We start from the raw sequence: 54,322 nt of genomic DNA on the forward strand, positions 1-54,322 counted from the left end.
GCGCTTCTTGCGCAACGCGCTCTCGCCGTGCTCCCGGTAGGCGTTGACCCATCCGCGCAGGCAGGAGCGGCTCACACTGTACTGCTGCGCCAGCGTCCTGTAACCGGCCGACCCCGATAAATATTTCTGAACAACTTCGAGCTTCAAGCGCTCATCGTGCTTCGCCATGAAAAACACCCCATAGGTTGGACTGGTGTCCAACTTTTGGGGTGCAGTTCAGCATGCCGGGCGTTTTTTGTGCAAGGAGCCTTGCAAGGCCTTATCTCAGCCCCTGCGCTGCTGAAGGCGTGCCAGCAAAGGCATGAGTGTGGTGCCGATGCGGATCAGTTTGCGCGGCCCCATGACCAAGGCAGCGGCAGCCGCCACGCCCACGGCCACGGGGTGCAGACGCGCAAACGTTGCGACGCGCTCGATCAGCGGTGCATCCGGGCGCACGTGTGTGGCGGCACGGCTCAGCGCCCGGGCCTGGGCCACGGCCGCCGAGCGCGCCCTGAGGCGCTCGCGCTGCTGGGCAATGCGCTGCATCACCTGCTGCTGCTCCACGGTGGAAGTGAGCCACAGCGCCGCATTGGGGCCCGTGGGCCTGGGCGGCGCAACCTCGTCGCGGGATTGGGAAGCGTTGGAAGCATTGACCATGGTTACAGCCTCTTCTTCAGCGCCTGCCAGTCCTGGCTCAGCTCGTTGCGGGTGAGGATGAAAGGGCGTGCCAGGCGTCGTACGGCCGCAAGCAACTGCCACAAGGCAATTGCAAGGATAGCCAGCCAGCCGCCAAACAGCAGCCAAGCCACCATCACGCGGTGCTCGGTGTCCCAGAACTGCACCAGCACCGCCACGGACAGCATGAGCATGACCACGACGCTGAGTCCGGCCAGCGCAATCAGCAGCACGACCACGGTCTGCATGCTGCGCTTGTGCTGGACCCATTCAAGCCGAGCCAGGTCGGTACGGTCCTCGGCGGCAATGGCCAGCTCGATCACGGCAGCACGCCAGCGCGCCACCCAGGCATCCAAACCCAGAAGGGAAATCCAGTTCACAGGCATCCTTTTCTGGTCAGGCATGCCGTTGATCAGCGACGGCCCAGCATGAAGCCCAGCAAGGCGCCCACAGCCAGGGCCGCGCCAGCCACACGCCACGGCTCGTCGTGGGCATAGCGATCCGCCGCATAGGCGGCATCCTTGGCTTGGCGGGCCGCTTCCTGCGCGGCGCGCACAGCCGAGTCACGCACATTGGACATGCCGTCATCGATGCGCTGGCGCAGCATGTGGATTTCCGGCACGGCATCCAGCTCCTTGGCAGACAGCAGGCCACGCAGGTCGCTGACCAGTTTTTCAAGATCGGCTTGCGCGGTGGAGACGGTTTCAGTGATCGACTTCGTCATGATGAGCCTTTCTATTGAGGTGAAAACAAATACAGCGGGGAGCAGGCAATCATGTCGCCCGATACCTGTCACGCAACATGGGCAGGCCCTTGTTACATGCAAGCATCTTATCCAATTGTTCCCTGGCTTCCGGGAAGCGAGGGGGCCTGAGCCTTGTCAGACAAGGCCTGCCGTGGCCGTGTGTCGTGGACCGGCAGACCATCAGGCCAGCAGCTTCGCCACATGTGCGCCGATGGCCAGGCAGCTGGTCAGACCCGGCGATTCGATGCCCAGCAACTGCACCACGCCCGCAACGCCATGGACCTGCGGTCCCTGGATCGTGAAGTCTGCCGCCGCCTCGCCAGGACCGCTGATCTTGGGACGGATGCCAGCGTAGCCGGGCACCAGCGCGCCATCGGCCAGGGCCGGCCAGTACCGGCGGATCTCTGCATAGAAGGCGTCGGCGCGCGCTGGATCGACCTGCAGATCGCTTGCGCTTTCCACCCACTGCACATCGGGGCCGAACTTGGCCTGTCCACCCATGTCCAGCGTGAGATGAACGCCCAGACCTGCAGCCTCGGGCACGGGATAGATGAGGCGCGAGAACGGCGCGCGCCCGGACAGTGTGAAATAGTTGCCCTTGGCATAGAAGGCGCGTGGAACCAACTGCTGCGGAAAGCCTTGCAGGCGCGCCGCCAGCAACGGGGCATTCAGGCCTGCCGCATTGACCAGGCTACGCGCCTGCAGCTGCGTGCCGTCGGCGGTGCGCAGCCACACGCCGCCAGACGTGGCGGCGGCCTCCTGCACCTCGGCATGGCAGACCACCATGCCGCCTGCGTTTTCGAGATCGCCCTGCAGAGCCAGCATCAGGCCGTGGCTGTCGATGATGCCGGTGCTGGGCGAATGCAGTGCCGCCACACACTGCAGCGCAGGCTCCAAGGCCCGTGCCTCGGGGCCATCCAGCCAGCGCAGATCATTGACGCCATTGGCCTCGGCCTTGCGCGCAATGGCCTGGAGCTGGCCGCGCTGCGCCTCATCCGTTGCCACGATGAGCTTGCCGCAGCGCTGGTGGGCAACGCCGCGTTCCTCGCAATAGGCATAGAGACGCTGGCGGCCTTCGACGCAAAACCGGGCCTTCAGCGAACCCTGGGGATAGTAGATGCCGGCATGGATGACCTCGCTGTTGCGCGAACTGGTGCCCGTACCAATGGCTTCAGCTGCCTCCAGCACCATGACTTCCCTGCCCTGCAACGCCAGGGCCCTGGCCACGGCCAGCCCCACGACGCCCGCCCCCACCACCACGCAATCGACCTGCTCGCTCATCCTGCCTGCCCTTTCGTCGTTCAGCCACTGATTATCAGACCGCGCCAGATACGAATACGCCGCAGATCACCGGGCTGCACTGGAATATCCAGGACCTGGAACAAATGGGAGCAACCAAAACGGAAAAGCCCTCCTGAACAAGTTTCAGGAGGGCTTGAATGGTGGGTGATACATGGATCGAACATGTGACCCCTGCCGTGTGAAGGCAGTGCTCTACCGCTGAGCTAATCACCCGTGAAGCACGGCTGCGAGGCCGTGCTTCCTTGGAAAAAATTGGTGGGTGATACATGGATCGAACATGTGACCCCTGCCGTGTGAAGGCAGTGCTCTACCGCTGAGCTAATCACCCGTGAAGCACGGCTGCGAGGCCGTGCTTCCTTGGAAAAAATTGGTGGGTGATACATGGATCGAACATGTGACCCCTGCCGTGTGAAGGCAGTGCTCTACCGCTGAGCTAATCACCCGTGAAGCATGGCTGCGAGGCCATGCTTCCTTGGAAAAAATTGGTGGGTGATACATGGATCGAACATGTGACCCCTGCCGTGTGAAGGCAGTGCTCTACCGCTGAGCTAATCACCCATGAAGCCGGCTGTGAGGCCCGCTTCCATGGAAAAACTGGTGGGTGATACATGGATCGAACATGTGACCCCTGCCGTGTGAAGGCAGTGCTCTACCGCTGAGCTAATCACCCATATGTCGTTACTGCGACAAGACTTAGATTATGTCATAACTTCTAGGACTGATTTTCGAAGCTGCGCCAAATTGTCTTGCCGCCGCTCGATTTATCCATCTGCACCATCACGTCCTCGTGCGCGGCCAGCTCCTGATCATTGGCGCTCACCACGCGCAGCCTGAAGCTGCGCAGATCGACCTGCGCGACCACCAGGCCGCCCTCGGACTGGGCCGGCTCCTCCACCATCAGCAGGGCCTCCTGGCCTCGCGTGAGGTTGATGTAGACATCGGCCAGCAGTTCCGCATCCAGCAAGGCGCCGTGCAGCGTGCGCCCGGAGTTGTCCACTTCCAGGCGGTCGCACAGCGAGTCCAGCGAGTTGCGCTTGCCTGGGAACATTTCCTTGGCCATGACCAGGGTGTCGATGACACCGCTCACACACTGCCTGATCGGCGGGCGGTTGGCAAGCTCCAGCTCCTTGTTCAGGAATCCCAGATCGAAAGGCGCGTTGTGAATGATGAGTTCAGCGCCTTGCAGATACTCCCAGATCTCATCGACCTTTTGCTCGAAGCGAGGCTTGTCCTTGAGGAACTCGGTGGTGATGCCGTGCACGCGCAGCGCGTCCGGATGGCTGTCGCGCCCCGCATTGAAGTACAGATGCAAGTTGTTGCCGGTCAGCTTGCGGTTGACCATCTCCACGCACCCCAGCTCGATGAGCCGGTCGCCGTTGTCGGCGGACAGGCCCGTGGTTTCCGTGTCGAGAATGATTTGACGCGACATGTGCTGGGTCCTCAGTGGTTTTCCTTGGCGTGGTTGAGCGAGTACTTGGGAATCTCGATGGTCACGTCCTCGCGCGCCAGGATGGCCTGGCAGGACAGGCGGGACTGCGGCTGCAGGCCCCATGCGCGGTCCAGCAGATCTTCTTCCTCTTCCTCGGCCTCGTTCAACGAGTTGTAGCCTGCCTTGACCACCACGTGGCAGGTGGTACATGCACAGCTCATGTCGCAGGCGTGCTCGATCTTGATGTTGTTGTCCAGCAGTGCCTCGCAGATGGAGGTGCCGGCAGGCGCCTCGATTTCGGCACCCTGAGGACAGTATTCGGCGTGGGGAAGTATTTTGATAACGGGCATGGCGGATCTGCGTTCGGATCAGAAATCAGGAAAGGGATTGCACGCTCTTGCCGGCCAGGGCCTGCTGGATGCTGCGGTTCATGCGCTCGGCGGCAAAGGACTCCGTGCCCTTGGCCAGCGCCTGTGTTGCGGCCTCGATGACGGCGGCATCCTCGGAGCCCATGCTGGCGCGCAGGGCGTCGACCAGAGCGTCGATGGCTGCGCGCTGGTCTGCAGCCAGCACATCGCCATCGGCCTGCAGCGCGCTCTCCGTGGCCATGAGCATGCGGTCGGCATCGACACGCGCCTCCACCAGCGCGCGCGCCTGAATGTCCTGCTGGGCCGTGGCAAAGCCGTCCTGCAGCATGCGGGCGACCTCGTCGTCCGAGAGGCCGTACGAGGGCTTGACATGGATATGCGCCTCGACGCCGCTGATCTGCTCCTTGGCACCCACCGACAGCAGGCCGTCGGCATCCACGGTGAAGGTCACGCGGATGCGCGCCGCGCCGGCTGCCATGGGCGGGATGCCGCGCAGTTCGAAACGCGCCAGGCTGCGGCAGTCCGCCACAAGATCGCGCTCACCCTGCACCACATGAATGGCCAGGGCCGTCTGCCCGTCCTTGTAGGTGGTGAAGTCCTGGGCGCGGGCCGTGGGAATGGTCTCGTTGCGCGTGATGATGCGCTCCACCAGACCGCCCATGGTCTCCACACCCAGCGACAGGGGAATCACATCCAGCAGCAGCATGTCGCCGCTGGAACTGTTGCCCGCGAGTTGATTGGCCTGAATGGCAGCGCCCAACGCCACGACTTCATCGGGATTGAGGTTGACGAGAGGATCGCGGCCAAAGAACTGGGCCACTGCCTCGCGCACCTGGGGCATGCGGGTGGAACCACCGACCAGGACCACGCCTTGCACCTCGTCGCGCGTCAGGCCAGCGTCCTTGAGTGCGCGGCGCACCGCCGCCAGCGAGCGCGCCGTCAGATGGGCCGTGCTCGCATCGAAGTCGCCACGCTTGACATCGAAATGCACAGTGCCGGTGGACAGCTCTGCCGTGAACGTGGCGGCCTGAGCATCCGTCAATGCCTGCTTGCAAAGGCGTGCCGCCATGCGCCAGCGGGCCTTGTCCTCGGCGGCCTGCGGAACCACGCCGGTCTGCTGGGCCACCCACTCAGCCAGTGCCGCATCGTAGTCATCGCCACCCAAGGCCGAGTCCCCCCCCGTGGAGACGACCTCGAACACACCCTGGGACAGGCGCAGGACCGAAATATCGAAAGTGCCGCCACCCAGATCGTAGACGGCATAAACGCCTTCGGAGCCATTGTCCAGGCCATAGGCAATGGCGGCAGCCGTGGGCTCGTTGATCAGCCGCAGCAGGTTGATGCCGGCGAGCTTGGCCGCATCCTTGGTAGCCTGGCGCTGCGCGTCGTCAAAGTAGGCTGGCACGGTGATGACCGCGCCATGGATGTCGTCGTTGAAGGTGTCCTCGGCGCGAAAGCGCAGCGTGGCCAGGATCTCGGCGCTGACTTCCACGGGGGTCTTCGTGCCATCGATGGTCTCGATCCCGATCACGCCACGACCGGCTTCCTGTGCAGCAAAGCGGTAAGGCAGCCTCTCCGGCGCGTCGATGTCCGCCAGCGTGCGGCCCATGAAGCGCTTGGCCGAGGCGATGGTGTTGCCCGCATCGGTGGACAGCGCCGCCTGCGCGGCGTAGCCGATCTCGCGGCGTCCCTGGGGCAGATAGCGCACGACGGAAGGCAGCAGTACCTGGCCCTGATCATCCGGCAGGCATTCGGCCACGCCATTGCGGACTGCGGCGACCAGCGAATGGGTGGTGCCCAGGTCGATACCCACGGCAATGCGTCGCTGGTGGGGATCGGGGGACTGACCGGGTTCGGAAATCTGCAAAAGCGCCATGGAAATACTCGGGGAAATTGCAGGTCCGGGCCGGCCGGCCTGCCTTGTGAATGAGGGACTCTCGTGGGAGGTTCGGGTCGCGGACTATTGTCCCAGTTGATCGCGGCGACGCTCTATGTCCTGCGCAAATCGCGCAACAAACATGAGGGCTCTGACCTGCTGCACGGCCGCCTGGGGATCGTGCAGTTCATCGAGCTGGCGGCCGCATTCGGCCAGCATGCTCTTTCTGGCCTGCGACACTTCGCCGTCCAGCGCGTCCAAGGCCGCCTCGTCCTGCGCATCGTCCAGCGCCTCGCGCCATTCCATCTGCTGCATCAAAAAGGCGGTGGGCATGGAGGTGTTGTCCTCGGCACGCACGGGTGCACCCAGCAATTCGCAAAGATAAGCTGCTCGCCTGAGCGGCTCTTTCAGCCGTTGGTAGGCCTCGTTGATGCGTACCGACCATTGCATGGCCACACGCTGCGCAGCTGCGCCCTGCGAGGCAAAGCGGTCAGGATGGGCCTCGCGCTGCAACTCCTTCCAGCGCGCGTCAATGGTGCTGCGCTCCTGCGCAAATTGGCGCGGCAGCGCAAACAGCTCGAAATCGTCCGATTGCAGGTTCATGTCGATAAAAAGCCGCCAGCACCGAAGCGATGGCGGCCTCTTGAGGGAGTAGAAAAGTCAGGGCCTGCCGGGCATGCCGCCAGGCCACCAGAGCCTGGCCCCCCGGCAAATGCCGGTCAGATGCGAAAGCTCTCGCCGCAGCCGCAGCGATCGCGCTCGTTGGGGTTGTGGAACTTGAAGCCTTCGTTCAAGCCTTCACGCACGAAGTCCAGTTCCGTGCCATCGATATAGGCCAGGCTCTTGGGGTCGACCAGCACCTTGATGCCGTGGTCCTCGAAGATCACATCCTCGGGCAACTGTTCGTCCACATACTCCAGCTTGTAGGCCAGCCCGGAGCAGCCCGTGGTCTTGACCCCAAGGCGCACGCCGATGCCCTTGCCGCGGCGCGACAGGTAGCGGCTCACATGGCGGGCCGCGGACTCGGTCAGCGAGATCGCCATATCAGGCGGCCACCACCGCAGTGCGCTTGGCACGGTAGTCGTCCACTGCGGCCTTGATGGCGTCTTCGGCCAGGATGGAGCAGTGCACCTTGACGGGAGGCAGGGCCAGTTCTTCGGCGATCTGGCTGTTCTTCAGCGCAGCCGCTTCATCCAGCGTCTTTCCCTTGACCCACTCGGTCACCAGCGAAGACGAGGCGATTGCCGAACCACAGCCATAGGTCTTGAAACGGGCATCTTCAATGACGCCGGTTTCAGGGTTGACCTTGATCTGCAGCTTCATCACGTCGCCACAGGCAGGCGCGCCGACCATGCCGGTGCCCACCGATTCGTCGCTCTTGTCGAACGAACCCACGTTGCGGGGGTTTTCGTAGTGGTCTACCACTTTGTCGGAATAAGCCATGATGTCTACCTCTTCAATACTTGATTCGCGTGCCGGTCGACGCTCAGTGCGCCGCCCACTGGATGGTGCTGAGGTCGATGCCGTCCTTGTACATCTCCCACAGCGGGCTGAGTTCGCGCAGCTTGACCACATTGGTGCGGATGGTGCTGATCGCGTAGTCGATTTCTTCCTCGGTCGTGAAACGGCCGATGGTCATGCGCAGGCTGCTGTGCGCCAGCTCGTCACTGCGGCCGAGGGCACGCAGCACATAGCTGGGCTCCAGGCTGGCCGAAGTGCAAGCGGAGCCCGACGACACTGCCAGCCCCTTGATACCCATGATGAGCGACTCGCCTTCGACGAAGTTGAAGCTCATGTTCAGGTTCTGAGGCACACGGTGCTCCATGCTGCCGTTGATGAAGACCTGTTCCAGATCCTTCAAACCGTTGAGCAGGCGCTGCTGCAGCGCATAGGCCTTGGCATTGCTCTCGACCATCTCTTCCTTGGCGATGCGGAAGGCCTCGCCCATACCGACGATCTGGTGCGTGGGCAGCGTACCCGAACGCATGCCACGCTCATGACCACCGCCGTGGATCTGCGCCTCCAGGCGCACACGCGGCTTGCGGCGCACGTACAGGGCACCCACTCCCTTGGGACCGTAGGTCTTGTGCGCGGTCATGCTCATCAGGTCGATCGGCAACTTGGACATGTCGATCTCCACGCGGCCCGTAGCCTGCGCAGCATCCACATGGAACAGGATGCCCTTCTCGCGGCACAGCGCGCCAATCGTGGGAATGTCCTGGATGACGCCGATTTCGTTGTTCACGAAGAGCACGCTCACCAAGATGGTATCGGGACGCAGCGCGGCCTTGAATGCCTCGATATCGAGCAGACCATCAGGCTGCACGTCCATGTAGGTCACCTCAAAGCCCTGGCGCTCGAGTTCACGCATGGTGTCGAGCACGGCCTTGTGCTCGGTCTTGAGCGTGATCAGATGCTTGCCCTTGCCTTGATAGAAGTGCGCCGCTCCCTTAATGGCAAGATTGATGGACTCGGTCGCGCCACTGGTCCACACAATTTCACGGGGATCCGCGCCAATCAGATCCGCCACCTGGCCGCGGGCCTTCTCGATGGCCTCTTCGGCCTCCCAACCCCAGGCATGGCTGCGCGATGCAGCGTTGCCGAAGTGCTCACGCAACCATGGGATCATGGCGTCCACCACGCGAGGGTCCACGGGAGTGGTCGCGCCATAGTCGAGATAGATGGGGAAATGCGGGGTCATGTCCATGACTGGCTCTTATCAAAGTTCCGGCTGGCAAAAATCGGGAAGGCGATGAACTCCGGTGAATCCATCCGGGCGGGCAGCACCGCGCCACACAGCCATGCGCAGCGGCGCCCTGCCCTCAGGGTGTCAAAAGTCGATCAGGACTTGGCGAAGGCGTTGCCCAGCGCGAATACCGAGTTCGGTGCATTCACGCGGATGGGCTTGACCACGGGAGCCGTGGAAATCGCACGACGCACTACGGGCTTGTCCTCGATCTGGATGCCCTTGGCCAATTGTTCGTCGACGAGCTTTTGCAGCGTCACGGAATCGAGGAACTCGACCATGCGCTGATTCAATGCCGCCCACAGTTCATGCGTCATGCAGCGGCCTGCTTCGCCCAGACAATTTTCCTTGCCGCCGCATTGGGTGGCGTCAATGGGCTCGTCAACGGAAACGATGATGTCGGCCACGGTGATGTCGCCAGCCTTGCGGGCCAGCGTGTAGCCGCCGCCGGGTCCACGGGTGGACTCGACGAGTTCATGGCGGCGCAGCTTGCCGAACAGCTGCTCGAGATACGACAGGGAAATCTGCTGTCGCTGGCTGATGGCAGCCAGCGTAACAGGGCCATTGTTCTGGCGCAGGGCCAGATCGATCATGGCAGTGACCGCAAAACGGCCTTTGGTGGTGAGACGCATTACGAGCTCCTTCAGTCAGGCTTGTACGTTACAGAAACACCCGCTCCAGCGATTTGACTGGAGTTGGGCACAGTCTCCGCCCTTACTCCGTCCTGTTCAAAAGGTTCAGAGCCCTTCTTTTCATCGAAGTTTTTGTTGTTGTTGAGTGTTGACCCTGAGTGTACCACATTCCCCATCAATTTTGTCGGGTAACAAGAGCCAACAGGCTTCAGACAAGGCACCGCCTCAGGAAACCTGCGCGGAAGAGCCTCCGAACAGTTGCTCCTTGAGCAGTGCCAGCTGATCGCGCACCCGCGCCGCCTGTTCGAACTCCAGGCTGCGCGCATGTTCGAGCATCTGCTTCTCCAGACGCTTGATTTCCTTGGCCACATCTTTTTCGGACATGTCCTCGACACGCGCTCTTTCGAGCTGATTGGCCTCCAGACGTTCCGCTTCCTTGCCGCTTTTTTCGCTGTAGACACCATCAATCAGGTCTTTCACCCGCTTGACAATCTGCTTGGGTTCAATGCCGTTTTCCTCGTTGAACGCCATTTGCCTGGCGCGGCGGCGCTCGGTCTCGCCGATGGCCTTCTTCATCGACTCCGTGATCCTGTCCGCGTAGAGGATGGCCTTGCCGTGCAGGTTGCGTGCTGCGCGGCCGATGGTCTGGATGAGACTTCGCTCGGCGCGAAGAAAGCCTTCCTTGTCGGCATCGAGGATGGCGACCAGCGAGACTTCAGGGATGTCCAAGCCCTCTCGCAGCAGGTTGATGCCCACGAGAACGTCGAAGACGCCCAGACGCAGGTCACGAATGATCTCCACGCGCTCCACCGTCTCCACGTCGGAGTGCAGATAGCGCACCTTGACCCCGTTTTCGCTCAGGTAGTCGGTGAGCTGCTCGGCCATGCGCTTGGTGAGCGTGGTGATGAGAACACGCTCCCCGCGCTCGACGCGCAGGCGGATTTCCTGCAGCACGTCATCCACCTGGTTGGTGGCTGGGCGCACTTCGATTTCGGGGTCGATCAGCCCCGTCGGGCGCACAACCTGGTCCACGATCTGACCTGAGTGGGTTTTTTCGTAGTCTGCCGGCGTGGCCGAGACAAAGATGACCTGGCGCATGCGCCGCTCGAATTCCTCGAATTTCAGCGGCCGGTTGTCCAGCGCCGACGGCAGCCGAAAGCCGTACTCCACGAGCGTGGTCTTGCGCGAGCGATCGCCGCTGTACATGGCGTTGAGCTGACCGATCATCTGGTGGCTCTCGTCCAGGAACATGAGCGCGTCGCTGGGCAGGTAGTCGGTCAATGTGCTGGGGGGCTCGCCCGGGGCTGCGCCGGAGAGGTGGCGCGTGTAGTTCTCGATGCCCTTGCAGTGGCCGACCTCGGTGAGCATTTCAAGGTCGAAGCGCGTGCGCTGCTCCAGGCGCTGGGCCTCGACCAGCTTGCCGTCACCCACCAGTTGCTTGAGCCGCTCGGCCAGTTCCAGCTTGATGGTTTCCACGGCGGCCAGCACCTTGTCCCGCGGCGTGACGTAGTGGCTGCTGGGGTAGACAGTGAAGCGCGGAATGCTCTGGCGCACGCGGCCCGTGAGCGGGTCGAACAGTTGCAGGCTTTCAACCTCGTCGTCGAAGAGTTCGATGCGGATGGCCAACTCGGAATGCTCGGCGGGGAAGACATCGATGGTGTCGCCGCGCACGCGGAACTTGCCGCGGCTGAAGTCCTGGTCGTTGCGCTGGTACTGCATGCGGATCAACTGCGCGATGACGTCGCGCTGGTTGATGCGGTCGCCGGTACGCAGCGTCATGATCATGCGGTGGTAGCTTTCGGGCTCGCCGATGCCGTAGATGGCCGAGACCGTGGCCACGATGACCACGTCGCGCCGCTCCATGAGACTTTTGGTGCACGAAAGCCGCATCTGCTCGATGTGCTCGTTGATGGCGCTGTCCTTTTCGATAAAAAGGTCGCGCTGGGGCACGTAGGCCTCGGGCTGGTAGTAGTCGTAGTAGCTGACGAAGTACTCGACGGAGTTCTTGGGAAAGAACTCGCGAAACTCGCTGTACAGCTGTGCGGCCAGTGTCTTGTTGGGTGCGAAGACGATGGCCGGACGACCCAGGCGGGCGATCACGTTGGCCATGGTGAAGGTCTTGCCCGAGCCCGTCACGCCCAGCAGGGTCTGAAAGGATTCACCGTCCTGGATGCCCTCGACCAGCTTCTCAATGGCGGCGGGCTGGTCGCCAGCCGGTGGATAGGGCTGGAACAGCTCGAAGGGGGAGTCCGCGAAATGCACGAACTGGCCCGAGGCCGCAGGTGCTGGAGAGGAATCAGAGACTTCGTGCATGACGTGGGTTCGCAAAAGTGGGTATCGGCCGGCGAGATCGCTAGAATTCATGGGTTAACCCGAAAGCCTACCGCAGCTTGGGGCTAGCCGCGTTTTTTCCACCTCCCAAGACATCCCAAGGACGCTTCATGTCTCTGTTTACCGCCGTCGAAATGGCCCCCCGCGACCCCATTCTGGGTCTGAACGAGCAGTTCGCTGCCGACACCAACCCCAGCAAGGTGAATCTGGGCGTGGGCGTGTACTTCGACGACAACGGCAAGTTGCCCCTGCTCGAATGCGTGCAGGCCGCCGAGAAGGCGATGATGGACAAGCCCACGGCCCGCGGCTACCTGCCCATCGACGGCATCGCTGCCTATGATGCCGCAGTCAAGGGCCTGGTGTTCGGCGCCGAGTCCGACGTCGTCAAGTCCGGCCGCGTGTCCACGGTGCAGGCCATCGGCGGCACCGGCGGCCTGAAGATCGGCGCCGACTTCCTCAAGAAGATCAGCCCCGCTGCCAAGGTGCTGATCTCCGACCCTAGCTGGGAAAACCACAAGGCCATCTTCACGAACGCCGGTTTCGAGGTGGGCACCTATGCCTACTACGACGCCGTCAACCGCAAGGTGAACTTCGAAGGCATGCTGGCCGACCTGAACGCAGCGGCCCCTGGCACCATCGTGGTGCTGCACGCCTGCTGCCACAACCCGACCGGCTACGACATCACGGCCGAGCAGTGGGACCAGGTGATTGCCGCTGTCAAGGCCAAGGGCCTGGTGGCCTTCCTTGACATGGCCTACCAGGGCTTTGGCCACGGCATTGCCGAAGACGGCGCCGTGATCGGCAAGTTCGTGGCCGCCGGCCTGAACATCTTCGTCTCGACCTCGTTCTCCAAGAGCTTCAGCCTGTACGGCGAGCGCGTGGGCGCACTGTCGGTGGTGGCCAACGACAAGGAAGAGGCGGCCCGCGTGCTGAGCCAGCTCAAGATCGTGATCCGCACCAACTATTCCAACCCACCCACCCATGGTGGCGCCGTGGTGGCGGCCGTGCTGAACAACCCCGAGCTGCGCGCACTGTGGGAAAAGGAACTGGGCGAGATGCGCGTGCGCATCAAGGCCATGCGCCAGAAGCTGGTCGATGGCCTGAAGGCTGCCGGCGTCCAGCAGGACATGAGCTTCATCACCACGCAGATCGGCATGTTCAGCTACTCCGGCCTGAGCAAGGACCAGATGGTGCGCCTGCGCACCGAGTTCGGCGTTTACGGCACGGACACGGGCCGCATGTGCGTGGCCGCGCTCAACAGCAAGAACATCGACTACGTCTGCCAGTCGATCGCCAAGGTGGTCTGACCGCCACCCCAGCCACCTGGCCCTGCGCCGGGTGACAAGGCATGCCGCCAGCGCTCCCTGCCCTGGCGGCATTTTCTTTGTGCGGGCGGTTTTTGCATCCTGGCAGTCCGGTATGCGCCAGGTCTGCGCAGGTACCGGTGCGATCATCCGGGCAGCCGAAACATCGAATGAAGAACGAGACGCTCCATTCCCATGCCAGATCACGCCTGCCTCACTCCCTTCACCTCCTCGCCTGCAGACGGGCTGCCCCTGTCCGGCGTACGCATTCTGAGCCTGGCACTGAACCTGCCGGGTCCCGCCGCCCTGATGCGCTGCGCGGCCATGGGCGCGCAGTGCAGCAAGCTGGAGCCGCCCTCTGCGCAGCCAGGGCCTGCCGGCGCGGACCCGATGGCGCTCTACAGCCCGCAGGCCTATTCCGACATGCACCAGGGCATCGCAGTCTGGCAGGCACAGCTCAAGACCGAGGACGGACAGGCCGCGCTGCACAAGGCGCTGGACAGCGCCGACATCCTGCTGACCTCGTTCCGCCCCGCCGCGCTGGCCAAGCTGGGGCTGGACTGGGCGTCGCTGCAGCAGCGCCATCCGCAGCTGTCGCTGGTGCGCATCGTCGGCAGCGCGGGAGCCCTGGCCGATGTGCCGGGCCATGACCTGACCTATCAGGCCGAGGCGGGGCTGGTACAGGGCGGCGCCATGCCACCCAGCCTGTTTGCCGACATGGCTGGCGCGCTGATGGCCAGCGAGGCCGTGCTCAAGGCCTGGCTGCTGCGCCAGCGCAGCGGCCACGGCAACCTGCAGGAAACAGGACTGGCACAGGCCGCGCAATGGCTGGCCCTGCCCTGGCACTGGGGCCTGACCCGGCCCGACGGAGATGTGGGCGGAGCACACGCAGGCTATCGCGTCTATGCCTGCGCCGACGGTTCGGTGGCCGTGGCGGCACTGGAGCCGCATTTCGCGGCACGCCTGTGCGCAGCAGCATCGGTGCCGGGCGATGGCAGCATCGCCTGCATGCGCAACCCGGCCACGCATGCGGCCCTGGAAGTCTTCCTGGCTGCCCTGTCCTGCGCCGAACTGGCAGACTTGGCCGAGCGCCACGACCTGCCCCTGCATCCGCTCGCCGCTCAGCCAGCGGCCTCGCGCCGCTTGTAGGCGAATGCCGAAAGGCAGCATCTGCGCACGGCCTACAAGCCGCCTGGGTCGCGGCTGCCCGCCGAGTATGAACATGCTGCTGCCGACGACCCTCTTTACCGCGATAGCCTGCTCCTCTTAAATCAGAGCTGCGCATACAACCAGACAACCCGAACACATCTGGAAACACCCATAATCGGCTCATCTGGAGGCAGCCCCATGGTTCGAGAACATCCATCGACCGCCCCGCTATCCGGGATGCGTCAGCCACCTAGCCACTCAGCGCCTGGCCTGCAGCGCATCGGCGCCAGCGCCTAAGGCCGCCGCCGGGTCCCCCTTCCGTCCACCGCCTATGCAAAGCCAGCCCCCAGCCCATGTGCCGGTACTGCAGCTGGTGCAGCGCATCTGGCCCCTGGTGCTGGTGGTCGTGGTGCTGGTGGTCATGGCCAGCGGCAGCCTCTACCTTGTGTCTGCGGTGCGCGCCTTCGTGGCCGGAGAAAGCCTGTGGTCCAAGGCACAGAAGGATGCCATCTACGCCCTGAGCCGCTATGTGGACAGCGGCTCGGCGCGCGACCTGGCGCGCTTCGAGCAGGCCATGATCGTTCCTGCAGGCGACTGGCAGGCCCGCATGGCGCTGGACGATGTGCCAGCCAGGGTCAAGGACGCGCGCGCCGGCATTCTGCTGGGAGGCAACCACCCGGACGATGCTGACGCGCTGATCTGGCTGATGCAGACTTTTCGCCATGTCGAACTGCTGGAGGAGCCCTATCGTTACTGGAAGCAGGGCGACCAGTACCTGCAGCAGCTCGACCGGCTGGCGCAGGAGATAGAGCAGCGCCACACCGTGGGAAGCGTGAGCGCCGAGGACGTCATCACCTGGAAGCGCGAGATCGAGCAGATCAACGCCGGCGTCACACCAGCCACCCAGCAGTTCAGCGCCTCGCTGGGCCGCAGCTCCCGGCAGATGGTGGTGTGGCTGCAGTGCATTCACCTGATGCTGGGCGTGGCGCTGATCCTGGTGGCACTCTGGCATACGCGGCGCATGCTGCAGCAGCGCCAGCAGGTGCAAAACGACCTGCTGACCGAAAAGGAAAGGGCCCAGACCACGCTGGCATCGCTGGGCGATGCCGTGATCACCACGGACGCCCAGGGCGTGGTGGACTATGCCAACCCTGCCGCGCTGGGCCTGCTGGGCAGCAGCGAGCAGCAGCTCAAGGGACGGCACCTGGCCAAGGGCCTGCATTTCAACAGCATCGACACCACCCAGACGGCGGAAAGCCTGCTGACCCATCTGCTGTCGGGTCGGCAATTGCGCGAAGAGCACACGCGGTGGCTGCGGCGCCATGACCGCAGCATCGTGCCGGTCAAGCTCATGGGCTCGGCCATCAGCGGCGGCGGGGAGCGCCCGGCAGGTGCGGTGATCGTGCTCAGGGATGTCTCGCGTGAGCAGCAGTATCTGGACCAGCTTTCCTGGCATGCCAGCCATGACGGCCTGACCGGGCTGGAGAACCGCGTGGAATTCGAGCGCCGCCTGCAGCGCCTGCTCAACCAGGGCCAGCACAGGCTGCGGCCCGCAGCCTTGCTGTACATGGATCTGGACCAGTTCAAGCTCATCAACGAGACCTGCGGCCATCCGGCGGGCGATGAAATGCTGTGCGAGGTCAGCCGTCTGCTGCTGCACAACCTGCGCGAGACAGACACCCTGGCCCGCCTGGGCGGCGACGAATTCGGCGTTCTTCTGGAGAACTGTCCGCCCGAGCCCGCGCTGCGCATTGCCGAAAAGCTGCGCCAGGCTGCCGAAGCCCTGCACGTGCACTGGGGCAAGCAGGTGCTGCGCACAGGACTGAGCATTGGACTGGTCCACATCGGCGGCGAGGTCCAGTCGGCCCAGGACCTGCTGCGCATGGCCGACATGGCCTGCTACCGCGCCAAGGAGCGCGGCCGCAACCGCATCTATGTCTACCGCAGCGACGACGGCGAATACACCCGCCACGTCAGCGAGATGGAATGGGTCACGCGCATACGCACGGCGCTGGAGCAGGAGCGCTTTTGCCTGTACGCACAAAGCATTGCACCGCTGCAGCCCGATGGCCAGCGCGGCCTGCATTTCGAGGTGCTGCTGCGGTTGCGCGACGAGCAGGGCCAGATCATCTCGCCAGCCGCGTTCATACCCGCGGCAGAGCGCTACGGCATCATGCCCACCGTCGACCGCTGGGTGATCGCCAGAACGCTGGCCACGCTGGCCGAGCATCCGGCCGCGCTGCGCCATATCGACACCTGCGCCATCAATCTGTCAGGCCCCAGCCTCGACGACGACGGGCTGCTGGACTTTGTGCAGGCGCAGCTGAGCACGCACGGCATCGCGCCGCAGCTGCTGTGCTTCGAGATCACCGAGACCAGCGCCATCGCCAGTCTGTCCAGCGCCACCCGGCTGATCCAGGCCCTGCGCACGCTGGGCTGCCGTTTTGCGCTGGACGACTTCGGCGTGGGCATGTCCTCGCTGACCTATCTGAAGCAGTTGCCCGTGGACTATCTGAAGATCGACGGCGGCTTCGTGCGCGACATGCTCCAGGACCCCAGCAACCACGCCATGGTGGAGATGATCAACCGCATAGGCCATATCCTGGGCAAGCGCACGGTGGCCGAGTATGTGGAAAGCCGGGAGATCGCCCAGGCCCTGCAGGCCGTGGGCGTGGACTACGCACAGGGCTTTGCCCTGGCGCGGCCCGTGCCGCTGGACACGCAGTACTTCGAAAGCGGTGCCCAGGCCGCCCGCCGCGAATGGCAGGGCACGCTGGCGCCGGCAGTCGGCTGAGGCGCCTCAGCGCGGCTTGCGCCCGCCCGGCGCGGCCTTGCGGCCGGCCCCGGCAGCGCCTGCGGAGCCGCCCACGCCAGGGCGCGGTGGCAGGCCCGTGTGCTGGGTCAGCATGCGGCCGGGCTTGGGCTGGCTGGAGCGCAAGCGCACGTCGCCTCCGGGGTCGCGGGCCTGTGCCTGCGCCTTGCCCGGCCCCGCACTCTTGCCACCGGCCTTGTTGAGGGCATAGGCCTTGCCCTGCTGGGAGACCACGGCACGCGCGGCCACGCCCGTTCCCTGGGTGCTGTTCTTGCGGCGCGCGCTCCGGTAGCCGCCATCGACCAGGGGCTGGAAGGTGGGGATCAGGTGCTGCTTGCCGTTGCCGATGAGGTCGGCACGGCCCATGGCCTTCAAGGCCTCGCGCAGCAGCGGCCAGTTGTTGGGGTCGTGGTAGCGCAGGAAGGCCTTGTGCAGGCGGCGGCGCTTTTCACCGCGCACGATGTCCACCGACTCCTCGTTCACGTCGCGCATCTGGCGACGCACCTTGGTGAGGGTGTTGCGACCCGAGTGGTACATGGCCGTGGCCGTGGCCATGGGGCTGGGGTAGAAGGTCTGCACCTGGTCGGCGCGAAATCCGTTCTTCTTCAGCCAGATGGCGAGGTTCATCATGTCCTCGTCGCTGGTGCCCGGGTGGGCGGCGATGAAGTAGGGAATCAGGTACTGCTTCTTGCCCGCTTCCTCGCTGAACTGCTCGAACATCTGCTTGAAGCGGTCATAGCTGCCTATGCCCGGCTTCATCATCTTGGTCAGCGGCCCGGATTCGGTGTGCTCGGGCGCGATCTTCAGGTAGCCGCCCACATGGTGCTGCACCAGTTCCTTGACGTACTCGGGCGACTTCACGGCCAGGTCGTAGCGCAGGCCCGAGCCGATCAGGATCTTCTTGATGCCCGGCAGATTGCGCGCGCGGCGGTAGATCTTGACCAGCGGGGCATGGTCGGTGTGCAGGTTCTGGCAGATGCCGGGGAACACGCAACTGGGCTTGCGGCAGGCGGCCTCGATCTCGGGGCTCTTGCAGCCCAGGCGGTACATGTTGGCCGTGGGGCCGCCCAGGTCGGAGATGGTGCCGGTGAAGCCCTTGACCTTGTCGCGGATGTCCTCGACCTCCTGGATGATGGACTCCTCGGAGCGGCTCTGGATGATGCGGCCTTCATGCTCGGTGATAGAGCAGAAGGTGCAGCCGCCGAAGCAGCCGCGCATGATGTTGACCGAGGTGCGGATCATCTCCCAGGCCGGGATCTTGGTCTCGCCCTCATGGCTGCCGTTGGCGTCGGCATAGCTGGGATGGGGGCTTCGCGCATACGGCAGGCCAAAGACCCAGTCCATCTCGGCCGTGGTCAGCGGGATGGGGGGCGGGTTCAGCCACACATCGCGCGCGGTCACGCCTTCGCCGTGGGCCTGGACCAGGGCGCGGGCGTTGCCGGGATTGGTCTCCAGGTGCAGCACGCGGTTGGCGTGGGCGTAGAGGATGGGATCGGCCTTGACCTGCTCGTAGCTGGGCAGGCGCAGCACGGTCTTGTCGCGCGGCGGCTGCTTGCCCTTGCCGCGCAGCGACGGGTTGGGCACGAACTGGATGGTCTGAACGGCGGCGACCGAGGCGCCGTCCGGCTTAGCGTCGGCATCACCCTCTTCCTTGGAGCAGGTCTGGCCCTGGGCCTCGGCCTGCTCGCTGGTGGTCATGTAGGGGTTGATGTGGGGCTCGACCACGCCGGGCTCGTCCACCACGGAGGAATCCAGCTCGAACCAGCCCGCTTCCGACTCGCGGCGGAAGAAGGCCGTGCCGCGCACATCGGTAATGCTTTCCACGGGCTCACGCGCAGCCAGGCGGTGGGCCACCTCGACCAGGGCGCGTTCGGCGTTGCCGTACAGCAGGATGTCGCACTTGCTGTCCACGACGATGGAGCGGCGCACCTTGTCGCTCCAGTAGTCGTAGTGGGCGATGCGGCGCAGGCTGCCCTCGATGCCGCCCAGCACGATGGGCACGTCCTTGTAGGCCTCGCGGCAGCGCTGGCTGTAGACGATGGCCGCGCGGTCAGGGCGCTTGCCGCCCACGTCGCCCGGCGTGTAGGCATCGTCGGAGCGGATCTTGCGATCGGCCGTGTAGCGGTTGATCATGGAATCCATGTTGCCCGCCGTCACGCCCCAGAACAGGTTGGGCCGGCCCAGGGCCTTGAAGGCCTCGGCGCTTTGCCAGTCAGGCTGGGCAATGATGCCCACGCGAAAGCCCTGTGCCTCCAGCACCCGGCCGATCACCGACATGCCGAAGCTGGGGTGATCCACATAGGCGTCGCCCGTCACCAGGATCACGTCGCAGCTGTCCCAGCCAAGCTGTTCCATCTCGGCCCGGCTCATCGGCAGGAACGGGGCCGTGCCGAAGCGCTTGGCCCAGTAAGGACGATAGCTGGTCAGCGGCTTGGCGGCGCGATGGAAGAAGGAAACGTCAACGGGGGCGTTCATGATGGGCGGTTCGGCTTCTGGGAGCCTGTGCGGAAGGAACCGGCCAGTGTACGTTTCGGCACTCAACCCTGCTGGTCAAGGGTCTTGCTCCAGCCCCCTGATACGGCCTTCCTGCTGCTGCCAGCCCGACCTCTTTGCGGCCTCCTGCGCCAGCCAGGCCTTGGGCGTGTGCCCGGACCAGCGGCGAAATGCCCGTGCAAACACCTTCGGCGAGTCGTAGCCCGCGTTCTCGGCGATGCGGGCCGATGACAGCCCGCCGGCCTCCATCTGCTGGGCGGCCAGCGCCATGCGGTGCGCCGTCAGATAGCCGATGGGCGTGGCACCCACCAGCTCCTTGAAACGCATGCTGAAGCGGGTGCGCGACATGCCGGCCTCGATGGCCAGCGTCTCCACGCTCCAGGCCCGCTGCGGTTCGCGGTGCATGCACACCAGGGCACGCGCAACACAGGCGTCGCCCAGGCCCCGCAGCCAGCCTTCGCCAATGGCAGTCTCGCGCGCCAGGTGCTCGCGCAGGATGTTGACCAGCAGCAGCTCGCCCATGCGCGCGGCCGACAGGCGCCAGCCCGGGCGCCGCGCCAGCGTCTCCAGCGTGAGCGACTCCATGGTGGTGGCCAGGCAGCCGGCCAGCGGCAGGTCGCTTGCCCGGATGTGGATCAGCGGCGGCAGGATGCGGAACACCGAATGACGGCAGTAGGCGGAAAACCACAACAGGGCCGAAAACATGTCCGTGGCCTCGCCGCCGCCGCCATGGCTGAAGACCAGGGGATTCTCGTCCCGCGGTCCTTCGGCGTGGCGGGCGATCATGCGCGAGAACAGCTCGCTGGCAACGTCCATGTCGGACGCCACCACATGCGCGGCGCCCATGGGCAGCATGACCAGATCGCCGGGCTCGACCCGCAGCGCCGGCATGCCCTCCACCTGGATCCAGTAAGGCGCGCCGCGCGCCATGCGGATCATGGCGCCGGTGACGCCCGTGGACTTCAGGCTCCACGGCGCCGTCAGCGCAAAGCGCGCCGTGACGGCGCGCTCCGAGCGGCAAATATCGAGAACTTCACTGAGTACATCCATGGCTCGCGGGACCCTTGTTTTCGGGCCGATGTTAGCCAGTGCCGGCCATGCCACGGCCCGTCGGCACCCCGACAGCGATAGCGGTTTTCCCTGGAGCGCGACTACGCACTAGAGATCCTGCTGCGCCGCCTGCACCAGCTCCGAGAACACGGACGCGCTGCCCAGCCGTTCGGCCGCCAGCAGCGCCAGCTTGACCAGGAACAGCTCGGACCGCTGCGGGCCCGCCGTGTCGATGGCTGTGGCCAGCTGGTCGTAGACAGTTTCCAGGCCGGCGATTTCGAGGGTGTGGGGTGATGTCTGTTCTTGGCTCATGCCGGAACTCCTTGCGTGCAGGTGGCGTTGTCGATGGCCGATTGCAGGCGCCGGGCATCCAGCGCCAGCCAGCGCGCGCAGACATGCTGATCGGGCCGCAGCAGATAGGCGGCACCAGGCGGGTGCCCTGCCGGCACGCCATGGCGTGCACGGCAGCGGCCATCTGCATCGGCCAGGGTCAGATCGGCACCCTGGACCGGCTGCGCGGCCGCCTGGCTGGAGATGGCCACGATGCGCAGGCCCACGCCACGGCCGCGCGCCATCCTGGCAACTTCGCACCACTGTGCAGGCACGGGTGTGCCATCGGTGAAATACAGCAGGTCGAATCCACCGCCCAGGTGGTCCAGCAGATAGTCATCGGGCCCCAGGCGCAGGTTCAGCGGCGGTGCGCCATGGCCAGGGCCGGCTTCAAACAGGTGGTTGTCGTCATCCGCGCTGTTGAGCGGCGAGTGCGCGTATTCGTGCGGCCGGGAGGTGCGCCAGTGGTACAGCGGCCGCACGAATTCCTGGGTGAGCGACAGCGACAGCACGGCATCGCGCAGCAGCCGGAAGCCGCGCGAGGGCGGCGCCATGAAGCGCGTGCTCTTGCCGGCCTCTTCGACAATCTCGCGCGCCGCGCCCACGCGCTCGCCGCTGTAGCTGTCCAGCAGCCTCACCGGCGCCACGCCGCGCGCCACCAGGGCCAGCCGCCAGGCCAGGGCCTGGGCATCCTGAAAACCCGTGTTGGCACCGCGCACGCCGAAGATGGGCAGCATGTGGGCCGCATCGCCCGCGAAGATCACGCGGCCGTGCACATAGTCCGGCAAGGTCAGCGCGCGGGCGGAGTAGACCGAACTCCAGTCCATTTCCCAGGGCGTGCCGCCGAAGCCGATCATCTGCAGCTGCGCGTCGATGCGCGCCTTGAGCGATTCGGGCTGCAGCGCCTGCTGCGCGTCCTCGCCCGCAGGCAGTTGGTAGTCCACGCGCCAGATGCCATGCGGCTCGCGGTGCATGAGGATGGTGTTGCCGGGGTTCCAGACCGGGTCGAAGAAGGCCAGGCGCTCCGTGGGCAGTGGCAGGTCGATGCGGATGTCGGCGATCACGAAGCGGCCCTCGTACGACGCCCCCTCCATCACCAGGCCCATGGCCGTGCGTATGCCGGAGCGGGCGCCATCGGCGGCGACCAGCCAGTCGGCCTCCATCGCATACGGGCCTTGCGGCGTGTCCACTTGCAGCCGCGCCTTTGCGGCGGCGCCGCTGCCGACCTGCTCCACCCGGTCCACGCGGTTGCCCCAGCGCAGCTCGATCAGCGGATGGGCCAGCACCGCATCGACCAGGTATTCCTCCAGGTACTGCTGCTGCAGATTGGTCATGGGATGGAAGCGATCGTCCTCGCTGTGCGGCGCCTCCATGCGGAACACGCGCTGCCCCCGGTAGAACGAGTTGCCACAGCGCCAGGGCAAGGCGTTCGCCATGACCCGCTCGGCCACGCCCACCTGCTGCAGGATCTCCATGGAGCGGCGCGTGAAGACGATGGCGCGGCTGCCTTCGGACACCTGCAGTTCGGACTCCAGCAGCACGCAGCGCTGGCCGTGGCGCGCCAGCTCCAGCGCCGTGGTCAGCCCCACAGGGCCCGTGCCGACGATGACGACAGGATGGCGCTGCACCCCTGGATGCTGCGAAGGCAGCCAGGGCTGGTGCACCCGGTACCGGTAATAGATGGAGTGCCGCGGCTGGGCATGGGGCTGGTGCATGGATGTCTCCGTCTTGCGTCTTGCGTCTTTGTGAGGCCGCAGTGTAGGCAGCCCCCGCTCCGGCAATGTCCCCGGATGGGGACAGACAGGACCCTACAGCCCCCAGGCTCAGGACAGCGCCTCGGGCTCCATCAGCAAGGCAAACAGCTCGCGCTGCCCCTGCACGCCCAGCTTGCCGCAGACGCGCTTGAGATAGGTCCGGGCACTGGCCACCGTGATGCCCAGGCGCTGCGCCAGCCGCTCGGTGTCCAGCCCCTCGACCACGCAGCGCACCACATCCATATCGCGTTGCGTGAGATGCGCAAAGCGCCGCGCCAGGCGCGCCAGCACCAGGCCCGCCAGATCGTCCTGCAGGGCCTGGCCCGCGTAATGCAGGCGCATGGCCTGCATGACCAGCGGAGCAAAGGCCTCGATGCGTGCAATGGACTGCGGGTCAAAGCCGCCGTGCTCCTCACCCCGGTACAGATTCACCGCCAGCCAGCGTGCGCCGGTCTGCAGGGTCAGCAGCGAAAGCCGCTCCACCAGGCGGGGCAGGTCATAGCAGACACGGCGGTACTCGGGATGGCTCACGTCCGAAGGCTTCTGGCGATGGAGCCAGACGCGCGCTGGCGCCTGGGGATTGCGCTGCTGCCGCGCCAGCTCGGCCTGCATCACGCGCTGCGCGCCGTCCAGTGGATAGAAGCGCTCGCTGTAATCCTGGGAAATCAAAGGCAGTGCGCCTGTGCGTGCCCGGTCCCCGAACCCCACGATGCGCGGCCGAGATCGCCCCTGGAACGAAAAGATCGTGCACTGCGCCAACGGCACATGCCGGCCCAGCAGGTGCAGCAGCTGCCCGGCCACCTCGTCGCTGCTGGCGCTGGAGCGGCCCACCTGCTCCAGCAGCGCCGTCACATCGCCCAGCGGCACAGGCAGGCTGGCATCGCTGGCGCAGGCAGGTGCCAGCAGCCAATGGCTGCGGACGGTGTCATTGCTCATGGGTGCGGGAACAGGCCGTGGCAGGAATGCAAAAAGGCCGGTGCATTGCGCAGCCGGCCTGGGTGAAGATGTTGGAATGATAAATCCAGCGCAGCGAGGCCATTGCCTGCTGCGTTCCTGTCGGCGGTCGTTGGAGCCGCTCAGCCTGGCCGGATGGCCCTTGGCTGCACGGCTGCAGCCATCACCATTCGCCTACGTTGCGAATGCGCTGGTCCAGGTCCAGAGGAAGGCCGCCACCGGCGGCTTCATGGTCCTGGCCTGCCTGCTCCAACGCCATGGGCGGAGGACTGAAATGATCGCGGCCAAAGGTGTGTTCGGTGAGAACGGGATCGCGGGAAGGTGGGGTGTTCATGGTTGCGCCTCCTTGACAGAAAGCTTACTGCGAATCTTTCACGATTTCTGTAGGACAAACCTGGATGCAACCCTCTGAAGCTGAAATAACACAAGGTACGCATGCTCACAAATGTGTAGCGCTTCGTAATAAAGGCGTAATGAATCCATGCGCCAAATCCCGGGCCAGGGGCGATCGGGTAAGCTTGCCGCCCTCCATGCCACAGACACTCCGCGCACCCGCGCACAGCGAACTCCTCATCAAGAAAAGCCGTTTCATCGGCTGCGTGCAGCCCATGGCTGACCGCGCCAGCGCCCAGGCCGTGGTCGATGCGCTGCGCCGCGAGCACCCGGGCGCCGCCCATGTCTGCTGGGCGCTGCTGGCAGGCGGCCAGTCGGCTGCGGTCGATGATGGCGAGCCCGGTGGCACGGCAGGCCGCCCCATGCTGGATGTGCTGCGCCACCAGGACCTGGAAGGCGTGCTGGCCACCGTGGTGCGCTACTTCGGCGGCGTCAAGCTGGGCGCCGGCGGCCTGGTCCGCGCCTATACCGATGCCGTGGCCCAGGCCTTGCTGACCGCCGAGAAGGTGACGCTGCAGCGCATGCAATCGCTGCGCTGCGCCGTGCCCTATGCGCTGGAAGGCCTGGTGCGCCGCGAGATCGATGCGGCAGGCGCCGAGCTGCTCCAGGTCGAGCATGGATCGCTGGTGCAGTTCGATCTGCGCCTGCCGCAATCCCAGGCCGAAGGCTTTGTGGGCCGCCTCAATGAGGGCGGACAAGGACGCGTGGGCTGGATGGAGATCCACCACGGCGAGTGAAATGCGCCGGGCCGAACCCGTTCAACCGGCCACCAGAAACCGCTGCGCCAGCAGAACCCAGTACGCCGCTCCCACGGCGATGTTGTCGTCGTTGAAGTCATAGCCCGGGTTGTGCACCATGCAGGCGCCCTGCTCGCTTGCATGGCCATTGCCGATCAACAGGTAGCTGCCGGGCACGCGTTGCAGCATGAAGGCAAAGTCTTCGCTGCCCGGCAAGGGTGGCGCCTGCAGCGTGACATGTTCCGGGCCCAGCAGCTCCAGCGCGATCTGGCGCGCGAAGTCCGTCTCCTTGGGCGTGTTGACCAGCACGGCATAGCCGGGTCGCCAGTCGAGTTGCGCCTGCACGCCGAAGCTCTCGGCCTGCGCACTCACCAGGTCGCGAATGCGCTGCTCCAGCAGCCTGCGCACATCGGCATCCAGCGCACGCACGCTCAACTCCAGCACCGCGCTGTGGGCGATCACGTTGTTGGCCTTGCCCGCATGGATGGCGCCCACGGTCACCACCGCCATCTGCAGCGGATCGATGTTGCGCGAGACGATGGTCTGCAAGGCCATGACGATGCTGGCGGCCGCAACGATGGGGTCGGCCGCGCGGTGCGGCATGGCACCATGCCCGCCCACCCCGGTGAGCGTGAGCGTGGCGTAGTCGGAAGACGCCATGGCTGCGCCCTCGCGCAGCGCCAGCCTCCCTTGGGGCATGCCCGGCATGTTGTGCATGGCAAAGATGGCGTCGCAGGGGTGGCGCTCGAACAGCCCGTCTTCCATCATGCGCAAGGCCCCGCCGCCACCCTCCTCCGCAGGCTGAAAGATCAGCGTGAGCGTTCCGTCGAAGCCGCCGTGCTCGGCCAGATGCCGGGCCGCCGCCAGCAGCATGGCCGTATGGCCGTCATGCCCGCAGGCATGCATCACGCCGTCATGCGTACTGGCATGGGCGAAGGCATTGGCCTCGGTGATGGGCAGCGCGTCCATGTCGGCGCGCAGGCCCAGACGCCGGTGGCCGCTGCCGCGCACCAGCCGCCCCACCACGCCCGTGCCGCCCAGGCCGCGTTCCACCTCGTATCCCCATTGCTCCAGCTGCTGCGCGACCAGGGCGCTGGTGCGATGTTCCTCGAAGCCGAGCTCGGGGTGCCTGTGGATGTCGCGGCGCAGCTCGACGAAGGCTGCGGCCGAGCCGCGCAAAGTGTCCAGAAGGGTGTTCATGTGCGGCGTCTCACTGGGGTTGCAGGCGGATGGAGCGGGCAATGCTGCGGTAGCGGGCGGTCTCGGCCTCATAGAACTGCGCCGCTTCGGCCAGCGACATGGGCGCCGCGGCCAGTTGGGTCTGCAGGGCCAGTTGCTCGCGCACGCCCGGGTCCTTGAGCATGGCGCCTATCGCCTGGTGCAGCCTTTGCACCACCTCCTGCGGCGTGTCCTTGCGCACCAGGAAGCTGGTCCAGGTCTTGTAGGCGAAGTTTTTCAGCTCCCGGCCCTCACGCACCGTGGGCACATTCTTGAGCAGCTCCGATCGCTGCTCCCCCAGCTGGCCCAGGATCTTGAGCCGGCCCTGCTCGGCCAGCGCGCCCATGGCAGCGCTGTAGACGAGCACAGCGAAATCGACCTGCCCGCTGCCGATGTCCTGCAGCAGCGGCGCATTGCCCTTGTAGGGCGCATGCATGAGTTGTATGCCGGCGTCCTGCTGCACCTTCTCCAGGATCAGGTGGTAGAGCGAGCCAATCCCGACACTGCCGTACGACAGCGGCCGGCTGGCGCTTTTGCGGGCCAGCGCGATCAGCTCATCCACGTTGCCAGCTTCCAGGTCCTTGCGGGCGACAAACACCATCACGGCCTCGGCCACGGGATGGACCAGGCGGAAATCCTCCGCCTTGAGCCGCACGGCGGCATTGGCCAGCGGCGACAGGATCACCTCGTTGGGCGAGCCCTGGAAGACGTAGTGCCCGTCGGGCGGAGCGGCCAGCACTTTCTGCGCGGCCATGGCGCCGCTGACGCCGCCCAGGTTCTCCACGATGACCTGCTGGCCCAGGGTCTTGGACAGCGGCACGCTGAAGATGCGGGCAATGGCATCCGAAGGGCCGCCGGCCGGATAGGGAACCATCAGGCTTACGGGCCTGGAGGACGGGCTCTGCGCACAGGCCAGGGCCGCGCTCAGCAACAGGCCGGCGCCCGTCAGCCAAACGCGCTGGAACAAAAATCTCATCATGTCTCCTTGGTGGATGGCTCCGGCTCGGTCGGCCGGATACGCGGCATCCTAGGAGCCGGGTCATCGAACGTCCAATGCATTGTTGGCTGCATTAGCATGAGTTTCATGCAGACTTCAGGGCGCGAAAAATCATGACGCTGGTGCAGCTCAGGCATCTCATATCGGTGGCGCAGACCGGCTCCTTCAGCCGCTCGGCCGAGGCCATGCATCTGACACAGCCGGCCCTCAGCCGCAGCGTGCGCGCGCTGGAGCAGGAGCTGGGCATACCCTTGTTCGACCGCATCGGCCGCCACAGCGAACTCACAGCCTTCGGCCGCGAGATGCTGGGACGGACACGCGCCCTGGTGGCTGAAGCCGACGAGCTGCGTGACAGGGGGCGCCAATTGCGCGAGGGTGCGGCCGGCACCGTGCGTGTGGGCCTGGGATCGGGCCCCGGCGCAATATTGATGACGCCGTTCCTGCAGCACATGACCGTGCACCATCCCGGCGTGCGAACCGAGGTGGCGCGCGGCAGCACCGATCTGCTGGTGCACTCGCTACGCGAGCGCCTGCTCGATGCCCTGGTCGTGGACCTGCGCGCGCTGCGGCCCGCACCCGACCTTGCGCTGGACGTCGTGCACGAAATGCGCGCCGCCTTCATGTGCCGCACCGACCATCCACTGGCCCGCCTGCAGCGGGATCTGCGCTTCGAGGATGTGCAGCGCTACCCCGTCGCCTCCACACCATTGAGCGACCAGGTGGCCTGGCTGCTGGTGGAGACCTATGGCGCCACGGCCCACCCGGCGCGGTTCGTCACACTGCAGTGCGAGGAGTTGCCCAGCCTCGTGGACGTTGCGCGCAACAGCGACACCGTGCTGCTGGCCGTGCGCGCCGTCGCCCCGGACCTGGCCGAATTGCCCATGGACCCGCCCATGCGCAGCACCGCCCGCTTCGGGCTGGTCACGCTGCGTCAGCGCAGCGAGGCGCCGACGCTGGCAATCCTGCGAGGGCTGATGGTCGATTTGATGTGCGATGGCCCTCCAGCCGTCGCATAGGCAAGGCCTCTGCCCTGCCCGGCCAGGCTGAGGCCTCTGCAAGGGCTGACAAGGACCACAGGCAGCGCTTCAGCGGCGGTCTTGGGTCGGCCACCAGGGATATGCGAAATCGGCTTGAAACGAAGGCAGTTGTGCTCAAAACAGAAAATGATCATCGATCAGTTTTTGCTGGACATCTTTACCCATTCCAACCAATGAAGAATATCCACCAAAAGAGTAAATTGGATTTTCCAATGACCACATCCCTATACTATTTACTCGGACTCCACATGACCAAAAAGCCGCAATGGCAACTGACACTGCCGCTGTAAATCTTGCATATCGCTTTTTCATAAAATCACCTTTTTTGGATTTGAAATGATTTCAGGCTTTCATGGCGCACACAGGTTCTGTATGAAAGCGTGCGTCGCAAGCTGCGTGACTTCGCTTTTGCCTGTCATATAGCAGCCATCCTGGCGGTGATGGCCGCCGCGTTGCAGTTGCGCCCCGGCGACAGGCGCACAAGGTCTGCCGCACTGCCCGGCGCCAGCGACACGAAGCCTGCGGACGAGCCGTCGCTCTCTGCACAGGCGCCCACGACATGGCCGCTGTTGTTGATGTCCAGGCCTACGCATTGCGGGCCTGCCGACGTGCCCACGTCCTGCATGGGCAGGGCCTGCGCGGCCGGCAGTGCCAGCAACGCTAGGCACGCAACGGAAAAATTCAAATGCTTTGGCTGAAGGCGCATGAAGGGTTCTCCTGAAAAAGCAAAGAAGTCGTTCATGGAAATCGGGCGCCGAACAGGAAATCCGCATGGGGCTTGGCATATGCGCGCCGGTGCAGACTCTATTTCCGTGATCCGCATCCCGGCTCCACGATAGGCATCGCGGTATGGAGCCGTCCATCCGAGCAGCAATCAAAACGACAAAAACCATCAACAAAATCAAAAGCTTGCACGAGAAGCCCCCATCAATAATTGTCTCATCGGCATCCGGGATTCAGGCCATGCCATAGCGCAGCGCCATATGAATGGGGGCTCTCCATGGCAATCACACACTGCCTGACATCCGACAGCGCATGGCCGAATGGCGCAATTCGCCGCCGCTGGAGTCCGGCAGAACTGCTGGCACTCGAACGCTGGGCCGGCGTCCTGCCCGTGCAGGTGATCTGCCGCCGGCTGGACCGCAGCGAACGCTCCGTTCGCTGCCAGATGCACAGGCGCGGCCTGAGCACCCGGGTCCGCGAAGGCGTCGGGCTGAGGCAGGTCTGCGAGGATCTGCAGCTTTCTGCACGGTCGGTGAGGGCCTTCATCCTCGATGGCCGCCTGCGCCTGCACAGCGCACAGGTGCATGGCGAGACGGTGGCGCAGCTTCATTGGTCCCTGCGCCGCTGGCTGCAAACAGCCCAAAGCCGCTTGTGCCGTGTCAGCCATTTGAGGGTTACCGAGACATCCCTCAGGCGCTTTGCGCGGGAAGCGGATTTCGGCGCATCAGGCAGCCGCACGGGCGCGGCATGGCAACACTGGGCATCCGGCTAGCCCCTGCGCGGCACCGGCCGGGCCCTGGATGTCCAGCAGCGGTTTCGGCCCTTCGCCTACGACTGCCGCGAGCGCCAGCATGCAGACTGGCACGCATGTCCCATGGCAGGCGAGGCAGTCATCTCGACCATCTGTCGGCACTTCAGTCGGCACTCCCGTCGGCACACCTTTCGGCACATCCACCGGCAGCGGAGACCTCCACGGGACCTGGTGCCACAGTCAAAGGAATCAGACAGCATGAAAAACCCACCCACCACCGCCCTCGACGTGATCATCGTCGGTGCCGGCTCGGCCGGACTGTCGGCACTGCGCGAGGTGCGCAAGCACACGGAGCATTTCGCCATCGTCAACGACGGGCCCTGGGGAACGACCTGTGCGCGGGTGGGATGCATGCCGTCCAAGCTCCTGATCGAGGCGGCCAACGCCTTCCATGCACGCCATCACTTCGATGCCTTCGGCATACGCGGCGCGAGCGGGCTGCAGCTGGACCTGCCCGCCGTTTTGCGCCGCGTGCGCAAGCTGCGCGACGAGTTCGTGGCAAGCACGATCAAGGCCACGGAGGGCCTGGGCTGGCGGGCCATCGACGGGCGTGCCAGGCTGCTGGCGGCCAATCGGATCGAGGTCAATGGCAAGGTGCTGGCTGCGCGCAAGCTCATCCTCGCTCCAGGCTCCAGCCCCGTGGTGCCGGAGGAATGGAAGCGCTTTGGCAAGCGCATCCTGACCACCGACACCTTGTTCGAACGCAAGACGCTGGGCCCGCGCGTGGCCGTCGTCGGCCTGGGCCCGCTGGGCGTGGAGATCGCACAGGCGCTGGCACGGCTGGGACTGGAGGTCACCGCACTGGGACGCGGCCCGAAGCTTGCCGGCCTGTCCGACCCGAATGTCACCGACGCATTGCGGCATCTGCTTGAGAAAGAGATGACGGTGATCACCGACCATGAAGTGCAGTTGAGCAAGGGCCCGGACAGCAGCATCGTCGTGCGTGCAGGCGACACCCGCATCGTCGTGGACCATGTGGTGGCCGCCATGGGTCGGCGCCCGCAGCTCGAAGGCCTGGGCCTTGAGACGCTGGGACTTGAGCTGGACGAACACGGCCAGCCGCCCGTAAGCCGCGAGACACTGCAGGTCGGCGAGCTGCCGCTGTTCCTCGCGGGCGATGCCAATGGCGACCGCCCCTTGCTGCATGAGGCCGTGGACGAAGGCCATATTGCCGGCACCAACGCCATGGCAGAGAACGTGGCCTGCTTCGAGCGGCGCACGCCGCTGTCCATCGTCTTCAGCTCGCCCAACGCGGCCGTCGTGGGCCAGCCCATGAAGGCGCTGCTGGGGCAGGACTTCGTGGTGGGCCGCGTGGATTTCGCGCACCAGGGGCGTGCGCGCGCTGCGCAGCACAACGCGGGCCTGCTTCACGTCTATGCGGACCCGGCCAGCGGCCGGCTGCTGGGCGCGGAAATGTGCGCGCCGGCCGGCGAGCATCTGGCCCATCTGCTGGCCCTGGCCGTGCAGCAGCAACTGACCGTGCACGAGTTGCTGCGTGCGCCCATCTACCACCCCGTGCTGGAAGAGGGCCTGCGCACCGCCTTGCGCGATGCGGTGCGCCAGCTGCCCCAGCAGCCGCCCTCCGACCTGAGCAACTGCGATTCTTTGCCCATGGACGATTGATCGCGCGCGGCCCAGGGCCGCACGCGGATCAATCCTGGGGCGCGCTCTGCGGTGCGCTTACTTCCGACAGCGTCCACCCGCCATTGCCATCGACCGCCAGCGCGTGGGTATGGAAACCCGCCAGCGTGCTGCGGTGGCCCACGCTCACCAGCATGGTCGAGCGCATCTGCTCGCGCAGCAGCGTGTACAGCGCATGCTCCAGGCCCTCGTCCATGGCCGAGGTGGATTCATCGAGAAAGACGATGGCGGGCCGGTTGTACAGCACGCGCGCAAAGGCCAGGCGCTGCTGCTCGCCAATCGACAGGATGCGGGACCAATCCTGGTTGACATCCAGTTTGTCGGCCAGATGGGCCAGGCTGACCTGGCGCAGCGCCTGTTGAAGGCGCTCGTCGTCCTGCGGTGAAGCATCCATCGGATAGGCAATGGCCGTACGCAGGTCCCCCAGCGGCAGATACGGGCGCTGCGACAGGAACAGCGCCTGGTGGCCGCCCGGGCGGCCCACCGTGCCCTGGGCATGCGGCCACAGGCCGGCAATGGACCGCAGCAAGGTGGTCTTGCCGCTGCCCGAAGGCCCCTTGATCAGCAGCGCCTGGCCGGGAGTGAGCTTGAGTTGCAGGTCGCTGAGCAGGTGGTGGCCGTCCGGGCGGCTGACCTGCAGACCCTCGATGTCCAGGGCGCCGGGTTGATCTTTGTGGACGACCTGGGGCAGTTCGCGGGTCTGGGCATTGGCATCCAGAAAGCCGCACAGGCGGTCCAGCGCGGCGCGGTACTGGGCGAAGGTGTCGTAGGAGGTGCGGAAAAATGACAGCGCATCCTGCACCTGCCCAAAGGCCTGCGAGGTCTGCATCACATCACCGAGCTTGATGGCACCGCTGAAAAAGCGCGGCGCCTGCAGCAGAAAGGGAAAGACCACGGCCACCTGGTTGACGGTGAGGTTGAAGCCGTCGAACTTCAGGCTGCGGTAGACCAGCGCCCAGACATTGGCGATCAACGCCGAAAAGCGCGTCAAAAGCGTGTTGCGCTCGATGGCCGCGCCCTGGTAGAAGGCGATGTTCTCCGCATATTCGCGCACGCGCACCAGGGCGTAGCGGAAGTTGGCGGTCAGCCTCTCGTTCAGGAAGTTCAGCCGGATCAGCGGCTGGCCCAGGCGAAAGGCGATCAGCGTGGCGACGATCACATAGAGGTAGACCGCGAACACCATGGCCCGCGGAACCTCCACGCCCGCCACGGCAATCGGGGCAGACAGCCCCCAGAGAATGCCCGTGAACGCCACCAGCGAGACCACCGCGCTGACGGCACCCAGCGCCAGGGTCAGCGAGTTCGAGACAAAGGTGTTCACATCCAGCTCGATGCGCTGGTCGGGGTTGTCCACCGGCTCGTCCAGGAAGTGGCTGCGATAGTAGGCATCGCCGCGCATCCAGTCGGTGGTCACGCGCTCGTTGAGCCACACCCGCCAGCGGATGCGAAACGCCTGGTTCACATAGAAATTGAACAGCTCGCGCAGGATGTGGACCGTGGCCAGCACCGCAAAGATACCCAGGAAGCGCCAAAAGCCCTTCTGGTCCAGTTCCTGCAGCGCGCTGTAGAAGCCGTTGTACCAGTAGGAAAACAGCACGTTCATGCGCACCGAGACCAGGGCCAGCACCAGCAGCAGCGTGAACACCAGCAGCGGCCACCAGCTGTTTCTGGGGTGCAGGAACGGGCCGGCCAGCTGCCAGAACTGCCGACCCCAGCGGGTGAATCGAACCACCAGCAGCGCCACGGCCGCGAAAGCCACGACGGTGATCACTGAGGCCGCCGCCAGCCAGACCAGGCTTTCCTGCAGCGCCTTGCTCCAATCCATGTCCATGTCGGAGATCCTCGGGTTGTGTGGGTGGAGAGAATCTACTCCTGTTCAGACAGGCCGGCGGGCAGGCCTGGGCGCATGCCGGCAGCAAGCCATCTGCGCTTGCAATGCCCCCATCGCCGTTGCCGATGGGGCCGCTGCCGACAAGGCCGCTGCGCAGGATTAACATTCCGTGCGTGCCGCCCCGGCGGCACGCACGAAGACAGGACCGGCCCGCGCGGTTCCCCCACGACAACAGCGATGCCCTCCCGGGGCCCTGCCCGGGCGGCTCAGACACAAGCCAGAACATGCCCGCATCGCCGCCCCAGGCCCTCCCGCCACACGACCCCGCCGATGTGCCGGCCCGGCGTCCCGCCCCCGTCAATCTGCGCGATCTGTTCTGGTCCTTCACCTGGCTGGCCCTGCAGGGCTTTGGCGGTGTGCTGGCCGTGGTACAGCGCGAGCTGGTCGAGAAAAAGCGCTGGCTGACCAATGAAGAGTTTGTGGAGGACTGGGCCGTGGCCCAGATCATGCCCGGCCCCAATGTGGTCAACCTGTCCATCACCATTGGCGAGCGCTACTTCGGCTGGCGCGGTGCCGTGGTGGCCGTGTGCGGCATGCTGTGCTTTCCCATGTTGCTGGTGCTGACGCTGACCGTGATCTATTCCCAGCTGGCCGACCACCCCGCCGTGGCCGGCGCGCTGCGCGGCATGGGCGCCGTCGCAGCCGGCCTGGTGGCGGGCATGGGCCTGAAGCTGGCCAGCACGCTGAGCCGCCACCCGCTGGGGCGCTGGTGCAGCGCGGGCCTGGCGCTGGCCTCGTTCATTGCCATGGCGGTGATGCGCATTCCGCTGGCCTGGGTGCTGCTGGTGGTCGGCGGCGCGGGCTGCGTGCTGACCTGGAGAAAGCTCACGCCATGAATGCTGCCCACCAGATTGCACTGAGCCTGCAGCCCGCCGACTGGTTGCAGTTGCTGCTGTATTTCCTGACGCTGTCGCTGATGGCCGTGGGCGGGGCCATTGCCACGGCGCCCGACATGCACCGTTTTCTGGTCGATGGCCATGGCTGGCTCAGTGAGGCGCAGTTCAGCTCCTCCATCGCCATTGCCCAGGCGGCGCCCGGGCCCAATGTGCTGTTCATCGCCCTGCTGGGATGGAACCTGGGCCTGAACGCAGGCGGAGGCACGGGCCTGCTGGCCTGGGCCTTTGGAGCACTGGGGGTGACCATCTGCATGATCGGCATCCTCTTGCCCAGTTCGCTGCTGGCCTGGCAGGCATCGCGCTGGGGCCAGCGCAACAGGAACCGGCGCGGCGTGCGGGCCTTCAAGCAGGGCATGGGCCCTCTGGTCATCGGCCTGCTGCTGGCCACGGGCTGGCTGCTGGGCACGGGCAGCGGCCGCCCCGCCCAGGATTGGCGCCTGTGGCTGCTGACCCTGGTCTGCGCCCTGCTGGTCTGGCGCACGCGCATCCACCTGCTGTGGCTGCTGGGCGCCGGCGCGGCGCTGGGAGCGCTGGGCTGGATCTGAGCGGATGCGCGAGAGGGAGGGGACTGCCCCGGTTGTGCGTCAAAAGAAGCCGCCATGGCGCAAGCCCCTTCCCTCCCCCTGGGCCGCGTCAGGCGGCCTGCCCCTCCGCCTTCAGTCGCCCAGCAGCAGCGGGAGCACCTGTGCCGACGGGCCGCGCAGGCATTGGTGGGCCGCGTCATCCAGCTCGGACGGTGCGGGATTGATCACGGCCACATGTGCGCCCGCCCTGCGTGCGATTCGCGCCAGCCCTGCAGCCGGGTACACGGCGCCCGATGTGCCCACCACCAGCAGCACATCGCAGTGCTGCACCGCCGCCTCGGCGGCCTGCCACACGCCCATGGACAGGGACTCGCCGAACCAGACCACGCCCGGGCGCACCAGGTTGCCGCAGACGGCGCACTGCGGCGGCTCGCCCGGCTTCACCTGGGCCAGATCGCAGCATGCGCGCGGCCTTTCCAGCCATCGGTCCCGCATCAGCTCACCATGCAGGCACAGCACGCCGGGGCTGCCTGCGCGCTGGTGCAGGCCATCGACGTTCTGCGTGACCAGCGTCATGCGGCCCGGGTGGCGCAAGGCCCATTGCGCCAGCGCATGGTGGCCGGCGTTGGGCTGCACCGCAGCCACGGCTTCGCGCCGGTGCGCATACCACTGCCAGACGCGCTGCGGATGCGCGCGAAAGCCTGCCTCGCTGGCCATGTCCTGCGGGTTGAACTGTGCCCAGTAGCTGTTCTTGTCGTCGCGAAAGGTGGGTACGCCGGATTCGGCGCTGACGCCTGCGCCCGTGAGCACCGCGATATGGGCTGCACGCGCGATGCGGTCGCGCAGCTCGCCCTGGCCGGCCAGTTCAGGCTCGGCGGGGGAAGGCGAGGAAAGGGAATGTTCGTCGGGCATCGGGGCGGCGATGGAAAAAATGGCAGGCCATTGTGAGGCAGTGTCGCCCCGCCACGCATCAAATGCCTTTTTCCACCATCTCCAGCAGGCGCAGCGCCAGCGCGCGCCGCTGCTCGGCGGTGGCGTGGCGCAGCGGCCCGTCTATCACCAGCAAGGCCATGCCGTGCACCGCGGACCAGGCCAGGAACTCGGCCTGGGGCCGGCGCTCGGCAGGCAGCACGCCGGCCTCGGCCATGCTGTCCAGCGCATAGCCCAGCAGCTCGAACGGGTTCAGTCCCATGGCCGCTGCACGCGTGGTGTCGGGCGGCAGGTCCACGTCGTACTCGACCGAAGCAAAGGCCGTGCGAAACCAGCCGGTCTCCGTCTGGGCAAAGCCCAGATAGCCGCGCCCCACGGCGGCCAGCAGCGCGCGTGAGCGCTGCAGCACATCGGGCAGGGTGCGCGCCTGGGCCATTTCGGCCTCGATGGCTGCGGCCAGTGCGCCCAGGGCCGCAGCGCGCACGGCATCAAACAGCGCTTGGCGGTTGGCAAAGTGACGATAGGCTGCATTGGGCGCCACGCCCGCCCGGCGCGTGGCCTCGCGCAGCACGATCGCCTGGGGACCGCCTTCACGCGCCAGCGCCAGGCCAGCCTCGACCAGGGCCTGGCGCAGGTCGCCATGGTGATATGACTCACGCCTGACACGTCGCTGCGTCACTGTTTTGCTTCCTTTTTTCTGCGTGGCCACATCACCCGAGAGGGAAGACAGCCCTGCCCCGCCGATTTACAGCTTGACACCGAAGCTGACAGCGCTTGATGTGGACAGCGTCCATTTTAGTCCCTAGCATATGTGAACGGCGTACACACGCCGGGCAGAAATCGATAAAAAGCCGGCATCAAACGGCATAAAACGGTTATCACCGTCACCAAGGAGACAAGCATGGCTTTGCACACCGGCCGCATACAGCCCTGCCTCTGGTTCGACAACCAGGGCGAGCAGGCGGCGCGCTTCTATACGGAAGTCTTTCCCGATTCCCGCATCACGGCCATTGCGCGCTACGGCGAAGCAGGCCACGACATCCACGGCAGGCCGGCGGGCAGCGTGATGACGGTGCAATTCGAGCTGGAAGGCCAGCCCTTTCTGGCGCTCAACGGCGGCCCCATGTTCCGCTTCAACGAGGCCGTCTCGCTGATGGTCAGTTGCGATACACAGGACGAGATAGACCACTACTGGGGCGCCCTGTCCGAGGGCGGCGACCCGGCGGCGCGTCAATGCGGCTGGCTCAAGGACCGCCATGGCCTGTCGTGGCAAATCGTTCCGTCCCAGATGGCGAACTGGATGGGAGGCCCCGACATGGCCGCCGCCCAGCGCGTGATGCAGGCCCTGCTGGGCATGCAAAAGCTGGACATCGCCGCTCTTGAGCGCGCGCATGACGGCGGCTGAAGCCTCCTGGTCCCCTCCTCCCGTCGTCCCGTCCTCCCGTTCCTCCACTCCCCTCGCCACCGTCCCTCCCAGGAGCGTTCCATGCAATTCATCCCCTATCTGAACTTCAACGGCAACTGCGCCGAGGCCTTCGCCTTCTACGCCAGGCTGTTCGGCGGCACCATCGTGCACCAGAGCACCTTTGGCGAGACGCCGGGCATGGAGCAGATGCCCGAGGCCGACAAGCGCCTGATCATGCATGCCCACCTGCAGGTCAAGGACCAGGCGCTGATGGCCTCGGACGCCACCGACAACTGCGGTGGCGGCGGCTACCAGCAGGCCCAGGGCATGTGGATCTCGATCGGCGTGGACGACGCCACCGAAGGCGGCCGCATCTTCAACGCGCTGGCCGAGGGCGGCAAGGTGACCATGCCCTTCCAGGCCACGTTCTGGTCGCCGGGCTTTGGCATGGTGACGGACCGCTTCAACACACCCTGGATGGTCAACGTCAAGGGCGAGGCCTGAACAAGGCCGGCCGACACATTGCCTCTGTCACCCACGAAGGAGTCCTCATGAACGCCAATCCCGTCGTCTGGTTCGAGATCCATGTGCAGGACATGGCGCGTGCGCGCCGGTTCTATGAAACCGTCTTCCAGGGCAAGCTGGAGCACCTGCCCGCGCCCGATGGCTCCGACAGCCAGGAGATGCTGTCCTTTCCGATGGACATGACAGGCCCCGGCGCGAGCGGAATGCTGGTGCGGATGGACGGCGCACCTTCCGGCGGCGGCGGCACGCTGGTCTATTTCGGCTGCGAGGACTGCGCCATAGAACAGGGGCGCGTCGAGGCCGCAGGCGGGCGCATCGAGCAGGCCAAATTCTCCATCGGCCCCCACGGCCACTGCGCCGTCGTGGTGGACACCGAGGGCAACCGCATCGGCCTGCACTCCATGCAATGAGGAGCACCATGACAGCACAAGACCTTCCCGAACACGCCAACGACCTGGTGCTCACGCGCCTGTTCGACATCCCCGCCGACAGGCTCTACCGCTGCTGGACCGAGCCGGCGCTGATCCAGCAATGGTTTGCACCCAGCCCCTGGGGCGTGGCCCGGGTGGACAACGACGTGCGGCCCGGCGGCCACAGCCTCATCGTCATGCGCAGCCCCGAAGGCCAGGAGATGCCCGGCAGCGGTGTTTACCTGGAAGTCATTCCCAACCGGCGCCTGGTCTTCACCGACGCCTTCACCCAAAGCTGGGTGCCAGCCGACAAGCCCTTCATGACGGGCATCGTCACCTTCGACCCCGAAGGTAGCCAGACCCGCTATACCGCCCGGGTGCGCCATTGGAATGCCGCCGACCGCGCCCAGCACGAGGCCATGGGCTTTCACAGCGGCTGGGGCCAGTGCGCAGACCAGTTGGCGGAACTCGCAGCCCGGCTCTGACGCCGGTTTTCACCAGGAGAGCACCATGCACTACATCGACGGATTCGTACTGCCCGTTCCCCGGGCCAACCTGCAGGCCTACCGCGAGGTGGCCGAGGCCGCAGGCAAGGTCTGGATGGAATACGGCGCGCTGCAGTACTGGGAATGCGCGGGCGACGACGTGCCCATGGGCAAGCTGACCTCGTTTCCCCAGGCCGTGCAGCTCAAGGAAGGCGAGATCGTGTTCTTTTCATGGATCGTCTATGCCTCGCGCGCGGAGCGCGACCGCATCAATGCCGCCGTCATGAAGGACCCGCGCATTGCCTCCATGGACCCGGCCACCATGCCCTTCGACGCCAAGCGCATGTTCTGGGGCGGCTTCGAGAGCGTGGTGGAGCTGGGCGCCGACGGCGCGCCAGCCTAGATCTGGTCGGCCGGGGCGGCGGATACGGCAGGCGTGGTGCCCAGGCCGCGCTGGCGCAGCGCCTCGTACAGGCACACGCCGCTGGCCACGGACACATTGAGGCTGGAGACGGCACCCATCATGGGAATGCCGATCAGCTCGTCGCAGGTCTTGCGCGTGAGCTGGCGCATGCCGTCGCCTTCTGCGCCCAGCACCAGGGCCGTGGGGCCCTTGAGGTCCACCTCGTACAGGGTCTTGGGCGCATCGTCGCTGGTGCCGATGATCCAGATGTCGCGCTCCTTGAGCTCGTTGAGCGTGCGCGCCAGATTGGTGACCATGAAATAGGGCACGGTCTCGGCCGCGCCGCTGGCCACCTTGGCCACGGTGGCGTTCACGCCCACCGCATGGTCCTTGGGGGCAATCACCGCATGGGCGCCTGCGCCATCGGCCACACGCAGGCAGGCGCCGAGGTTGTGCGGATCGGTCACGCCGTCCAGCACCAGCAGCAGCGGGTTGCTGACGCCATCGGCCTCCAGCTGCTCCAGCAGTTCATCCAGCGAATGCACCTGTGCCACCGCCTCCACGCGCGCGGCCACGCCCTGGTGGCCGTGGCTGCCGGCGAGCTTGGCCAGGCGTTCACCGTCGGCCTCGATCAGCCGGACGCCGGCCGACTTGGCGCGGTCGAGGAACTGGCGCATGCGCGCATCACGGCGCGTGGCCTCGTAGTAGACCTCGATGATGGATTGGGGCGCGGTCTTCATGCGCACGCCGACGGCGTGGAAGCCGAAGAGAACTTTGGGGGACGACATGGGGCGCGATTATCCCGCCAATTGGGCGCAGCCCCGGCACCCGCCGGACGAAGCCCGTCTGCACGCAACGGCTCCTGTGGTTTTTACGTAGCCGCTACACTGCGCGGGTTGGCCGCTTTCCAGCGGGCCCCTCTCATTGCGGCATGCACCGAAGCCACGGGCATGCCGCTTTGCATTTTTCATCGCCCTGTTTTTCCATTTCTTTCTCAACCATCATGCTCAAAGCCTTTCTTGCCTGGCTTGCCCGCACCAGCCTGGTGGGCCAGATCGCCATCAGTCTGGTCGCCGGCGGCCTGTTGGCCTGGCTCTGGCCCGAGGCCGCCCAGTCCGTATCCCTGCTGGGGACGCTGTTCATCTCCGCCCTCAAGGCCGTTGCACCTGTCCTGGTGCTGCTGCTGGTGGTCTCGGCCACCAGCAACCACCGGCCCGGCCACGCCACGCAGATACGGCCCATCCTGTGGCTGTATGTGCTGGGCACCTTTGCCGCGGCCGTGGTGGCCGTGGTGGCCAGCATGGCCTTCCCGTCCACCATCCAGTTCAAGGACGCCGCCCCCGCCCAGGGCGCGCCTGGGCGCATTGGTGAAGTGCTGATGGCCCTGGTGCAAAGCGCCTTCGACAACCCGGTACGCGCGCTGATGAATGCCAACTACATCGGCATCCTTGCCTGGGCAGTGGCCATGGGCCTGGCCCTGCGCCACGCCTCTGAGACCACGCGCGCCGTGATGCATGACCTGGGCCAGGCCATCACCCGCGTGATCCAGGGCGTGATCCGCCTGGCGCCGCTGGGCATCTTCGGCCTGGTGGCGGGCACCTTTGCCCAGTCGGGCCTGGAAAAGCTGCTGGACTATGCCCACCTGCTGGCCGTGCTGCTGGGCTGCATGCTCTTCGTGGCCCTGGTGGTCAATCCGTTCATCGTCTGGACGCAGACGCGCCGCAATCCCTATCCCCTGGTGCTGACCTGCCTGCGCGAGAGCGCGGTCACGGCCTTCTTCACGCGCAGCTCGGCCGCCAACATCCCGGTGAACCTGGCGCTGGCCAAGCGCCTGGGCCTGGATGAGGACACCTACAGCGTCTCCATCCCGCTGGGCGCCACCATCAACATGGCCGGCGCCGCCGTCACCATCAGCGTGCTCTCGCTGGCTGCGGCCCATACCCTGGGCATCCAGGTCGATCTGCTGACCGCCATCTTGCTGTGCGTGGTGTCCGCGGTGTGCGCCTGCGGCGCCTCGGGCGTGGCCGGTGGCTCGCTGCTGCTGATTCCGCTGGCCTGCAGCCTGTTCGGCATCTCCAACGATCTGGCCATGCAGGTGGTGGGCGTGGGCTTTGTGATCGGCGTGATCCAGGACTCGGCCGAAACCGCACTCAACTCCTCCACGGACGTGATCTTCACGGCCGCGGCCTGCGAGGCGGCCGGGCGGCGCGAAGCTGTCGCCGCCTGAGGTCCTGCCACTGGTTGCAGCCGCTTGACCCGGCGGCCGATCAGGCCGCCAGCGCCTGCCCCTCTTCGATGCTGGCGACGCGGCCGGCCTCGATGGTCACGCGCCGCTCGCAGCGCGCGGCGATGGCTCGGTCATGCGTGACCATGACCAACGTGGTGCCGCGCTCACGGTTGAGCGCGAACATCAGCTCCATGATGGTTTCGCCGGTCGCAAAGTCCAGGCTGCCCGTGGGCTCGTCGGCCAGCAGCACGGCGGGCTCGACCACGAAGGCGCGGGCCAGCGCCACGCGCTGCTGCTCGCCGCCCGACAGCAGCTTGGGATAGTGGCCCAGGCGCTGGCCCAGCCCCACGCGCTCCAGCATTTCGGTGGCGCGGCGGCGGGCGTCGCGGCTGCCGGCCAGCTCCAGCGGCAGCATCACGTTCTCCAGCGCCGTCAGATTGCCCAGCAGCTGGAAGCTCTGGAAGACAAAGCCCAGCTTCTGCGCACGCACGGCAGCGCGCGCATCCTCGTCCAGCGCAAACATGTCCTGGCCCTGCAGCCGCACCGTGCCGCGCGTGGGCGTATCCAGGCCTGCGAGTATGGACAGCAGCGTGCTCTTGCCCGAGCCCGAGGCACCGACAATGGCCACGGTTTCCCTTGCCGCGAAGCGCAGATCGATATCCCTCAGAATATCCAGTGTTCCGGTCGAATCGCTGACCGACTTGAAGACATGCTCGACTTCGATCAGGGGCTGGGCAGTGCTTTGTGACATGGAGGATGGGAAGACGATGCAAGACAAGCTGCGCGCAATGCGCCGACGCCGCCACTTTATCTCGGCCGGCTTGGCCTTCGGTCTGCTGGGTACTTGGACGGCCATGCCCGCCCGGGCTGCAGACGCCGGCCCGTTGCTGGTGCTGGGCGATTCGCTGAGTGCCGAGTACGGTCTGGCCCGCGGAACGGGCTGGGTGGCGCTGCTGCAAAAGCGCCTGCAGGAGAGCCAGAAAAATGTGCCACTGGTCAACGCCAGCGTGAGCGGCGAGACCACCTCGGGCGGCCGCTCGCGCCTGCCGGCCCTGCTCAAGCAGCACAAGCCGTCGGTGGTGGTGATCGAATTGGGAGGCAACGATGCGCTGCGCGGCTTGCCGCTGCAAAGCACGCAGGGCAATCTGGACGCCATGGTACGCGCGGCCCGTGATGCAGGGGCCAAGGTGCTGCTGGTGGGCATGCAGGTGCCTCCCAACTACGGCAGCGGCTATACGCGCCAGTTCGAGCAGTTGTTCTCCAAGGTGGCGCAAGAGCAGAAGGTACCGCTCGTGCCCTTCCTGCTGGCCGGTATAGGCGATGCGGCCGACTCGGCCCAGTGGTTCCAGGCTGACCGCATCCACCCCACGGCCAAGGCCCAGCCGCGCATGCTGGACAACGTCTGGCCACAGCTCAGCAAACTGCTGCCCTGAGCACAGGGCAGCCAGGCTGTCAGCTGCTGCGGCCTTCCTCGCCGGAATGCGCCGCTGCGGGGAATGCCTGGTCTTCACCCGCCATACCGCCGCCCTCATGGTCGTCGGGTTTTCTTTCGGCCTTGGCCTTCTCCTTTTCAAGCTTCTTCTGCTTCTTGGCCAGTTCGCGCTGGCGTTTTTCATAGGCGTAGTTGGGTGTCGCCACAGGTGGACTCCTCTGTTGTTGCAAGCCCCACTGTAGCCGCAAGACGGGGCCCGGCCGTAAAACCTCAGGATAGGGGGGACGCAGGGTCGGCAGATTCACCCACGCTGCAGCGGTAAGCATGCCAACTGGCGCAGCCCAGCAAAGGCCCCACCAGCAGCAGGCCCACGCCGTGCCACCACAGCGCAGCAGCCACCAGCACGGTGATGATCGCGGCCCATTGCAGCATGACGGCCAGGTTGAGGCCGACCACGCGCATGCTGGTGATGCAGGCCGTCAGCGCATCGCTGCCCCGGTCCAGCATGGCCGGCAGCGCCACCACCATGCTGGCGAACACCAGGGCCGCGAAGGCGCCGCCGACCAGCACGTAGATCGCCAGGAACTCCCAATTCTCCGGCCGTGCCACGGCCTGCAGCATGCCGGCCGTGGTGGGCATGCCGGTATCGAAGAACACGGCAAACACCACCATGGAGGCGCGCGCCCAGAGCATTTCCAGCACCAGCAAAACCATGACCAGCATGCCCATGCTGCCCATTTGCGTGTCCCAGCAGGTCAGCGAGCTGCCAAGCTCCGGCGGCAATCCCCGCTCCAGCCTGCGGCTGGTGTCGTACAGGCCCATGGCCAGGAAGGGGCCGATGAGCAGACAGCCGCTGGCCATGGCCATGCTGTATTCAGGGCTGGCACGGAACACCCAGCCGATGAGCAGGGCCATGGCCCAGAAGCACAGGCCATAGAACAGCGCAACGCCCGGCGCCCGCCGCAGATCGCGCCAGCCCAGCGCCAGCCAGCGCCAGGGATCGGCCATGCGCAGCGGTTGCACCTGCAGCGCGCCAGCCGGGTGGTCGGAAGCTTTCTCGGGAGCGGGGGATGCCTGCATGCCTGGACCTCCTGGATCAGCGAGCCCCAAGTTAGCGCAGCCATGGCCGCGCTGCCATGGCGGAAACTACCGAGGGCCCCCGCCCAGACCGCGCAGGCCCGCACCCCGGTCCGCCCTCAGGCCTGCACCAGCTTGCCCGGCTGGCCGGGCAGCACCTTCCAGGCCGCGTCCCGCACGGTCTGGTACTGGCGGCTGAACACCGTATCCACATAGATCCATTCGGCCTGGCAGGCCTGGGGGGTTGCCGTGACGATCATGTAGCCGCGGCGGGAGGTATCGCAGTACTTGAGCGTGTTGATGAACTGCAGCAGCGCGCCACGCAACTGGGCCGGATCCTGGCCGGGCAGGTAGTCCTCGAAGCCGGGCGAGCTGACGGACGAGGTGGCGAACTCCACGCCCACGCCCTGCCCGCTGCGGTCGCGCAGCTCGCTGGCCCAGGCGTTGTGGGTGTCACCGGCCAGCACGACCAGGTTCTTGCCCAGGCTGCGCGCCGTGGCCAGCACGGTCTCGCGAGCCACGGCGTAGCCGTCCCAAGCATCGAGGTTGTAGGGAATGCTGGGCTGGGCCAGGATGGCCTTTTCCGCCGCCGTCAGGCTGGCCGGGTTGGCCTGGGCCTTGGCCAGCAGCGCCGCGTAGGCCGGCAGCGAGACACCGCTGCCGGGGCTGAGGATGTCCATCAGCAAGGGCGCCGGCAGCTCCATGCGCCCCATCAGCACCTGCTGGCCCAGCACCTGCCAGGTGGCCTGCGAGGCCGCCATCTGCTGGCCAAGCCACTGGGTCTGCGTGGCGCCCATGAGCTGGCGTGCGGGATTGGCCATGTCGGAGGAAAAGCGCGCCGCGTCCAGCCCCTGTGCCGTGAAATAGTCGGCGTAGTCCAGCTGTTCGTCACGGCCGATGACGCGCGTGTCCAGCATGTGCAGCGCCAGCAGGTCGCCGAAGGCGAAGCTGCGGTAGATGATCTCGGGCTGTGCGTTGCGCGTGGGCATCCACTCGTGATAGGCCTTGAGCGCGGCCACCTTGCGCAGCTCGAAGTCGCCTTCGGTGGCCGGCTGGTGGTTCTCGGCGCCGTGCATCCAGGTGTCATTGGAGACTTCGTGGTCGTCCCAAACCGCAATCATGGGCGCTGCCGCATGCAGGGCCTGCAGGTCGGCATCGCTCTTGTACTGGGCATGGCGCTGGCGGTAGTCGGCCAGGCTGACGATTTCGTTGGCCGGCAGGCTCTGGCGCTGCATGGCTTCGGCCTTGCCGTTGGCATAGCCGCCGCGCGCATATTCGTAGATGTAGTCGCCCAGATGCACGGTGGCGTCCAGGTCGCCCTGGCGTGCCGCATGCGCGTAGACATTGAAGTAGCCGGCCGGGTAGTTGGCGCAGGAAAACACGGCCAGCTTGACCTGCTGCACGGCGCCCACGGGCAGGGTTCGCGTGCGGCCCGTGGCGCTGGTCATGCCCTGGCAGCGAAAGCGGTAGTGGTAGCGCGTGGCGGGCCTGAGGCCCGTGGCATCGGCCTTGAAGGTGAAATCCTGGGTGGCGCGCGCCATGGCCTTGCCCGAAGTCACGAGGGTCTTGAAGTCGGCGTCCGATGCCACTTCCCACTCCACCTCGATGTCGCTGGAATGGCCCTGCGGCGGCGTCACGCGGGTCCAGAGGATGACGCGGTCACTCAACGGGTCGCCGCTGGCCACGCCGTGGCGGAACTCGACGGGAATGCGGCTGTCGCCATCCGACCCGCCGCAGCCAGCCAGTGGCAGCGCCAGGGCCGAGGCGCCCATGCCGCGCACGAAATGGCGGCGGCTGGCCACGAGGCCGGATTCGCGGGAGCCGGCTTTCGCCTGCTGCAGGATGTTGGTGATGCTCTCTTTGTGCTTCATGCTGGACCGGGGCCCGAAGGCCTCCGTGGGGTGGTATGAAGCCAGCGAGCATCGGCGGCGCAGGTGACAGGCAGATGTCACCTGCGCCTGGCGCTCAACTATGCAAACGCGGCGGCCAGGGCCTGCTCCAGGTCGGCACGCAGGTCCTGCACCGCTTCCAGGCCGATGGCAAAGCGCACCACGGTGCCGCTGCGCAGCTGGGGCGTGGGGCAGCTGCGCATGGACGACAGCTCATAGGGCACGACCAGGCTGATGGGACCGCCCCAGCTGTAGCCGATCTTGAACAGGCGCAGGCTGTCGCAGAAGCGGTCCACGGCCTGCTGGCCGTGGCGCGGATCGATGACCACGCTGAACAGGCCGGCGGCCACGCCCTCGCCGCCTGCGGCTGCGCCACACAGCGCCTTCCAGTTCTCGTGGCCGGGAGCGCCTTCCAGCGCCGGGTGCAGCACCTGGGCCACGGCCGGCTGCTGCTGCAGCCAGCGCGCCAGCTCGCGCGCGGCGCGGTCCTGTGCGTGGTAGCGCAGCGCAATGCTGGGCAGGGAGCGCAGCACGGCCTCGGTGTCGTTGCCGCCCACGCCCAGGCCCAGGCGCATGTGCGCCAGCTTGATGCGCATGTGCAGCGCCTGGTCGCGCGTGATGATGCTGCCCATGAGCACGTCGCCACCGCCGCTGGGGTACTTGGTCAGCGCATGCACGGTGGCATCCACGCCCAGGCTGTGCGTTCCATCGGCCAGCAGATCGAAGGGATTGAAGGCCAGGCCCGCGCCCCAGGTGTTGTCCAGCACGGTGGTGACGCCCCGCTCGCGGCACAGGCGCACCATGGCGATGAGGTCGGGGAACTCCATGGTCACCGAGCCCGGCGCCTCCAGCCAGACCAGCCGCGTCTTGGGCGTGATTTTGGCTTCGAGGTCGGCAACATCCATGGCGTCATAGCACTGGTGGCGCACGCCGAAATGGGCCAGCTCGCCCTCGCTCAGGGTCTTGTTGGGGCCGTAGGCGTTGTCGGGCAGCAGCATCTCGTCGCCGGTGCGCAGCAGGGCCAGGGAGGTGGTCGCAATCGCAGCCAGGCCGCTGGGTACCAGCAGGCACTGCAGGCCGCCTTCCAGCGCGCTCAGGCGCTCTTCCAGCAAGAAGGTGGTGGGCGTGCCGTGCAGGCCGTAGGTATAGCTGCTCTTGTCCAGCCACTGGCGGCGGCGCATGGCCGCCACGTTCTCGAAGATCACCGTCGAGGCCTTGTGCACGGGCGGCTGCGGCGCAACAAAGCCCTCGGGCGGCTGGTAGGGATGGTGGATGAGATGGGTGCTGATCTGCAGGTCGGGTGTGCTCATGCAGCGCATCTTATGCGCTGGGCTGCAGCGTTCAGGCATAAAAAAACCAGGCGGGGAATCCGCCTGGTTTTCACAAGGGCAACGGAGCCGGTGGCTGCGATCAGCTGGCCTTGATCTCCAGCATGTTGCTGACGTTGTTCACGCCCTTGACGGACTTGGCAATGTCGCCTGCGCGCATCTTGAGTGCTTCGCTGGGGACCGAGCCGGTCAGCGTCACGGCGCCTGCCTTGGTGTCCACGTCGATCTTGAGGGCGGAGATATCGGGCTCCTTGATCAGGTCGGCCTTGATCTGGGCCGTGATGCCGGCGTCGTCGAGTGCGGCGCCTGCCTGGCTCATGGCGTTGTTGGTGGCCGCTTCGGCCTTGGCAGCACCTTCCTCAATCTTGGTGCCGGCGCTGCTCATGGCGTTGTCGATCTTCTGGCCGGCGCTCTGCGCGGCCTGCTGGGACTGCTGAACCGCAGAGTCGAGCTTCTGGCCCGCAGTGTCTTCGGTCTTGCCGCAGGCGGCAAGGCCGAAGGCCAGGGCAGACACGGCGAGGATCTGGCAGCAGCGTTGGGTGATGAAAGTCATGCGGTTACTCCTTGAATAGTTGTGAGGCGGTCAACACAGGCCTCGACTTTATTGAGGGCCCTGGGACAAACCCATACGACGCCGACGCAAGCGCCTGTAGGACAAGCCCGAACATCCGGGCACCATCCAGTTAGCATGACAATAGCGGCCATGCATTCCCTGGCGCGCTGGTTTCCCTTCCTGGCATGGCCCAAACCTTCGGCAGCCGTGCTGCGCGGGGAGTTCTGGGCAGGTCTCACCGTTGGTCTGATGCTTCTGCCCCAGGGCGTGGCATATGCTGCCCTTGCGGGCATGCCGCTGATCACGGGCATTTACGCATCCATCGTTCCGGCCCTGGTGGCCGTGCTGTTCAGCGGCTCGCCCCGTCTGGGCGTGGGACCCACGGCCCTGAGCGCGCTGCTGATCGGCGCCTCGCTCACGGGCCTGGCCGAGCCCGGCTCCGCGCACTGGGTGGCGCTGGCCGCATGGATGGCGATTCTGTCGGGCCTGGTGCAGTGGTCGCTGGGGCTGATGCGCGCCGGCTGGCTGCTCAACCTGGTGACCTCGCCCGTGCTCACGGGCTTCACGCAGGCTGCGGCGCTGCTGATCCTGGCCTCGCAGCTGCCTACGCTGCTGGGCCTGCGCTCGACCTGGGGTGCCGTCTGGAACACGCCGTCGCTGCAGCTTTTCGACTGGCAGTCCATCGTCTACGGCATGGCCAGCATTGCCTTGCTCGTGCTCGCCAAGCGCTGGCGTGCGGCCTTTCCCTCGGCCATCTTCATCATCGCGCTGACCGGCGTGATCAGTTGGGCCACGGACTTTGCCGACGACGGCGGCGCCGTGGTCGGCCATCTGCCCGCGGGCCTGCCCAGCTTCCAGCTGCCGGGGCTGCTGAGCTGGGACGAGTTCGGCGCCCTGGTGATGCCGGTGCTGGTGATCTCGCTGGTGAGCTTTCTGGAGACGGCCTCCAGCGCCCAGGTGGAGCACCAGCAGGCCGGCACGCGCTGGAACGAGAACCAGGACCTGGTCGCCCAGGGCCTGTCCAAGATCAGTGCGGGCCTGTTCGGCAGCTTTGCCACCAGCGCCTCGTTCTCGCGCTCGGCCGTGAACCTGCTGGCCGGCGCCAAGACGGGATGGTCCAACGTGTTCTCCATCCTGCTGGTGGTCATCGTGGTGATGTGGTTCATCCCGGCGCTGTACCACGTGCCCAAGGCGGCGCTGGCGGCCATCGTGATCACGGCCGTGGTCAACCTCGTCAAGCCGCGTGTGCTGCTGCAGCTGTTCAAGGTGTCGCGCGTGGAGGGCAGCATTGCCCTGGCCACGCTGCTGCTGACCATCGTCACGGCGCCGCGCATGTACTGGGGCGTGTTCGCGGGCATCGTGCTGAGCCTGGGCTACTTCCTCTACCAGCGCCTGCACCCGCGCATCATCGAGGTGGGCCAGCATCCTGATGGCAGCCTGCGCGACCGCAACCTCTGGCAGTTGCCTCCGCTGGCGCCAGGCCTGCTGGCCCTGCGCATGGATGCCGAGCTGGACTTCGGCTCGGCCTCAGCCCTGGAGCGACGCATCGGCGACGAATGGGCGCTGCGCCCCGAGACGCACCACCTGTGCCTGCTGGCCCAGCCCATCAACCGCATCGACGTGACGGGCGTGGAGACCTTCGTGCGCCTGCAGCTGCTGGTGGCCAAGCGCAGCGGCGTGCTGCACGTGGTGGGCCTGAAGTTGCCGGCCGAGCAGGTGCTGCTGCGCGCCGGCGCCCTGCACCGCGGGCCGCACCTGCGGCTGTACCGCACCGATGCGGAATTCCTCGCCGCGCTGGCCCTGCCGCCCTTCATATCTCGGCCGGGATCAACATCTGTTACCAGCGATGGTGCAAAAGTCGACGCCGGCGCGGCGACAATTGAGCCTACACACTGATACACTTCACCGGCTTTTGATTCAGCCCTCTGTGACTGCCCCCGCCTCCCACCAATCCGTATACCTGCGCGACCTGCGCCTGGCCACAGCCCACGCGCTGGTTACCCACGCTGGCGGGGCGGTCCATTTGCCCACGGATTCGCCGACGCGTTACCTGCAGGCGCTGATCGACGAACTGTGTTCGCTGTCGCTGCGCGACCCGCTCACGGGGCTGGCCAACCGCCGCCATTTCCGCACCATTGCCGAGCGCGAGATCGACCGCGTGGCGCGCTCGGGCGAAGCGGCGCTGATGCTGATGCTGGACATCGACCATTTCAAGCAGATCAACGACCAGCACGGCCATATCGTCGGCGACCGGGTTCTGCAGTCGGTGGCCCGGACCCTGACCAGTTGCGTGCGCCCCATGGACACGCTGGCCCGCTACGGAGGCGAGGAGTTCGCCATCGTGCTGCCGGCCTGCCCTGCGACGTTCGGCCTGTCCGTGGCCGAGCGCATACGCAGCGCCATCGAGCGCATGCCGGTGGTCATCTCACCCACGTTGACACTGCAGATCACCATCAGCATCGGCGGCGCCTATGCGCTGCAGTGGATACGCAGCACCACGACCTTGTGGACCGAGCGTGCCGACAAACAGTTGTACCTGGCCAAGTCTGCCGGCCGCAACCGCGTGCACATTGAAGAACAACCAGACAGTACGGTAAGCGCGGAGGAAAAAAGCCTGCTTTTCGGACCTTTGTATGCCCCCTCCCCGTTTGACAATGGGCTGAATCCAGATATTGCAACCGATGTGGACCCCGAAGATGGACTCCGCTGATAGCCCGGTGGTAAGCGACAACGCCATTCCCCACCCCTCCCTGCCCGCTGCCGTTTCGATGAGCGATGCCGTGCGCGCCAAGCCGCGCGGACACATCATCGCCGTGACCAGCGGCAAGGGCGGCGTGGGCAAGACCTTCGTTTCGGCCAACCTGGCCGCAGCGCTGACACGCCATGGCCTCAAGGTCCTGGTGCTCGATGCCGACCTGGGCCTGGCCAACCTGGACGTGGTGCTCAACCTCTACCCCAAGGTCACGCTGCACGATGTGTTCACCGGCCGTTCCACGCTGGAGGAAGCCATCCTGCCCGCCCCCGGCGGCTACTCGGTGCTGCTGGCCGGCTCGGGGATGATCGAGTACTCGCGGCTCACGCCCGAGATCCGCCAGCAGTTCACGCACACCATCGAGACGCTGGCTCCTCGCTACGACATCGTGCTGCTGGACACGGGCGCGGGCATCTCCGACGTGGTGCTGTTCTCGGTGTCCATGGCCACCGAAGTGCTGGTCATCGCCACGCCCGAGCCCACCTCGCTGACCGATGCCTATGCGGCCATCAAGGTGCTTGCCATTCAGCAAAAGCGCCAGCAGATCCGCCTGGCCATCAACCAGGCCGCGCGTCCCGGCGATGGCCGCGCCATCACGGGTCAGCTCCAGCAGGTGCTCAACCGCTTTGTCAGCACGGCCTCCGGCGAGCCATTGCGGCTCACGCACCTGGGCGACATTCCCTCCGACCCGGCCGTGCGCGAGGCCGTGATGCGACGCCAGTTGCTGCTGCAATCCATGCCCGGTGCACCGGCTTCGCTGGCCGTGGCCCAGCTGGCCAATAAAATCAAGGCCCTGCTGGTGTCGGGCGGCTGATCGGGCCGCCCCTCGCCGGCGACCCGATCCAACCTGCGGCCCTTGCCGCCCCCGCCTGCCTGCCTGTGCCCGATATCCTCAATATTTCCTGCTACAAGTTCACGCCGCTGCCCGACGCAGCGGCGCTGCGCGACACCCTGGCCGAACGCGCCCAGGCCCTGGCACTCAAGGGCACCATCCTGCTGGCCGAGGAAGGCATCAACTTCTTCCTGGCAGGCCCCGCCCAGGCGGTGCACAGCTTCGTCGATCAGTTGCGCACCGATGAGCGCTTTGCCGACCTGGCCCCCAAGGAAAGCTGGTCCGACACCGTGCCTTTCCGCAAGATGCTGGTCAAGGTCAAGCGCGAGATCATCCGCATGGACCACCCCACCATCCGTCCGGCAGAGGGTCGCGCGCCTTCTGTCAGCCCCGCCACGCTGCGCCGCTGGCTGCAGCAGGGCCACGATGACGAGGGCCGCGAGGTGGTGACGCTGGATACGCGCAACGACTTCGAGGTCGATGCCGGCGCCTTCAAGGGCACCATCGACTGGCGCATCACCAAGTTCACCGAATTCCCGCCCGCGCTGCGTGCCCACAAGGCCGAACTGACCGGCAAGACCGTGGTCAGCTACTGCACGGGCGGCATACGCTGCGAGAAGGCCGCCATCCTCATGCAGGACGAAGGCCTGGACCATGTCTATCAGCTCGAGGGCGGCATCCTCAAGTACTTCGAGGAGACCGACGGCGCCTTCTATGACGGCGGCTGCTTCGTCTTCGACGAGCGCCGCGCCGTGGACGCGGACCTGGCGGCCGCCCCCCAGCTGGAGCATCCGCAGGCCCAGGAGACTCCGTCTGCATAGGCCGATCCCCCAGCCCTGACCTGAAGCCCGGGGCATGCACGCCACGCTTGCGGCGTGCACCACCAATGCGGCCGTGCCGGCTGCAGCATCGGCTGCCGTTCAACCCAGGGCACGCACCGAGTTGCTGAGCGAGCGGGCGCAGGCCAGCAGCCCTGGGCCCAGGCGGGCCTGCGCCTCCTCCACCGTCCATCGGCTGGTCGGCGCGACGATGTGCACGGCAGCCACGGGGCGGCCATGGCTGCCGATGACGGGCGCGCCCAGCGTCATGTCGCCCAGAAAGAGTTCCTCCCGGTTGACGGCATAGCCGCGCTGACGCGCCTGGGCCAGCTCATTGAGGATGGCGGCCTCGTCCGTGATGGTGAAACGTGTGTGCGCGGTCCGCTCGCTCTGGCGCAGCAGGGCCAGGGCTTCTTCATCGGGCAGTGCGCTCAGCCAGGCACGCCCCGAGGCAGTGCAGTACATGGGGATGCGGCTTCCAATGGGCATGTGCACCGGCACAAACTGGGCGCTGATGAAGCGTGCCACGTAGACCATCTCCAGCCCGTCGGGCTCGGTCAGGCAGGTGGTCTCGGTCGTGATCTTGGTCAGTTCCGAAAGATACGGATTGGCCAGGTCGATCACCGGGTTGGCCGCCAGGTAGTTGTAGCCCACGCGCATGACGCGCGGCGCGAGCTGGTAGCGCCGGGTTTGCGGATGCTTGCGGACGTAGCCCAGTTGCTCCAGCGTGAACACCATGCGTTGCGCCGAGCTTTTGTTGATGCCCGCAGCGGCAGCCACATCGGCCAGCGTCATGCTCCGGTGCTGCGCGCTGAAGGCGCAGAGCACGGCCAGGCCCTTCTCCAGCGACTGGTTGAACAGGGGGTTGGTGTCGTCATCCATCGGTGACGAAGCGGGTTGAGACGGTGCTTGCATGGCGGCAAGTATAGGCATCCACATCAAAAGAATCGCATATCGATTTCTTTGAATTGCTTAGTGGTTTTCTATTATTTCTTGAAGATTCATCCACATTGATCATTGGCACGGTTCCGAGAATTCTCCGCTGCAGGCGAGGGGCTGCCCCCAAGGTGACCTGTCCCTGCTCTTTCCTTCCGTCGTTCACGCCAAGGAGTCAGGCTATGCCAGGTTTTGTCCACCGCGTCCTCCACCTCGCCTTGGGCCTGTGTGCCGCCGGCGCCGTCGCGCTGGCTGCGGCGCAAGGCGGCAGTGCCCCGGCCAGCTACAACGTGGGCGCCACGCCCACAGGCATTCCGTTCACCTTTCTGGACGTCAAGAGCAACAGCATCCAGGGCATGATGGTCGACACCATGCAGGCCGTGGCCAAGGCCGGAGGCTTCCAGGCCCATGTGCAGCAGACCAGCTTTGCGGCGCTGATCCCCTCGCTCACATCCAGCAAGATCGACATCATCTCGGCGGCCATGCTCAAGACCGCCGCACGCCAGCAGGTGGTCGATTTCAGCGATGCGGTCTACTCCTACGGCGAGGGCCTGATCGTCAAGGCCGACGATGCCAAGGCTTATGTGTCACTGGACGATCTCAAGGGCGAGGTCGTCGGTGCCCAGGTGGGCACGGTGTTCTACGACCTGCTGCAGAAAAAGGGCATCTTCAGGGAAGTGCGCAGCTACGACTCGGTAGCCGACATGACGCTCGACCTGGCGCTTGGCCGCATCAAGGCAGGGCTGGGTGACCAGCCCATCATTGCCTACCAGATACGCCAGCACAGCTTCCAGGGCGTGAAGCTGGCCGAAAGCTACAAGCCCTCCAACGTGGGGGATGTGTGCCTGGTGGTGCGCAAGGGTGACACAGAAACCCTGGCCCGCCTGAACAAGGCCATCGCCACCATCAAGGCAGACGGCACCCTGGCCCAGATCGTCAAGAAGTGGGGCTTCTGAGGACATCGGACGCCCGTCGGATCGCCTCGCGCATCAGCCCCCTTTGCCGCGCAATGCACGGCAATGACACCTTCGAGGAAAGTACGCCATGCAAGCATTTGTGCAGCACGCGCGAGAGTTCCTGCCCATCCTGCTGCAAGGAGCGGTGGTCACGGTGCAGGTCACCGCGCTGTCGTTCCTGTTGTCCAGCGCGATCGGACTGGTGCTGGCGCTGGGCAAGCTCTCACCCGTGCGCGCCGTCTCGTGGGCCGCGTCGACCGTGGTCAATGTGATACGGGGCCTGCCCATCATCGTGCAGCTGTTCTACATCTACTTCGTGCTGCCCGAGGTCGGCATCCAGCTCACCGCCTTCCAGGCCGGGGTGATCGGCCTGGGCATTGCCTATTCGGCCTATCAGGCAGAAAACTTCCGCGCCGGCATCGAGGCGGTGGACCCAGGCCAGCGGGAAGCCGCATTGGCCATGGGCATGCGACCGGCCCTGCTCATGCGCCGCGTGGTGCTGCCGCAGGCATTCCGCATAGCGCTGCCGCCCTACGGCAACACCCTGGTGATGATGCTCAAGGACTC

The 54,322-nt window shown here is 65.9% G+C and carries 57 protein-coding genes and 5 tRNA genes (1 of these 62 cut by a window edge); 22 read left to right on the forward strand and 40 right to left on the reverse strand.

The window, feature by feature from the left end:
• The 19 genes from PO605_RS31035 to uvrB form a co-directional block, all read right to left on the reverse strand.
• Positions 1-168: transposase (locus PO605_RS31035; RefSeq protein ID WP_442874737.1), on the reverse strand; the 168-nt coding region annotated here is incomplete at its 3' end.
• 96 nt (positions 169-264) lie between these two features.
• Positions 265-636: a hypothetical protein gene (locus PO605_RS18600; protein ID WP_047475304.1), complete on the reverse strand. Its 372-nt coding sequence runs from the start codon at positions 634-636 to the stop codon at positions 265-267.
• Between the two features lie 2 nt (positions 637-638).
• Positions 639-1,058 (reverse strand): phage holin family protein, encoded by a 420-nt coding sequence (locus PO605_RS18605; RefSeq protein WP_016447116.1) that lies wholly within the window; start codon positions 1,056-1,058, stop codon positions 639-641.
• 8 nt (positions 1,059-1,066) lie between these two features.
• Positions 1,067-1,378 carry a DUF883 domain-containing protein gene (locus PO605_RS18610; RefSeq protein WP_016447117.1) on the reverse strand — a complete coding sequence of 104 codons (312 nt, stop codon included), beginning with the start codon at positions 1,376-1,378 and terminating at the stop codon, positions 1,067-1,069.
• 201 nt (positions 1,379-1,579) lie between these two features.
• Positions 1,580-2,680 carry an NAD(P)/FAD-dependent oxidoreductase gene (locus PO605_RS18615; RefSeq protein WP_017405839.1) on the reverse strand — a complete coding sequence of 367 codons (1,101 nt, stop codon included), beginning with the start codon at positions 2,678-2,680 and terminating at the stop codon, positions 1,580-1,582.
• A gap of 159 nt (positions 2,681-2,839) precedes the next feature.
• A tRNA-Val gene (locus tag PO605_RS18620) sits at positions 2,840-2,914 on the reverse strand.
• Between the two features lie 40 nt (positions 2,915-2,954).
• Positions 2,955-3,029, reverse strand: a tRNA-Val gene (locus PO605_RS18625).
• A gap of 40 nt (positions 3,030-3,069) precedes the next feature.
• Positions 3,070-3,144 (reverse strand) — tRNA-Val (locus tag PO605_RS18630).
• A gap of 40 nt (positions 3,145-3,184) precedes the next feature.
• Positions 3,185-3,259: transfer RNA gene (locus PO605_RS18635), tRNA-Val, on the reverse strand.
• Positions 3,260-3,296: 37 nt separating this feature from the next.
• A tRNA-Val gene (locus PO605_RS18640) sits at positions 3,297-3,371 on the reverse strand.
• Positions 3,372-3,413: 42 nt separating this feature from the next.
• Complete coding sequence (gene dnaQ, locus PO605_RS18645; protein WP_016447119.1) at positions 3,414-4,130, reverse strand: DNA polymerase III subunit epsilon; 717 nt, start codon at positions 4,128-4,130, stop codon at positions 3,414-3,416.
• Positions 4,131-4,141: 11 nt separating this feature from the next.
• Positions 4,142-4,480 carry an ISC system 2Fe-2S type ferredoxin gene (fdx, locus tag PO605_RS18650; RefSeq protein ID WP_013802212.1) on the reverse strand — a complete coding sequence of 113 codons (339 nt, stop codon included), beginning with the start codon at positions 4,478-4,480 and terminating at the stop codon, positions 4,142-4,144.
• 25 nt (positions 4,481-4,505) lie between these two features.
• The gene (gene hscA / locus PO605_RS18655) at positions 4,506-6,374 is read right to left on the reverse strand and encodes a Fe-S protein assembly chaperone HscA (RefSeq protein ID WP_047471025.1); all 1,869 of its coding nucleotides are present in this window, start codon (positions 6,372-6,374) and stop codon (positions 4,506-4,508) included.
• Between the two features lie 84 nt (positions 6,375-6,458).
• Positions 6,459-6,977, reverse strand: coding sequence for a Fe-S protein assembly co-chaperone HscB (gene hscB / locus PO605_RS18660; protein WP_047471022.1), 519 nt, complete (start codon positions 6,975-6,977; stop codon positions 6,459-6,461).
• Between the two features lie 116 nt (positions 6,978-7,093).
• Positions 7,094-7,417, reverse strand: coding sequence for an iron-sulfur cluster assembly protein IscA (iscA, locus tag PO605_RS18665; protein ID WP_016447122.1), 324 nt, complete (start codon positions 7,415-7,417; stop codon positions 7,094-7,096).
• A gap of 1 nt (position 7,418) precedes the next feature.
• Positions 7,419-7,817, reverse strand: a complete 399-nt coding sequence (gene iscU / locus PO605_RS18670) for a Fe-S cluster assembly scaffold IscU (RefSeq protein WP_016447123.1) — start codon at positions 7,815-7,817, stop codon at positions 7,419-7,421.
• 43 nt (positions 7,818-7,860) lie between these two features.
• Positions 7,861-9,081 carry an IscS subfamily cysteine desulfurase gene (locus PO605_RS18675; RefSeq protein WP_017403940.1) on the reverse strand — a complete coding sequence of 407 codons (1,221 nt, stop codon included), beginning with the start codon at positions 9,079-9,081 and terminating at the stop codon, positions 7,861-7,863.
• Between the two features lie 134 nt (positions 9,082-9,215).
• Positions 9,216-9,752 carry a Fe-S cluster assembly transcriptional regulator IscR gene (gene iscR, locus PO605_RS18680; protein WP_012205825.1) on the reverse strand — a complete coding sequence of 179 codons (537 nt, stop codon included), beginning with the start codon at positions 9,750-9,752 and terminating at the stop codon, positions 9,216-9,218.
• Between the two features lie 225 nt (positions 9,753-9,977).
• On the reverse strand, positions 9,978-12,065 hold the full coding sequence (gene uvrB, locus PO605_RS18685) for an excinuclease ABC subunit UvrB (RefSeq protein WP_016447125.1): 2,088 nt from the start codon (positions 12,063-12,065) through the stop codon (positions 9,978-9,980).
• Positions 12,066-12,193: 128 nt separating this feature from the next.
• Here uvrB and PO605_RS18690 point away from each other — a divergent pair, with 128 nt between their 5' ends.
• From PO605_RS18690 to PO605_RS18700, 3 genes are all read left to right on the forward strand, one after another.
• Complete coding sequence (locus PO605_RS18690; RefSeq protein ID WP_016447126.1) at positions 12,194-13,390, forward strand: amino acid aminotransferase; 1,197 nt, start codon at positions 12,194-12,196, stop codon at positions 13,388-13,390.
• 192 nt (positions 13,391-13,582) lie between these two features.
• Positions 13,583-14,536 (forward strand): CoA transferase, encoded by a 954-nt coding sequence (locus PO605_RS18695; protein ID WP_047471007.1) that lies wholly within the window; start codon positions 13,583-13,585, stop codon positions 14,534-14,536.
• Between the two features lie 331 nt (positions 14,537-14,867).
• The gene (locus PO605_RS18700) at positions 14,868-17,330 is read left to right on the forward strand and encodes an EAL domain-containing protein (RefSeq protein WP_043790148.1); all 2,463 of its coding nucleotides are present in this window, start codon (positions 14,868-14,870) and stop codon (positions 17,328-17,330) included.
• A 6-nt stretch (positions 17,331-17,336) separates the two neighbouring features.
• Here PO605_RS18700 and PO605_RS18705 read toward each other — a convergent pair whose 3' ends face one another.
• The 6 genes from PO605_RS18705 to PO605_RS18730 form a co-directional block, all read right to left on the reverse strand.
• A complete protein-coding gene (locus tag PO605_RS18705; protein WP_272206728.1) occupies positions 17,337-19,823 on the reverse strand; it encodes a YgiQ family radical SAM protein in 2,487 nt (828 codons plus the stop codon).
• 75 nt (positions 19,824-19,898) lie between these two features.
• Positions 19,899-20,891, reverse strand: coding sequence for an AraC family transcriptional regulator (locus PO605_RS18710; RefSeq protein ID WP_017403934.1), 993 nt, complete (start codon positions 20,889-20,891; stop codon positions 19,899-19,901).
• 108 nt (positions 20,892-20,999) lie between these two features.
• On the reverse strand, positions 21,000-21,203 hold the full coding sequence (locus PO605_RS18715; RefSeq protein WP_047472810.1) for a hypothetical protein: 204 nt from the start codon (positions 21,201-21,203) through the stop codon (positions 21,000-21,002).
• A complete protein-coding gene (locus tag PO605_RS18720; protein ID WP_272206729.1) occupies positions 21,200-22,936 on the reverse strand; it encodes an FAD-dependent monooxygenase in 1,737 nt (578 codons plus the stop codon). Before PO605_RS18720 ends, PO605_RS18715 begins: the two co-directional genes overlap by 4 nt.
• 108 nt (positions 22,937-23,044) lie before the next feature.
• Positions 23,045-23,911, reverse strand: a complete 867-nt coding sequence (locus PO605_RS18725; RefSeq protein WP_047472808.1) for a helix-turn-helix transcriptional regulator — start codon at positions 23,909-23,911, stop codon at positions 23,045-23,047.
• A 181-nt stretch (positions 23,912-24,092) separates the two neighbouring features.
• Complete coding sequence (locus tag PO605_RS18730) at positions 24,093-24,263, reverse strand: hypothetical protein (RefSeq protein WP_016447134.1); 171 nt, start codon at positions 24,261-24,263, stop codon at positions 24,093-24,095.
• A gap of 196 nt (positions 24,264-24,459) precedes the next feature.
• Here PO605_RS18730 and PO605_RS18735 point away from each other — a divergent pair, with 196 nt between their 5' ends.
• Positions 24,460-25,059 carry an IMPACT family protein gene (locus PO605_RS18735; protein ID WP_047472807.1) on the forward strand — a complete coding sequence of 200 codons (600 nt, stop codon included), beginning with the start codon at positions 24,460-24,462 and terminating at the stop codon, positions 25,057-25,059.
• Positions 25,060-25,080: 21 nt separating this feature from the next.
• Here PO605_RS18735 and PO605_RS18740 read toward each other — a convergent pair whose 3' ends face one another.
• Together PO605_RS18740 and PO605_RS18745 are read right to left on the reverse strand one after the other, a co-directional pair.
• Positions 25,081-26,259: a M20 aminoacylase family protein gene (locus tag PO605_RS18740; RefSeq protein WP_047472806.1), complete on the reverse strand. Its 1,179-nt coding sequence runs from the start codon at positions 26,257-26,259 to the stop codon at positions 25,081-25,083.
• A 10-nt stretch (positions 26,260-26,269) separates the two neighbouring features.
• Positions 26,270-27,253 (reverse strand): tripartite tricarboxylate transporter substrate binding protein, encoded by a 984-nt coding sequence (locus tag PO605_RS18745; RefSeq protein WP_047472812.1) that lies wholly within the window; start codon positions 27,251-27,253, stop codon positions 26,270-26,272.
• Positions 27,254-27,387: 134 nt separating this feature from the next.
• Here PO605_RS18745 and PO605_RS18750 point away from each other — a divergent pair, with 134 nt between their 5' ends.
• Positions 27,388-28,290 (forward strand): LysR family transcriptional regulator, encoded by a 903-nt coding sequence (locus tag PO605_RS18750; RefSeq protein ID WP_047472805.1) that lies wholly within the window; start codon positions 27,388-27,390, stop codon positions 28,288-28,290.
• A gap of 135 nt (positions 28,291-28,425) precedes the next feature.
• On the opposite strand, the gene PO605_RS18755 is transcribed toward PO605_RS18750, so the two are convergent.
• Both PO605_RS18755 and PO605_RS18760 read right to left on the reverse strand, forming a co-directional pair.
• Positions 28,426-28,623 carry a hypothetical protein gene (locus PO605_RS18755; protein WP_156136092.1) on the reverse strand — a complete coding sequence of 66 codons (198 nt, stop codon included), beginning with the start codon at positions 28,621-28,623 and terminating at the stop codon, positions 28,426-28,428.
• Between the two features lie 103 nt (positions 28,624-28,726).
• A complete protein-coding gene (locus PO605_RS18760) occupies positions 28,727-29,017 on the reverse strand; it encodes a hypothetical protein (protein WP_231574459.1) in 291 nt (96 codons plus the stop codon).
• 294 nt (positions 29,018-29,311) lie between these two features.
• Between PO605_RS18760 and PO605_RS18765 the strand changes: the two genes are divergently transcribed.
• Together PO605_RS18765 and PO605_RS18770 are read left to right on the forward strand one after the other, a co-directional pair.
• On the forward strand, positions 29,312-29,806 hold the full coding sequence (locus PO605_RS18765) for a hypothetical protein (RefSeq protein ID WP_047472803.1): 495 nt from the start codon (positions 29,312-29,314) through the stop codon (positions 29,804-29,806).
• Between the two features lie 237 nt (positions 29,807-30,043).
• On the forward strand, positions 30,044-31,468 hold the full coding sequence (locus PO605_RS18770; protein WP_047472802.1) for a dihydrolipoyl dehydrogenase: 1,425 nt from the start codon (positions 30,044-30,046) through the stop codon (positions 31,466-31,468).
• 28 nt (positions 31,469-31,496) lie between these two features.
• Here PO605_RS18770 and PO605_RS18775 read toward each other — a convergent pair whose 3' ends face one another.
• Positions 31,497-33,317 carry an ABC transporter ATP-binding protein/permease gene (locus PO605_RS18775; RefSeq protein ID WP_047472801.1) on the reverse strand — a complete coding sequence of 607 codons (1,821 nt, stop codon included), beginning with the start codon at positions 33,315-33,317 and terminating at the stop codon, positions 31,497-31,499.
• Positions 33,318-33,601: 284 nt separating this feature from the next.
• Here PO605_RS18775 and PO605_RS18780 point away from each other — a divergent pair, with 284 nt between their 5' ends.
• Both PO605_RS18780 and PO605_RS18785 read left to right on the forward strand, forming a co-directional pair.
• Entirely contained in the window at positions 33,602-34,213 is a 612-nt protein-coding gene (locus tag PO605_RS18780; RefSeq protein ID WP_126311437.1) for a chromate transporter, read from the forward strand.
• The gene (locus tag PO605_RS18785) at positions 34,210-34,818 is read left to right on the forward strand and encodes a chromate transporter (RefSeq protein ID WP_016447144.1); all 609 of its coding nucleotides are present in this window, start codon (positions 34,210-34,212) and stop codon (positions 34,816-34,818) included. The genes PO605_RS18780 and PO605_RS18785 overlap by 4 nt, the downstream gene beginning before the upstream one ends.
• Before the next feature lie 111 nt (positions 34,819-34,929).
• Here PO605_RS18785 and PO605_RS18790 read toward each other — a convergent pair whose 3' ends face one another.
• Both PO605_RS18790 and PO605_RS18795 read right to left on the reverse strand, forming a co-directional pair.
• Positions 34,930-35,709 carry an SIR2 family NAD-dependent protein deacylase gene (locus PO605_RS18790; RefSeq protein WP_047470576.1) on the reverse strand — a complete coding sequence of 260 codons (780 nt, stop codon included), beginning with the start codon at positions 35,707-35,709 and terminating at the stop codon, positions 34,930-34,932.
• A 58-nt stretch (positions 35,710-35,767) separates the two neighbouring features.
• Complete coding sequence (locus tag PO605_RS18795; protein ID WP_016447146.1) at positions 35,768-36,406, reverse strand: TetR/AcrR family transcriptional regulator; 639 nt, start codon at positions 36,404-36,406, stop codon at positions 35,768-35,770.
• Between the two features lie 222 nt (positions 36,407-36,628).
• On the opposite strand from PO605_RS18795, the gene PO605_RS18800 reads away from it, so the two are divergent.
• The 5 genes from PO605_RS18800 (at position 36,629) to PO605_RS18820 (ending at position 38,955) form a co-directional block, all read left to right on the forward strand.
• On the forward strand, positions 36,629-37,132 hold the full coding sequence (locus tag PO605_RS18800; RefSeq protein ID WP_047327360.1) for a VOC family protein: 504 nt from the start codon (positions 36,629-36,631) through the stop codon (positions 37,130-37,132).
• Between the two features lie 81 nt (positions 37,133-37,213).
• A complete protein-coding gene (locus PO605_RS18805; protein ID WP_017403916.1) occupies positions 37,214-37,636 on the forward strand; it encodes a VOC family protein in 423 nt (140 codons plus the stop codon).
• A 47-nt stretch (positions 37,637-37,683) separates the two neighbouring features.
• A complete protein-coding gene (locus tag PO605_RS18810; RefSeq protein WP_046988004.1) occupies positions 37,684-38,067 on the forward strand; it encodes a VOC family protein in 384 nt (127 codons plus the stop codon).
• Between the two features lie 8 nt (positions 38,068-38,075).
• Positions 38,076-38,552: an SRPBCC family protein gene (locus tag PO605_RS18815; RefSeq protein WP_272206730.1), complete on the forward strand. Its 477-nt coding sequence runs from the start codon at positions 38,076-38,078 to the stop codon at positions 38,550-38,552.
• Positions 38,553-38,577: 25 nt separating this feature from the next.
• Complete coding sequence (locus tag PO605_RS18820; RefSeq protein WP_016447150.1) at positions 38,578-38,955, forward strand: DUF1428 domain-containing protein; 378 nt, start codon at positions 38,578-38,580, stop codon at positions 38,953-38,955.
• On the opposite strand, the gene rlmB is transcribed toward PO605_RS18820, so the two are convergent.
• Positions 38,952-39,743 (reverse strand): 23S rRNA (guanosine(2251)-2'-O)-methyltransferase RlmB, encoded by a 792-nt coding sequence (rlmB, locus tag PO605_RS18825; RefSeq protein WP_016447151.1) that lies wholly within the window; start codon positions 39,741-39,743, stop codon positions 38,952-38,954. The two genes, PO605_RS18820 and rlmB, sit on opposite strands and share 4 nt — an antisense overlap.
• Positions 39,744-39,958: 215 nt before the next feature.
• Between rlmB and sstT the strand changes: the two genes are divergently transcribed.
• Positions 39,959-41,182 carry a serine/threonine transporter SstT gene (gene sstT / locus PO605_RS18830; protein ID WP_016447152.1) on the forward strand — a complete coding sequence of 408 codons (1,224 nt, stop codon included), beginning with the start codon at positions 39,959-39,961 and terminating at the stop codon, positions 41,180-41,182.
• 40 nt (positions 41,183-41,222) lie between these two features.
• Here sstT and PO605_RS18835 read toward each other — a convergent pair whose 3' ends face one another.
• Positions 41,223-41,933 (reverse strand): ABC transporter ATP-binding protein, encoded by a 711-nt coding sequence (locus PO605_RS18835; RefSeq protein ID WP_017403911.1) that lies wholly within the window; start codon positions 41,931-41,933, stop codon positions 41,223-41,225.
• Between the two features lie 16 nt (positions 41,934-41,949).
• Here PO605_RS18835 and PO605_RS18840 point away from each other — a divergent pair, with 16 nt between their 5' ends.
• Positions 41,950-42,615, forward strand: coding sequence for an arylesterase (locus tag PO605_RS18840; RefSeq protein ID WP_016447154.1), 666 nt, complete (start codon positions 41,950-41,952; stop codon positions 42,613-42,615).
• A 19-nt stretch (positions 42,616-42,634) separates the two neighbouring features.
• On the opposite strand, the gene PO605_RS18845 is transcribed toward PO605_RS18840, so the two are convergent.
• The 5 genes from PO605_RS18845 to PO605_RS18865 form a co-directional block, all read right to left on the reverse strand.
• Positions 42,635-42,820: a hypothetical protein gene (locus tag PO605_RS18845; protein ID WP_272206731.1), complete on the reverse strand. Its 186-nt coding sequence runs from the start codon at positions 42,818-42,820 to the stop codon at positions 42,635-42,637.
• Positions 42,821-42,884: 64 nt separating this feature from the next.
• A complete protein-coding gene (locus PO605_RS18850) occupies positions 42,885-43,694 on the reverse strand; it encodes a DUF2189 domain-containing protein (protein WP_047470570.1) in 810 nt (269 codons plus the stop codon).
• 116 nt (positions 43,695-43,810) lie between these two features.
• The gene (locus tag PO605_RS18855; RefSeq protein WP_047327362.1) at positions 43,811-45,562 is read right to left on the reverse strand and encodes an alkaline phosphatase D family protein; all 1,752 of its coding nucleotides are present in this window, start codon (positions 45,560-45,562) and stop codon (positions 43,811-43,813) included.
• Between the two features lie 98 nt (positions 45,563-45,660).
• A complete protein-coding gene (locus tag PO605_RS18860) occupies positions 45,661-46,890 on the reverse strand; it encodes a PLP-dependent transferase (protein WP_272206732.1) in 1,230 nt (409 codons plus the stop codon).
• 100 nt (positions 46,891-46,990) lie between these two features.
• Positions 46,991-47,461, reverse strand: coding sequence for a BON domain-containing protein (locus PO605_RS18865; RefSeq protein WP_016447159.1), 471 nt, complete (start codon positions 47,459-47,461; stop codon positions 46,991-46,993).
• A 150-nt stretch (positions 47,462-47,611) separates the two neighbouring features.
• On the opposite strand from PO605_RS18865, the gene PO605_RS18870 reads away from it, so the two are divergent.
• The 4 genes from PO605_RS18870 to PO605_RS18885 all read left to right on the forward strand — a co-directional run bounded on the left by PO605_RS18870 (position 47,612) and on the right by PO605_RS18885 (position 51,866).
• On the forward strand, positions 47,612-49,357 hold the full coding sequence (locus tag PO605_RS18870; protein WP_016447160.1) for a SulP family inorganic anion transporter: 1,746 nt from the start codon (positions 47,612-47,614) through the stop codon (positions 49,355-49,357).
• A 31-nt stretch (positions 49,358-49,388) separates the two neighbouring features.
• The gene (locus PO605_RS18875; protein ID WP_017403908.1) at positions 49,389-50,171 is read left to right on the forward strand and encodes a GGDEF domain-containing protein; all 783 of its coding nucleotides are present in this window, start codon (positions 49,389-49,391) and stop codon (positions 50,169-50,171) included.
• Complete coding sequence (locus PO605_RS18880) at positions 50,158-51,027, forward strand: MinD/ParA family protein (RefSeq protein WP_016447162.1); 870 nt, start codon at positions 50,158-50,160, stop codon at positions 51,025-51,027. Before PO605_RS18875 ends, PO605_RS18880 begins: the two co-directional genes overlap by 14 nt.
• 65 nt (positions 51,028-51,092) lie before the next feature.
• Positions 51,093-51,866 (forward strand): sulfurtransferase, encoded by a 774-nt coding sequence (locus tag PO605_RS18885; RefSeq protein ID WP_047472497.1) that lies wholly within the window; start codon positions 51,093-51,095, stop codon positions 51,864-51,866.
• Between the two features lie 99 nt (positions 51,867-51,965).
• On the opposite strand, the gene PO605_RS18890 is transcribed toward PO605_RS18885, so the two are convergent.
• Positions 51,966-52,745: an IclR family transcriptional regulator gene (locus PO605_RS18890; protein WP_047472496.1), complete on the reverse strand. Its 780-nt coding sequence runs from the start codon at positions 52,743-52,745 to the stop codon at positions 51,966-51,968.
• 236 nt (positions 52,746-52,981) lie between these two features.
• Between PO605_RS18890 and PO605_RS18895 the strand changes: the two genes are divergently transcribed.
• Positions 52,982-53,755 (forward strand): ABC transporter substrate-binding protein, encoded by a 774-nt coding sequence (locus PO605_RS18895; protein ID WP_047472495.1) that lies wholly within the window; start codon positions 52,982-52,984, stop codon positions 53,753-53,755.
• 88 nt (positions 53,756-53,843) lie between these two features.
• On the forward strand, positions 53,844-54,322 hold the 5' portion of the coding sequence (gene ehuD / locus PO605_RS18900; RefSeq protein WP_016451664.1) for an ectoine/hydroxyectoine ABC transporter permease subunit EhuD. 187 nt of this gene lie beyond the right edge of the window; only the first 479 of its 666 coding nucleotides appear in the window; its start codon is at positions 53,844-53,846; its stop codon lies beyond the right edge, outside the window.

The organism is Delftia sp. DT-2 (assembly GCF_028401915.1).
In the GTDB taxonomy this organism is placed as follows: domain Bacteria; phylum Pseudomonadota; class Gammaproteobacteria; order Burkholderiales; family Burkholderiaceae_C; genus Comamonas; species Comamonas tsuruhatensis.

Bases quoted from the DNA above. Each gene is read 5' to 3' on its own strand.
- PO605_RS18800 (WP_047327360.1), top strand. From the start codon at position 36,629: ATGGCTTTGCACACCGGCCGCATACAGCCCTGCCTCTGGTTCGACAAC.
- PO605_RS18725 (WP_047472808.1), bottom strand. From the start codon at position 23,911: ATGAGCAATGACACCGTCCGCAGCCATTGGCTGCTGGCACCTGCCTGC.
- PO605_RS18855 (WP_047327362.1), bottom strand. From the start codon at position 45,562: ATGAAGCACAAAGAGAGCATCACCAACATCCTGCAGCAGGCGAAAGCC.
- PO605_RS18705 (WP_272206728.1), bottom strand. From the start codon at position 19,823: ATGAACGCCCCCGTTGACGTTTCCTTCTTCCATCGCGCCGCCAAGCCG.
- iscA (WP_016447122.1), bottom strand. From the start codon at position 7,417: ATGGCGATCTCGCTGACCGAGTCCGCGGCCCGCCATGTGAGCCGCTAC.
- rlmB (WP_016447151.1), bottom strand. From the start codon at position 39,743: ATGTCGTCCCCCAAAGTTCTCTTCGGCTTCCACGCCGTCGGCGTGCGC.
- PO605_RS18775 (WP_047472801.1), bottom strand. From the start codon at position 33,317: ATGGACATGGATTGGAGCAAGGCGCTGCAGGAAAGCCTGGTCTGGCTG.
- PO605_RS18895 (WP_047472495.1), top strand. From the start codon at position 52,982: ATGCCAGGTTTTGTCCACCGCGTCCTCCACCTCGCCTTGGGCCTGTGT.
- PO605_RS18755 (WP_156136092.1), bottom strand. From the start codon at position 28,623: ATGAAAAAGCGATATGCAAGATTTACAGCGGCAGTGTCAGTTGCCATT.
- fdx (WP_013802212.1), bottom strand. From the start codon at position 4,480: ATGCCCGTTATCAAAATACTTCCCCACGCCGAATACTGTCCTCAGGGT.
- PO605_RS18675 (WP_017403940.1), bottom strand. From the start codon at position 9,081: ATGGACATGACCCCGCATTTCCCCATCTATCTCGACTATGGCGCGACC.
- iscU (WP_016447123.1), bottom strand. From the start codon at position 7,817: ATGGCTTATTCCGACAAAGTGGTAGACCACTACGAAAACCCCCGCAAC.
- PO605_RS18715 (WP_047472810.1), bottom strand. From the start codon at position 21,203: ATGAGCCAAGAACAGACATCACCCCACACCCTCGAAATCGCCGGCCTG.
- PO605_RS18765 (WP_047472803.1), top strand. From the start codon at position 29,312: ATGGCAATCACACACTGCCTGACATCCGACAGCGCATGGCCGAATGGC.
- PO605_RS18785 (WP_016447144.1), top strand. From the start codon at position 34,210: ATGAATGCTGCCCACCAGATTGCACTGAGCCTGCAGCCCGCCGACTGG.
- PO605_RS18790 (WP_047470576.1), bottom strand. From the start codon at position 35,709: ATGCCCGACGAACATTCCCTTTCCTCGCCTTCCCCCGCCGAGCCTGAA.
- PO605_RS18745 (WP_047472812.1), bottom strand. From the start codon at position 27,253: ATGAGATTTTTGTTCCAGCGCGTTTGGCTGACGGGCGCCGGCCTGTTG.
- PO605_RS18840 (WP_016447154.1), top strand. From the start codon at position 41,950: ATGCAAGACAAGCTGCGCGCAATGCGCCGACGCCGCCACTTTATCTCG.
- PO605_RS18805 (WP_017403916.1), top strand. From the start codon at position 37,214: ATGCAATTCATCCCCTATCTGAACTTCAACGGCAACTGCGCCGAGGCC.
- PO605_RS18710 (WP_017403934.1), bottom strand. From the start codon at position 20,891: ATGGATGTACTCAGTGAAGTTCTCGATATTTGCCGCTCGGAGCGCGCC.
- dnaQ (WP_016447119.1), bottom strand. From the start codon at position 4,130: ATGTCGCGTCAAATCATTCTCGACACGGAAACCACGGGCCTGTCCGCC.
- PO605_RS18690 (WP_016447126.1), top strand. From the start codon at position 12,194: ATGTCTCTGTTTACCGCCGTCGAAATGGCCCCCCGCGACCCCATTCTG.
- PO605_RS18820 (WP_016447150.1), top strand. From the start codon at position 38,578: ATGCACTACATCGACGGATTCGTACTGCCCGTTCCCCGGGCCAACCTG.
- PO605_RS18780 (WP_126311437.1), top strand. From the start codon at position 33,602: ATGCCCGCATCGCCGCCCCAGGCCCTCCCGCCACACGACCCCGCCGAT.
- PO605_RS18815 (WP_272206730.1), top strand. From the start codon at position 38,076: ATGACAGCACAAGACCTTCCCGAACACGCCAACGACCTGGTGCTCACG.
- PO605_RS18605 (WP_016447116.1), bottom strand. From the start codon at position 1,058: ATGCCTGACCAGAAAAGGATGCCTGTGAACTGGATTTCCCTTCTGGGT.
- PO605_RS18730 (WP_016447134.1), bottom strand. From the start codon at position 24,263: ATGAACACCCCACCTTCCCGCGATCCCGTTCTCACCGAACACACCTTT.
- PO605_RS18860 (WP_272206732.1), bottom strand. From the start codon at position 46,890: ATGAGCACACCCGACCTGCAGATCAGCACCCATCTCATCCACCATCCC.
- sstT (WP_016447152.1), top strand. From the start codon at position 39,959: ATGCTCAAAGCCTTTCTTGCCTGGCTTGCCCGCACCAGCCTGGTGGGC.
- PO605_RS18850 (WP_047470570.1), bottom strand. From the start codon at position 43,694: ATGCAGGCATCCCCCGCTCCCGAGAAAGCTTCCGACCACCCGGCTGGC.
- PO605_RS18890 (WP_047472496.1), bottom strand. From the start codon at position 52,745: ATGGATGACGACACCAACCCCCTGTTCAACCAGTCGCTGGAGAAGGGC.
- PO605_RS18810 (WP_046988004.1), top strand. From the start codon at position 37,684: ATGAACGCCAATCCCGTCGTCTGGTTCGAGATCCATGTGCAGGACATG.
- PO605_RS18695 (WP_047471007.1), top strand. From the start codon at position 13,583: ATGCCAGATCACGCCTGCCTCACTCCCTTCACCTCCTCGCCTGCAGAC.
- PO605_RS18740 (WP_047472806.1), bottom strand. From the start codon at position 26,259: ATGAACACCCTTCTGGACACTTTGCGCGGCTCGGCCGCAGCCTTCGTC.
- PO605_RS18735 (WP_047472807.1), top strand. From the start codon at position 24,460: ATGCCACAGACACTCCGCGCACCCGCGCACAGCGAACTCCTCATCAAG.
- PO605_RS18700 (WP_043790148.1), top strand. From the start codon at position 14,868: ATGCAAAGCCAGCCCCCAGCCCATGTGCCGGTACTGCAGCTGGTGCAG.
- PO605_RS18750 (WP_047472805.1), top strand. From the start codon at position 27,388: ATGACGCTGGTGCAGCTCAGGCATCTCATATCGGTGGCGCAGACCGGC.
- PO605_RS18720 (WP_272206729.1), bottom strand. From the start codon at position 22,936: ATGCACCAGCCCCATGCCCAGCCGCGGCACTCCATCTATTACCGGTAC.
- PO605_RS18770 (WP_047472802.1), top strand. From the start codon at position 30,044: ATGAAAAACCCACCCACCACCGCCCTCGACGTGATCATCGTCGGTGCC.
- hscB (WP_047471022.1), bottom strand. From the start codon at position 6,977: ATGAACCTGCAATCGGACGATTTCGAGCTGTTTGCGCTGCCGCGCCAA.
- uvrB (WP_016447125.1), bottom strand. From the start codon at position 12,065: ATGCACGAAGTCTCTGATTCCTCTCCAGCACCTGCGGCCTCGGGCCAG.
- PO605_RS18870 (WP_016447160.1), top strand. From the start codon at position 47,612: ATGCATTCCCTGGCGCGCTGGTTTCCCTTCCTGGCATGGCCCAAACCT.
- PO605_RS18600 (WP_047475304.1), bottom strand. From the start codon at position 636: ATGGTCAATGCTTCCAACGCTTCCCAATCCCGCGACGAGGTTGCGCCG.
- hscA (WP_047471025.1), bottom strand. From the start codon at position 6,374: ATGGCGCTTTTGCAGATTTCCGAACCCGGTCAGTCCCCCGATCCCCAC.
- PO605_RS18760 (WP_231574459.1), bottom strand. From the start codon at position 29,017: ATGCGCCTTCAGCCAAAGCATTTGAATTTTTCCGTTGCGTGCCTAGCG.
- PO605_RS18865 (WP_016447159.1), bottom strand. From the start codon at position 47,461: ATGACTTTCATCACCCAACGCTGCTGCCAGATCCTCGCCGTGTCTGCC.
- iscR (WP_012205825.1), bottom strand. From the start codon at position 9,752: ATGCGTCTCACCACCAAAGGCCGTTTTGCGGTCACTGCCATGATCGAT.
- PO605_RS18610 (WP_016447117.1), bottom strand. From the start codon at position 1,378: ATGACGAAGTCGATCACTGAAACCGTCTCCACCGCGCAAGCCGATCTT.
- PO605_RS18835 (WP_017403911.1), bottom strand. From the start codon at position 41,933: ATGTCACAAAGCACTGCCCAGCCCCTGATCGAAGTCGAGCATGTCTTC.
- PO605_RS18615 (WP_017405839.1), bottom strand. From the start codon at position 2,680: ATGAGCGAGCAGGTCGATTGCGTGGTGGTGGGGGCGGGCGTCGTGGGG.
- PO605_RS18880 (WP_016447162.1), top strand. From the start codon at position 50,158: ATGGACTCCGCTGATAGCCCGGTGGTAAGCGACAACGCCATTCCCCAC.